52 protein-coding genes, 2 pseudogenes and 1 riboswitch (1 of these 55 running past the window's edge) are annotated in these 56498 nt (G+C 73.0%); of the genes and pseudogenes, 30 read left to right on the plus strand and 24 right to left on the minus strand.

Going from position 1 to position 56498, the window contains the following annotated elements:
• The first annotated feature begins 108 nt into the window (after window positions 1-108).
• Window positions 109-273, plus strand: a complete 165-nt coding sequence (locus KUM40_RS10775; protein ID WP_217165548.1) for a hypothetical protein — start codon at window positions 109-111, stop codon at window positions 271-273.
• Window positions 274-355: 82 nt separating this feature from the next.
• Window positions 356-664, plus strand: a complete 309-nt coding sequence (locus tag KUM40_RS10780) for a hypothetical protein (RefSeq protein WP_217165549.1) — start codon at window positions 356-358, stop codon at window positions 662-664.
• Between the two features lie 63 nt (window positions 665-727).
• On the opposite strand, the gene KUM40_RS10785 is transcribed toward KUM40_RS10780, so the two are convergent.
• On the minus strand, window positions 728-1012 hold the full coding sequence (locus tag KUM40_RS10785; protein ID WP_217165551.1) for a hypothetical protein: 285 nt from the start codon (window positions 1010-1012) through the stop codon (window positions 728-730).
• A gap of 222 nt (window positions 1013-1234) precedes the next feature.
• On the opposite strand from KUM40_RS10785, the gene KUM40_RS10790 reads away from it, so the two are divergent.
• Entirely contained in the window at window positions 1235-1456 is a 222-nt protein-coding gene (locus tag KUM40_RS10790) for a GntR family transcriptional regulator (RefSeq protein ID WP_217165552.1), read from the plus strand.
• Window positions 1457-1481: 25 nt separating this feature from the next.
• On the opposite strand, the pseudogene KUM40_RS10795 reads toward KUM40_RS10790, so the two are convergent.
• A pseudogene (locus KUM40_RS10795) lies at window positions 1482-1814 on the minus strand (DUF5995 family protein); the annotation flags it as partial.
• A 174-nt stretch (window positions 1815-1988) separates the two neighbouring features.
• On the opposite strand from KUM40_RS10795, the gene KUM40_RS10800 reads away from it, so the two are divergent.
• Window positions 1989-3137: a glycoside hydrolase family 6 protein gene (locus KUM40_RS10800; protein ID WP_217165627.1), complete on the plus strand. Its 1149-nt coding sequence runs from the start codon at window positions 1989-1991 to the stop codon at window positions 3135-3137.
• Here KUM40_RS10800 and KUM40_RS10805 read toward each other — a convergent pair.
• Both KUM40_RS10805 and KUM40_RS10810 read right to left on the minus strand, forming a co-directional pair.
• On the minus strand, window positions 3119-4582 hold the full coding sequence (locus tag KUM40_RS10805; protein WP_217165554.1) for a uracil-xanthine permease family protein: 1464 nt from the start codon (window positions 4580-4582) through the stop codon (window positions 3119-3121). The genes KUM40_RS10800 and KUM40_RS10805 overlap by 19 nt on opposite strands.
• A 213-nt stretch (window positions 4583-4795) precedes the next feature.
• Window positions 4796-6007 carry an MFS transporter gene (locus tag KUM40_RS10810; RefSeq protein WP_217165556.1) on the minus strand — a complete coding sequence of 404 codons (1212 nt, stop codon included), beginning with the start codon at window positions 6005-6007 and terminating at the stop codon, window positions 4796-4798.
• A gap of 151 nt (window positions 6008-6158) precedes the next feature.
• Here KUM40_RS10810 and KUM40_RS10815 point away from each other — a divergent pair, with 151 nt between their 5' ends.
• Window positions 6159-7358 (plus strand): ROK family transcriptional regulator, encoded by a 1200-nt coding sequence (locus KUM40_RS10815; RefSeq protein ID WP_217165557.1) that lies wholly within the window; start codon window positions 6159-6161, stop codon window positions 7356-7358.
• Between the two features lie 149 nt (window positions 7359-7507).
• Here KUM40_RS10815 and KUM40_RS10820 read toward each other — a convergent pair whose 3' ends face one another.
• Both KUM40_RS10820 and KUM40_RS10825 read right to left on the minus strand, forming a co-directional pair.
• Entirely contained in the window at window positions 7508-7942 is a 435-nt protein-coding gene (locus KUM40_RS10820; RefSeq protein WP_254394921.1) for a hypothetical protein, read from the minus strand.
• A complete protein-coding gene (locus tag KUM40_RS10825; protein WP_217165559.1) occupies window positions 7939-8703 on the minus strand; it encodes an SDR family oxidoreductase in 765 nt (254 codons plus the stop codon). Before KUM40_RS10825 ends, KUM40_RS10820 begins: the two co-directional genes overlap by 4 nt.
• Before the next feature lie 181 nt (window positions 8704-8884).
• Window positions 8885-9015: riboswitch (FMN riboswitch) on the plus strand.
• A 149-nt stretch (window positions 9016-9164) separates the two neighbouring features.
• On the opposite strand from KUM40_RS10825, the gene KUM40_RS10830 reads away from it, so the two are divergent.
• The 9 genes from KUM40_RS10830 to KUM40_RS10870 all read left to right on the plus strand — a co-directional run bounded on the left by KUM40_RS10830 (window position 9165) and on the right by KUM40_RS10870 (window position 16542).
• Window positions 9165-9767, plus strand: a complete 603-nt coding sequence (locus tag KUM40_RS10830; protein ID WP_217165561.1) for a riboflavin synthase — start codon at window positions 9165-9167, stop codon at window positions 9765-9767.
• Window positions 9764-10408, plus strand: coding sequence for a nicotinamide mononucleotide transporter family protein (locus KUM40_RS10835; protein ID WP_217165563.1), 645 nt, complete (start codon window positions 9764-9766; stop codon window positions 10406-10408). Before KUM40_RS10830 ends, KUM40_RS10835 begins: the two co-directional genes overlap by 4 nt.
• Window positions 10405-11694 (plus strand): bifunctional 3,4-dihydroxy-2-butanone-4-phosphate synthase/GTP cyclohydrolase II, encoded by a 1290-nt coding sequence (locus tag KUM40_RS10840; RefSeq protein ID WP_217165565.1) that lies wholly within the window; start codon window positions 10405-10407, stop codon window positions 11692-11694. Before KUM40_RS10835 ends, KUM40_RS10840 begins: the two co-directional genes overlap by 4 nt.
• 41 nt (window positions 11695-11735) lie before the next feature.
• A complete protein-coding gene (gene ribH, locus KUM40_RS10845) occupies window positions 11736-12221 on the plus strand; it encodes a 6,7-dimethyl-8-ribityllumazine synthase (protein ID WP_217165567.1) in 486 nt (161 codons plus the stop codon).
• Window positions 12222-12254: 33 nt separating this feature from the next.
• The gene (locus KUM40_RS10850) at window positions 12255-12527 is read left to right on the plus strand and encodes a phosphoribosyl-ATP diphosphatase (protein ID WP_030380826.1); all 273 of its coding nucleotides are present in this window, start codon (window positions 12255-12257) and stop codon (window positions 12525-12527) included.
• A gap of 69 nt (window positions 12528-12596) precedes the next feature.
• Window positions 12597-13454 (plus strand): ATP phosphoribosyltransferase, encoded by an 858-nt coding sequence (gene hisG / locus KUM40_RS10855; protein WP_217165569.1) that lies wholly within the window; start codon window positions 12597-12599, stop codon window positions 13452-13454.
• Between the two features lie 49 nt (window positions 13455-13503).
• Window positions 13504-13968, plus strand: coding sequence for a PH domain-containing protein (locus tag KUM40_RS10860; RefSeq protein ID WP_217165571.1), 465 nt, complete (start codon window positions 13504-13506; stop codon window positions 13966-13968).
• Window positions 13969-14176: 208 nt separating this feature from the next.
• Window positions 14177-15508, plus strand: coding sequence for a hemolysin family protein (locus KUM40_RS10865; RefSeq protein WP_217165573.1), 1332 nt, complete (start codon window positions 14177-14179; stop codon window positions 15506-15508).
• Complete coding sequence (locus KUM40_RS10870; protein WP_217165575.1) at window positions 15505-16542, plus strand: hemolysin family protein; 1038 nt, start codon at window positions 15505-15507, stop codon at window positions 16540-16542. Before KUM40_RS10865 ends, KUM40_RS10870 begins: the two co-directional genes overlap by 4 nt.
• Window position 16543: 1 nt before the next feature.
• On the opposite strand, the gene KUM40_RS10875 is transcribed toward KUM40_RS10870, so the two are convergent.
• Both KUM40_RS10875 and KUM40_RS10880 read right to left on the minus strand, forming a co-directional pair.
• Window positions 16544-18400: an AAA family ATPase gene (locus tag KUM40_RS10875; RefSeq protein WP_217165577.1), complete on the minus strand. Its 1857-nt coding sequence runs from the start codon at window positions 18398-18400 to the stop codon at window positions 16544-16546.
• A gap of 430 nt (window positions 18401-18830) precedes the next feature.
• Window positions 18831-19451 carry a uridine kinase gene (locus KUM40_RS10880; RefSeq protein WP_217165628.1) on the minus strand — a complete coding sequence of 207 codons (621 nt, stop codon included), beginning with the start codon at window positions 19449-19451 and terminating at the stop codon, window positions 18831-18833.
• Window positions 19452-19705: 254 nt separating this feature from the next.
• Here KUM40_RS10880 and KUM40_RS10885 point away from each other — a divergent pair, with 254 nt between their 5' ends.
• The 3 genes from KUM40_RS10885 to KUM40_RS10895 all read left to right on the plus strand — a co-directional run bounded on the left by KUM40_RS10885 (window position 19706) and on the right by KUM40_RS10895 (window position 22128).
• The gene (locus KUM40_RS10885) at window positions 19706-21112 is read left to right on the plus strand and encodes a peptidase C39 family protein (protein ID WP_217165579.1); all 1407 of its coding nucleotides are present in this window, start codon (window positions 19706-19708) and stop codon (window positions 21110-21112) included.
• Between the two features lie 118 nt (window positions 21113-21230).
• Window positions 21231-21383, plus strand: a complete 153-nt coding sequence (locus KUM40_RS10890) for an SCO1431 family membrane protein (protein ID WP_217165581.1) — start codon at window positions 21231-21233, stop codon at window positions 21381-21383.
• Between the two features lie 82 nt (window positions 21384-21465).
• Window positions 21466-22128, plus strand: coding sequence for a TetR/AcrR family transcriptional regulator (locus KUM40_RS10895; RefSeq protein WP_217165583.1), 663 nt, complete (start codon window positions 21466-21468; stop codon window positions 22126-22128).
• A gap of 70 nt (window positions 22129-22198) precedes the next feature.
• Here the strand turns inward: KUM40_RS10895 and KUM40_RS10900 are convergent, their stop codons facing one another.
• The gene (locus tag KUM40_RS10900) at window positions 22199-23464 is read right to left on the minus strand and encodes a glycoside hydrolase family 18 protein (RefSeq protein ID WP_217165584.1); all 1266 of its coding nucleotides are present in this window, start codon (window positions 23462-23464) and stop codon (window positions 22199-22201) included.
• 356 nt (window positions 23465-23820) lie between these two features.
• Here KUM40_RS10900 and KUM40_RS10905 point away from each other — a divergent pair, with 356 nt between their 5' ends.
• Complete coding sequence (locus tag KUM40_RS10905; RefSeq protein ID WP_217165586.1) at window positions 23821-24996, plus strand: acyl-CoA dehydrogenase family protein; 1176 nt, start codon at window positions 23821-23823, stop codon at window positions 24994-24996.
• On the opposite strand, the gene KUM40_RS10910 is transcribed toward KUM40_RS10905, so the two are convergent.
• Together KUM40_RS10910 and KUM40_RS10915 are read right to left on the minus strand one after the other, a co-directional pair.
• Window positions 24959-25258, minus strand: a complete 300-nt coding sequence (locus KUM40_RS10910; protein ID WP_217165588.1) for a hypothetical protein — start codon at window positions 25256-25258, stop codon at window positions 24959-24961. The genes KUM40_RS10905 and KUM40_RS10910 overlap by 38 nt on opposite strands.
• 280 nt (window positions 25259-25538) lie before the next feature.
• Window positions 25539-25976: a hypothetical protein gene (locus tag KUM40_RS10915; RefSeq protein WP_217165589.1), complete on the minus strand. Its 438-nt coding sequence runs from the start codon at window positions 25974-25976 to the stop codon at window positions 25539-25541.
• Window positions 25977-26254: 278 nt separating this feature from the next.
• Between KUM40_RS10915 and KUM40_RS10920 the strand changes: the two genes are divergently transcribed.
• From KUM40_RS10920 to fxsA, 4 genes are all read left to right on the plus strand, one after another.
• Entirely contained in the window at window positions 26255-26695 is a 441-nt protein-coding gene (locus KUM40_RS10920; RefSeq protein ID WP_217165590.1) for an Lrp/AsnC family transcriptional regulator, read from the plus strand.
• A 239-nt stretch (window positions 26696-26934) separates the two neighbouring features.
• Complete coding sequence (locus KUM40_RS10925; protein ID WP_217165591.1) at window positions 26935-28539, plus strand: amidohydrolase; 1605 nt, start codon at window positions 26935-26937, stop codon at window positions 28537-28539.
• Window positions 28540-29077: 538 nt separating this feature from the next.
• The gene (locus tag KUM40_RS10930) at window positions 29078-30004 is read left to right on the plus strand and encodes a polyprenol monophosphomannose synthase (protein WP_217165592.1); all 927 of its coding nucleotides are present in this window, start codon (window positions 29078-29080) and stop codon (window positions 30002-30004) included.
• A gap of 46 nt (window positions 30005-30050) precedes the next feature.
• Window positions 30051-30623: an FxsA family membrane protein gene (fxsA, locus tag KUM40_RS10935; protein WP_217165593.1), complete on the plus strand. Its 573-nt coding sequence runs from the start codon at window positions 30051-30053 to the stop codon at window positions 30621-30623.
• Window positions 30624-30740: 117 nt separating this feature from the next.
• Here the strand turns inward: fxsA and KUM40_RS10940 are convergent, their stop codons facing one another.
• The 4 genes from KUM40_RS10940 to KUM40_RS10955 all read right to left on the minus strand — a co-directional run bounded on the left by KUM40_RS10940 (window position 30741) and on the right by KUM40_RS10955 (window position 34280).
• Window positions 30741-31115, minus strand: a complete 375-nt coding sequence (locus KUM40_RS10940; protein ID WP_109379407.1) for an RNA polymerase-binding protein RbpA — start codon at window positions 31113-31115, stop codon at window positions 30741-30743.
• 277 nt (window positions 31116-31392) lie between these two features.
• Window positions 31393-32748, minus strand: a complete 1356-nt coding sequence (locus KUM40_RS10945) for an MFS transporter (protein WP_217165594.1) — start codon at window positions 32746-32748, stop codon at window positions 31393-31395.
• Between the two features lie 54 nt (window positions 32749-32802).
• Entirely contained in the window at window positions 32803-33570 is a 768-nt protein-coding gene (locus KUM40_RS10950; RefSeq protein WP_217165595.1) for a glycerophosphodiester phosphodiesterase, read from the minus strand.
• Window positions 33567-34280: a YitT family protein gene (locus tag KUM40_RS10955; RefSeq protein ID WP_217165596.1), complete on the minus strand. Its 714-nt coding sequence runs from the start codon at window positions 34278-34280 to the stop codon at window positions 33567-33569. Before KUM40_RS10955 ends, KUM40_RS10950 begins: the two co-directional genes overlap by 4 nt.
• A 102-nt stretch (window positions 34281-34382) precedes the next feature.
• Here KUM40_RS10955 and KUM40_RS10960 point away from each other — a divergent pair, with 102 nt between their 5' ends.
• A complete protein-coding gene (locus KUM40_RS10960; protein ID WP_217165597.1) occupies window positions 34383-35882 on the plus strand; it encodes a PLP-dependent aminotransferase family protein in 1500 nt (499 codons plus the stop codon).
• 166 nt (window positions 35883-36048) lie between these two features.
• Here the strand turns inward: KUM40_RS10960 and KUM40_RS10965 are convergent, their stop codons facing one another.
• Both KUM40_RS10965 and KUM40_RS10970 read right to left on the minus strand, forming a co-directional pair.
• Complete coding sequence (locus KUM40_RS10965; protein WP_217165598.1) at window positions 36049-37854, minus strand: hypothetical protein; 1806 nt, start codon at window positions 37852-37854, stop codon at window positions 36049-36051.
• Window positions 37855-37906: 52 nt separating this feature from the next.
• Complete coding sequence (locus tag KUM40_RS10970; RefSeq protein WP_115741101.1) at window positions 37907-38101, minus strand: hypothetical protein; 195 nt, start codon at window positions 38099-38101, stop codon at window positions 37907-37909.
• A gap of 201 nt (window positions 38102-38302) precedes the next feature.
• On the opposite strand from KUM40_RS10970, the gene KUM40_RS10975 reads away from it, so the two are divergent.
• The 3 genes and pseudogenes from KUM40_RS10975 to KUM40_RS10985 form a co-directional block, all read left to right on the plus strand.
• Complete coding sequence (locus KUM40_RS10975; protein WP_217165599.1) at window positions 38303-38695, plus strand: ankyrin repeat domain-containing protein; 393 nt, start codon at window positions 38303-38305, stop codon at window positions 38693-38695.
• A 334-nt stretch (window positions 38696-39029) separates the two neighbouring features.
• Window positions 39030-40448, plus strand: a complete 1419-nt coding sequence (locus KUM40_RS10980) for a HEAT repeat domain-containing protein (RefSeq protein ID WP_217165600.1) — start codon at window positions 39030-39032, stop codon at window positions 40446-40448.
• 221 nt (window positions 40449-40669) lie between these two features.
• Window positions 40670-41435: pseudogene (locus KUM40_RS10985) on the plus strand (glycosyltransferase); the annotation flags it as partial.
• A 146-nt stretch (window positions 41436-41581) separates the two neighbouring features.
• Here KUM40_RS10985 and KUM40_RS10990 read toward each other — a convergent pair.
• The 5 genes from KUM40_RS10990 to KUM40_RS11010 all read right to left on the minus strand — a co-directional run bounded on the left by KUM40_RS10990 (window position 41582) and on the right by KUM40_RS11010 (window position 46054).
• Window positions 41582-42451 carry a biotin-dependent carboxyltransferase family protein gene (locus tag KUM40_RS10990; RefSeq protein ID WP_217165601.1) on the minus strand — a complete coding sequence of 290 codons (870 nt, stop codon included), beginning with the start codon at window positions 42449-42451 and terminating at the stop codon, window positions 41582-41584.
• Window positions 42448-43074, minus strand: a complete 627-nt coding sequence (locus KUM40_RS10995) for an allophanate hydrolase subunit 1 (protein WP_217165602.1) — start codon at window positions 43072-43074, stop codon at window positions 42448-42450. Before KUM40_RS10995 ends, KUM40_RS10990 begins: the two co-directional genes overlap by 4 nt.
• Entirely contained in the window at window positions 43071-43829 is a 759-nt protein-coding gene (locus tag KUM40_RS11000) for a LamB/YcsF family protein (protein ID WP_217165603.1), read from the minus strand. Before KUM40_RS11000 ends, KUM40_RS10995 begins: the two co-directional genes overlap by 4 nt.
• Window positions 43830-43901: 72 nt before the next feature.
• Window positions 43902-44735 carry a putative hydro-lyase gene (locus KUM40_RS11005; protein ID WP_217165604.1) on the minus strand — a complete coding sequence of 278 codons (834 nt, stop codon included), beginning with the start codon at window positions 44733-44735 and terminating at the stop codon, window positions 43902-43904.
• A complete protein-coding gene (locus KUM40_RS11010; protein ID WP_217165605.1) occupies window positions 44732-46054 on the minus strand; it encodes an MFS transporter in 1323 nt (440 codons plus the stop codon). Before KUM40_RS11010 ends, KUM40_RS11005 begins: the two co-directional genes overlap by 4 nt.
• A gap of 150 nt (window positions 46055-46204) precedes the next feature.
• Between KUM40_RS11010 and KUM40_RS11015 the strand changes: the two genes are divergently transcribed.
• From KUM40_RS11015 to KUM40_RS11030, 4 genes are all read left to right on the plus strand, one after another.
• Complete coding sequence (locus tag KUM40_RS11015) at window positions 46205-46900, plus strand: GntR family transcriptional regulator (RefSeq protein ID WP_217165606.1); 696 nt, start codon at window positions 46205-46207, stop codon at window positions 46898-46900.
• Window positions 46901-47093: 193 nt separating this feature from the next.
• On the plus strand, window positions 47094-48620 hold the full coding sequence (locus KUM40_RS11020) for a hypothetical protein (RefSeq protein ID WP_217165607.1): 1527 nt from the start codon (window positions 47094-47096) through the stop codon (window positions 48618-48620).
• 52 nt (window positions 48621-48672) lie between these two features.
• The gene (locus KUM40_RS11025; protein ID WP_217165608.1) at window positions 48673-49554 is read left to right on the plus strand and encodes a hypothetical protein; all 882 of its coding nucleotides are present in this window, start codon (window positions 48673-48675) and stop codon (window positions 49552-49554) included.
• 91 nt (window positions 49555-49645) lie between these two features.
• Window positions 49646-54310 (plus strand): hypothetical protein, encoded by a 4665-nt coding sequence (locus KUM40_RS11030; RefSeq protein WP_217165609.1) that lies wholly within the window; start codon window positions 49646-49648, stop codon window positions 54308-54310.
• Here KUM40_RS11030 and KUM40_RS11035 read toward each other — a convergent pair.
• Window positions 54307-55488 carry an aromatic ring-hydroxylating dioxygenase subunit alpha gene (locus KUM40_RS11035; RefSeq protein WP_217165610.1) on the minus strand — a complete coding sequence of 394 codons (1182 nt, stop codon included), beginning with the start codon at window positions 55486-55488 and terminating at the stop codon, window positions 54307-54309. The genes KUM40_RS11030 and KUM40_RS11035 overlap by 4 nt on opposite strands.
• Window positions 55485-56498, minus strand: partial view of an N-methyl-L-tryptophan oxidase gene (gene solA / locus KUM40_RS11040; RefSeq protein WP_217165611.1) — the 3' portion only. 144 nt of this gene lie beyond the right edge of the window; the window shows 1014 of its 1158 coding nt (coding positions 145-1158); its start codon lies off the right edge, out of view — the gene reads right to left on this strand; its stop codon occupies window positions 55485-55487. The genes KUM40_RS11035 and solA overlap by 4 nt, the downstream gene beginning before the upstream one ends.

The raw sequence follows: 56498 nt of genomic DNA on the forward strand, positions 1-56498 counted from the left end.
CAGGACCCTCGACAAGTCCCATCGTTGCAGGTCAGGAGCACTCTCCGCTTATTTGATCAAGCCTCGGACAACTCCACCTCGTGAAAGCGCGAGGCTAGGAGGAACCCCATGTACGACACCACGAAGCCCTTGAAGGCTCAGCCCGTCATCTGTCAGCACTGTGGGGAAGAGGTGCCGCAGAAGGAGGGCCGCGGGCGTCGCAAGCTCTGGTGCACCCCCGACGCCGGCCAGCAGTGGCGGCAGCGACTCAGGGCGCTGGGCTATCCCGTGTGACCCGCACCACTTAGGCAAACATCCGGCCCTCCGCGCCCCATAACTCCACTGTCAGCAACACCGCCGACGGAGGAGAGACGACATGCTGAAGCCCGAGAACCTGCGTTTCCTGGGGATGCTGGGAGTCGACGCCGGGATGTTCGCGATCGTGGACCCGATCTCCACGGACCACGTGGCCTATGTCGCGGAGCACAACCCGGGCGATCTCCCGGCGCACGACTTCGAGTACGCCACCGTTGCCCCCACGCCGATGGGAGATGGCGTCTTCGAGGTCTTCGCGGTCCTGAGCGACGAGGGGGACTACGTCGGCGCGTACATCGACTTCACGAAGCAGTACCAGGACGCCGACGTCGACGACATGCCCCTTCCGCGGACGGAGGTGGAGGCGTAGCAGCACAAGAGAGCCCCTGTCTTCCCCGTGTGGGGAGGGCAGGGGCTCTCTTGCGTTGTAGGGCTACTCGACGTCTTCGTCCTCGTCGTCCTCGTCGTCCTCTTCCGGGTCGGTCTCGTGCAGTCGGCTCCCGCGTGCGTCGGCTACTCCGATGACGTCGCGGAGGTGCTCCATGGTGATGCCCAGCAGCGCCATGGCCTCGTCAACGGTGGCACGGTCGGCCTCCAAGATGCGCCCCACGACGTCGAGGAAGACGCGGGCTCCGTCGACCTGACGTTCCTCGATGCTGTCTGCGATCCGGGAGACAACGCCCCCGGCGGCAGAGGTACGGATGTAGACGGATCCCACGCCAGTTCCGGGCATGGAGACGCGTCGAAGGACGACGGACGGCTTCGGTACTCTGTGCGGCATGTCGGCTCCCGTTAGTCGACGTAGCCCCTGGGGTGGCCCCTCTACCGGCCGCCCTGGGGGCGCTTGCGTTTGGGCTGCCAACCGTACCGCGAAAGGTCGAAACCTCGAAGGGCCGAACCGTCGGAAGCGTGAACGGCGAAAACGTCGGAAGCTAGGCCCATGATCGATAGGACTCAGCCCGTGCACCCGCAGATCGCGACGATTCTGCGGCAGCGCATTGCGGACGGTACCTATCCGGCCGGCTCACGGGTCCCCGGCGTCGTAGCGCTGAGTGCGGAGTTCGACGTAGCCGTGTCGACGGTTCACCGTGCGATGGCTGCGCTACGGGAAGAGGGTCTGATCATTACGTGGTCGGGGCGCGGGTCGTTCGTAGCTCAGTAGGGATGCGGCGTAGGTCGGCTCATCTCGCCAGCGCGAACTGCAGCGGCCGTACCCCGGGATGGCGGCGGAACTGGAACAGGGGGCGCCAGCAGGCGGGCGGACGGCGGCCTTCCTCCGCCGCGTCCACGGCGGCCAGATAGCGCTCCGCGAACCGCACGTCCAGCGCGATCGCGGCCCCGGAGTCCGCGAACCGGCCGCCGTCGATGTGCCGGTCCACGGCCTCCGTGACGGCGAGGTAGACGCGGTTGAAGACCGTCACCCCGTCCCGGGCGGGCAGCGCCGCGTCGAGGGCGCGCATCCGGGTCAGGACGGTGTCCACCGTCAAGGTGGCCGTCGGGACTTGCTCGCAGTGCGCCATGGCGGCAGCGTCGCAGCTTTAGGGTGACGGCAGTGCCGGCGGGCCCGACGCTTCCCCAGAACGGGGGAACGCGCCCGCCGCGCGGGGGAGGGGGAACCGTACGTGTCAGGCCTTCGTGCCCGGCGTCCGGCCGCTCGCGGGCCGGAGCGCGGGCGCACCGCCGGCCGCGGCGCGATGGTCGCGGCGGCGTCCGTCGTCGTCGCGGTGGGCACCGCGACCGGGATGCTGACCGCGCTCGGCGACGACGGGGGACGCGGTGCCGACGAGGCCCGGCCGGAGGTGACGCGCTCGCCGCGGACACAGTCCCCGCCCGGCACGCCGTCCCCGGCACCCTCGACGCCGCCGTCGCCGTCGGCCCCGCCCTCGCCGACGGCGAAGAAGACGGGCCGCACCGCCGCGCCGACGCAGACCGCGCAGCCTGAGACCGCACAGCCGAAGAAGCCCCGGAGCGCGGCGGCCTCCACCCGGCTCTACCGCCACCCCGACTCCCAGGTCCTCGACTGGGTCAGGGCCCACCCCGGCGATCCGCGCCAGGACGTCATCGAGTCCCGGATAGCCGACCAGCCCGCCGCCGTGTGGTTCGCCGACCACACACCGGCCACCATCACCGCCCGGGTCCGCGCCGTCACCTCCGCGGGCGCCGCCCGGGGCCGGGTGCCGGTCCTCGTCCCGTACGTGATCCCCGACCGCGACTGCGGCGGCCACTCCGAGGGCGGCGCGCCCGACCTGGACGCCTACGACGCCTGGATCGACCGGTTCGCCGCGGGGCTCGGCTCCGGCGACGTCATCGTGGTGCTGGAGCCCGACTCGGTCGCCCAGTCCGAGTGCCTGTCCGCCGGTGAGCGCGCCGACCGCTTCGCCTCCCTGGCCCGCGCCGGACGCGTGATGAAGGACGCCGATCCGAACGCCCGGGTCTACTTCGACGCGGGCCACTCCGGCTGGCACGCGCCCGCCAAGCAGGCGGGCTGGCTGAAGCAGGCCGGGGCCGCCTCGGCCGACTCCTCCGACGGCGTCTTCAGCAACGTCTCCAACTTCCACACCACCGCCGACGAGGTCGCCTACGACCGCGCGGTGCTCGACGCCCTCGGCGGCCCGGCGGGCCTGGGCGCCGTCATCGACACCAGCCGCAACGGCAACGGCGCCCCGCCCGACGGCGAGTGGTGCGACCCGGCCGGCCGCAAGATCGGCCGTGCTCCGACCCTGAACACGGGCATGGGCCGCATCGACGCCTACCTGTGGGTCAAGCTGCCGGGGGAGTCGGACGGCTGCAAGGGGGAGCCGGGGACGTTCACACCGTCGTACGCCTACGACTTGGCGCGCTGAGCCCCGTCGCCGTCGTTGCCACCGCCGCCCCCATTGCCACTGGCGCCACCGTTGCCACTTGCGCCGTCCACCGCCTTCTCGTCGTAGGACGACGTCCCCTCGTCCAGCAGCGGCTGCTGCGTCTTGAGGTGCGCCGGGGCGAAGGCACGCAGCGCGTGGTAGCCGGTGATGACGACCAGGGTGCCGAGCGCGATGCCGCTGAGCGAGAAGGTGTCGGTGAACTCCATGCTGACGTTGCCGACGCCGATGATGATGCCCGCCGCGGCCGGTACCAGGTTCAGCGGATTGCGCAGGTCCACCTTCGCGTTGATCCAGATCTGGGCGCCGAGCAGGCCGATCATGCCGTAGAGGATGACCGTGATGCCGCCGAGCACCCCGCCCGGGATCGCGGCCACCACCGCGCCGAACTTCGGGCAGATGCCGAAGAGCAGGGCGAAGCCGGCGGCGGCCCAGTACGCGGCCGTGGAGTAGACCCGGGTCGCGGCCATCACGCCGATGTTCTCGGAGTACGTGGTGTTGGGCGGGCCGCCGACCGCCGTGGAGAGCATCGAGCCGACACCGTCGGCGGAGATCGCCGTGCCGAGCCTGTCGTCGAGGTTGTCGCCGGTCATCTCGCCGACCGCCTTGACGTGCCCGGCGTTCTCCGCGATCAGCGCGATCACGACGGGCAGGGCGACCAGGATCGCCGACCACTCGAAGCTCGGCCCGTGGAAGGACGGCAGCCCGATCCAGTCGGCCCGGCCCACGGCGGAGAAGTCCAGCCGCCAGTGGTCGGTGAGCCTGCCGCTGCCGTCCACCGAGTGGATCTTCCCGAAGATCCGGTCGAGGACCCAGGAGAGGACGTAGCCGAAGACCAGCCCCAGGAAGATCGCGATGCGGGACCAGAAGCCGCGCAGACACACCACGGCCAGCCCCGTGAACAGCATCACAAGCAGCGCCGTCCACTGGTCCTGCGGCCAGTAGGTGGACGCGGTGACCGGGGCCAGATTGAAGCCGATCAGCATCACCACCGCGCCGGTCACGATCGGCGGCATCGCGGCGTGGATGATCCGCGCCCCGAAGCGCCGCACGGCGAGCCCCACCAGGAACAGCGCGGCGCCGACGACCAGGACCGCGCCGGTCACCGTGGCGCTGGTGCCGCCCTGCGCCCGGATCACGGCGGCGACGCCCACGAAGGAGAGCGAGCAGCCGAGATAGCTGGGCACCCGGCCGCGGGTGGCGACCAGGAAGATGACGGTCGCCACGCCCGACATCATGATCGCGAGATTGGGGTCCAGGCCCATCAGGACCGGAGCCACGAAGGACGCCCCGAACATGGCCACCACGTGCTGGGCGCCGAGCCCGGCCGTGCGGGGCCACGAGAGCCGTTCGTCGGGGCGGACCACCGCTCCGGGTGCGGGCGTGCGCCCGTCACCGTGCAGCTTCCAGCGCACGCCGAGGTCCATGGTGAGGTTTCGCTTTCTCTGTACGTGAGGACGGTCCGGACCATTGTCGGGGGCAGCCCCAGGTCCCACGTGCCACACCCCCCTCGCTGACCAGCGCCTTCCCGCGGGTCCCTCCGGCCGCCGCGGCCGGTCTCGGGCTCGGGACGGGGACGTCCGGACTCCGCGACGCCGCGACGCCGCGACTCCGCGCCCCGGCGGCGCGGAGCGGCACGTTCAGGACTGCCGGTCGGGCACTTCCGCGAGCGGCCCACTGATCTTCGGGCGGTCCCGGTCCCCGGCGCGCAGCACCTTCGCGAACACCACCAGGCAGCAGGCCAGCAGGGTCACCAGGCCGAACGACACCACCAGGCTGGTCGCCTGGGCCACACCGCCGATCGCGCTCGGCGCGATCAGACCCGAGGTGTACGTGACGGTGGCGACGCCCGCGATGGCCAGGCTCGGGTTCGAACCGGCGCGGCCGGCCGCGGCGAAGCACAGTGGCACCACCACGGCGATACCGAGGCCCATCAGCGCGAAGCCGGTCATCGCCACCGCCGGATGGCCCCCGACGACGACGAGCAGACCGCCGAGGGCGGCCAGCACCCCGCCCACCCGGACCGTGCGCACCGCGCCGAACCGGTCCACCACCTTGTCGCCGGCGAGCCGGGCCAGCGCCATGGTGAGCGTGAAGCCCGTCGTGCACGCCGCCGCCAGTCCCGCCGAGGTCGCCATCTCGTCCCGCAGATAGACCGCCGACCAGTCCAGGCTGGCGCCCTCCGCGAACACCGCGCAGAACCCGACCGCGCCGATCAGCAGTGCCGACCTGGGCGGCAGCGCGAAGCGCGGCGGCGGGTCCTCGCCCTCGGCGGGCTGGAGGTCCAGCACCCAGGTGCAGGCGACCAGGCCCGCCACGGTCAGCACGGCGGCGGCCAGGACGTGGTGCGTCCGGGCGCCCGCGCCCAGGTGGGCGGCGAGCGTGCCGGCCGCCGAACCGATCACGGCGCCGGTGCTCCACATCCCGTGCAGCCCGGACATGATCGACTTGCCGAGGCGATTCTCGATCTCGACGCCGAGCGCGTTCATCGCCACGTCCGACATGCCCGCCGTGGCGCCGTAGACGAACAGGGCGAGGCACAGGGTGAGCAGGTTCGGGGCGAGGGAGGGCAGCACCAGCGCCAGCGTCCACAGGGCCAGCAGGCCGCGCAGGGCTGCACGGGCGCCGAAGCGGTGGGTGACGCGGCCGGCCAGCGGCATGACGAGGGACGCGCCGACCGCCGGGAAGGCGAGCGCCAGCCCCAACTGACCCGCGCTCACGTCGGCGTGGTCCTGAATCCAGGGCACGCGGGTCGCGAACGAGCCGGTGACGGAGCCGTGCACGGCGAACACGGCCGCGACGGCGTACCGCGCGCGCTTCACCTCGCGTTGCCCGTAGGTCCCTGTGCTCATGATCCACCCCTCCGTGGCCACCCCTGGCCACGCCTCCGTCTTCTCCCGGCCCGTCTTCTCACTGCGCGGCGTAAACTATCAGGGACCCTGCCTGATAGATAGTGGATTACCGGCGTGGGACCCCGCGCCGCCGATCTGGAAGGATCCCGGCATGCCCGCATCCCCGAGCACCGCCCGGGCCATCAACGACCGGCTCGCCCTTCACCTGCTCCAGCGGGAGGGCCCGTTGACGGCAGGGCAGTTGAAGAAACTGACCGGCCTGTCCCGGCCCACCGTGGCCGACCTCGTCGAACGCCTCACCGTCTCCGGCCTGATCGAGGTGGCGGGGGAGTCGGGCGAGCAGCGCCGCGGCCCGAACGCCAGGCTGTACGGCATCGTCGCCGGGCGCGCGTACCTCGCCGCCCTCGACGTACGCACCGAGGGCGTCGCCGTGCTCGTCTCCGACCTGCTCGGCCGGGTGCTCGCCGAGGCCTCCGCGCCGATCGACGACCACACCGGCACCGGTCCCGCGGTGGAGCAGGCGGTCAGCCTGGTCGAGCGTGCGGCGAAGGAGGCCGGCGCCGACCGGCTGCACACCGTCGGCATCGGCGCGCCCGGCCTGATCGACCCGGCCAGCGGTGAACTCCACGACTCCTCCGGGCTGCCCGCGTGGCACCGCCGGCTGATGGTCGCGCTGAAGGAGAAGTTCCCCGCGGCACGGGTCGGCGTCGAGAACGAGACCAACCTCGCCGCCCTGGCCGAGCAGCGCGACGGGGCGGCCCGGGACCGGGACACCTTCGTCCTGCTGTGGCTCGGCCTCGGCATCGGCGCCGCCGTCGTCCTCGACGGCACGCTGCGCCGGGGCGTCTCCGGCGGCGCGGGCGAGATCGGCTTCATGCCGGTGCCGGGCACCTCGGGCCTGCCCTCGGCCACCGACTGCGACGGCGGCTTCCACTCCGTCGCCGGGGCGTTGGCGGTGACCGCCCTCGCGGCCGAGTACGGGGTGACGGCGTCCCCGGCCGGCCCCGAGCCGCACGCGGCCACGCTGGTCCGGGAGGCGGTACGCCGGTCGGGGCCCGGCGGCGACCCGGCCGCCGGGCGGTTCCTCGACGCCCTCGCCGACCGGATCGTCCTCGGTGCCGCCGCCGTCGTCTCCGTCCTCGACCCCGGCTGCCTGGTGCTCGCCGGCGAGATCGGCCGGGCCGGCGCCGACGCCCTCGCCGACCGCATCCAGCACCGCCTCACCCGGATGTCCCCGCTGGCCACCGAGGTACGTCCCAGCACCCTGGGCGGCGGCGCCGTACTGCGCGGCGCCCTGCTGACCGCCCGCGACCGCGCCCAGGACGAACTGTTCGCCCCGCCCGAGCGGTAGCCCGCGGCGCGCGCTCGGCGGGGCGCCCGACCGCACGCGGGCGCCGTCCGCGTGCGGGGTGCGCGTCCGGGGTGAGCCCGGTCAAGGGTCAGCCGGTCAGCCGGTCAGCCGGTCAGCCGGTCAGCCGGTCAGGGGGCAGGGGGTAGAGGTCAGACCGACGGTCGCCGCGGGGCCGGGGCGTGCTCCCGGAAGGCCGTCCCGTCGGCCGCCAGCCACACCAGTACGGCCGGCAGCAGCACCGCCGCTCCCAGCAGTGCCATGAAGCCCGCACCGCTCGCCGCCGACAGGGGCTCCAGATGCCGGGCGTGAAACAGGAGATGGGCGACGGAGGACACCAGGTAGGCCACGAGCGCCGTCAGCACCAGACGCCGTTCCATCGCCACCACCGCCGCGCACAGCACCACGGCGAGGGCGAGGCTCGCCCCGCCGAAGTCCCGGAGCAGATGCTCGTTGTAGGGCGGCAGGTGCGACACCCAGGGCCACTTCCAGAACAGCTCGGGCAGCAGCAGGATCCACAGCCCCAGCACCACCTGGCCGCCCGCGAGCAGTCCCAGCCCCGCCCGCAGCCACGCCCGTCTGCTCATCCGCGCCGCCCGTCCGCCCCGCCGCCGTACCGCACCGTCAGATACTCCTCGAACGTCCCCTTGCCGACCGCGTGCTCGGGCGCGAGATGCCCACCCTCGCGGAACGCGCGGTAAGTCTTCCCCGCGAGCGGCACGTTCACCACGGCCCGCCGGCGCCCCGTCGCGGTCAGATACGCGCGGGCCAACGACTCGAAGGTGCGCACCTCGGGACCGCCCAGGTCCGGCACCCGCCCGGCGGGCGCGCCCGCGGCCAGCCCGGCGAGCCGGTCCGCGACCTCCGCCACCGCCACCGGCTGGTCGGCGGCATGGGCCGGCAGCACCACGACCGGCACCTTGGCCAGGCTCTGGAGCACCTGCACCACCAGGTCGTGGAACTGGGTCGCCCGCAGCACCGTCCACCCGAGCCCCGACTCCTCCACCAGCTTCTCGACGGCGAGCTTGGACCGGTAGTAGCCGAGCGGCACCCGGTCGACGCCGACGATCGAGATGTGGACGAGGTGGGCCACCCCGGCCCGCCGCGCCGCCGCGATCAGGTTCACGGCCGACCGCTCGTCCCCGCCGCGCTGCGTGGTCGCGCAGTGCACGACCGTGTCCACGCCGGCGAGCGCCGTGTCCAGGCCGATGCCGCCCCGGCGCAGGTCGACGGCGTACGGCTCGCTGTGCCGGCTGAGCACCCGCACCTCGTGCCCGCCGGCGCGCAGCCTTTCGGTGACGGGCCGGCCGAGTGTGCCGGTGCCGCCGGTCACCAGGATCGTGGTCATGCTGTTCAACCCCTGTTCGGACGCGGGAACTCCCGGGTGGAGCGCCCTGTCGTCAGCTCGGACCGCGTGGCACCCGCGAAACGTGACATAGCCGGGGCGGAGGAGCGCTCTGTGAGCCACCCCACACACTCTGCCCGCATGGACGGCGATCAGTCGTGGCAGACTGGCCCTGTACCAGAAGCAGCGCACTCCGGGGTCGGTGAAAGTCCGAACCGGCGGTTACAGTCCGCGACCCGGTCGCTTCCAGCGGCCGGTTGACCAGGTGAAATTCCTGGACCGACGGTTAAAGTCCGGATGGGAGGCAGTGCGCGGCGGGCGAGCACACGTGCGCGCCGCCGATCTCTGGGCGCGCCCGTCACGGGCGGGCCCGTCCGGCGTCGTTCCCGGTGTCCTCGCTCGCGATGTCTGTCGTTCCAGACAGCCCCGGAGTCCGTGCCCGAAGAGGCAGGAGGACCCGGGAAGTGTTCACCGGAATCGTCGAAGAGCTGGGCGAGATCACCGCCGTCGAGATGCTCGACGACGCCTGTCGCTTCCGCCTGCGCGGCCCCGCGGTCACCGAAGGGGCCCGGCACGGCGACTCCATCGCCGTCAACGGCGTCTGCCTCACGGTCGTCGACCACGAGGGCGAAGAGTTCACCGCCGACGTGATGGCCGAGACCCTCAACCGCTCCAGCCTGGGCGCCCTCGCCGTCGGTTCCCGCGTCAACCTGGAGCGCCCCACCGCCGTCGGCGCCCGGCTCGGCGGACACATCGTGCAGGGCCACGTCGACGGCACGGGCGAGATCCTGGAGCGCAAGCCCTCCGAGCACTGGGAGATCGTCAGAATCTCCCTGCCCGCCGACCTCGCCCGCTACGTCGTGGAGAAGGGTTCCATCACCGTCGACGGCATCAGCCTCACCGTCGTCGACGCCGGGCCGGACTTCTTCACCGTCAGCCTCATCCCCACCACCCTCGACCTGACCACGCTGGGCATCAAGCAGCCCGGCGACCCGGTCAACCTCGAGGTGGACATCATCGCCAAGTACGTCGAGCGGCTGCTCACCGCCCCGGGGGGCACCAGGTGAACTGGCTCAACTCCGAGGCGTTCACGCTGTTCGACCAGCACATCAAGTGGTCGGACATGATCGGCAACGTGATCGGTCTGCTCGGCCTCGCCCTCGGCTGGCGGCGCTCGATCTGGACCTGGCCCGTGCAGTTCGTCTCCGGGCTCGTCCTCTTCACGGCCTTCGCCACCGCCCACCTCTCCGGCAGCGCCGGCAAGCAGATCGTCGTCATGGCCGTCGCCGCCTGGGGCTTCTGGCAGTGGAACCGCGGGCGGCAGCAGTCGCAGGACGGCTCTGTCGCCGTACGGTTCGCCACCTGGCGCGAGCGCGGGGTCCTGGCCGCCGCGGCCGCCGTCGGCACCCTCCTGGTCGGCGGTCTGTTCACCGCCTTCCCGACCCTGTCCTGGGACCCCTGGCCGGACGCGTACATCTTCGTCGGCACCGTCGTCGCCATGTACGCCCAGGCACGCGGCATGGTCGAGTTCTGGTTCGCCTGGCTGCTGGTCGACCTCGTCGGCGTCCCGCTGAACTTCGCCAACGGCTTCGCCTTCTCCGGCTTCGTCTACGTCCTCTACGGCGCGCTCGTCCTGTGGGGCCTGCGCGACTGGTGGCTGCGCTCACGCGACGCGGCCCGCCCCCTCCCGGAAGGAGCGCCCGCATGAGCACGGCACCCATCCTCTACGCCCCAGACGGCATCGACGACCTCACCCTCGACCCCGTCGAGCAGGCCGTCGCGGACATCGCCGCCGGCCGCCCGGTCGTCGTCGTCGACGACGAGAACCGCGAGAACGAGGGCGACCTCGTCGTCGCCGCCGAGAAGGCGACCGAGGAGATCGTCGCCTTCATGATGAGCGAGTGCCGCGGCCTGATCTGCGCCCCCATGGAGGGCGAGGAACTGGACCGGCTCCGGCTCCCGCAGATGGTCGACGACAACACCGAGTCGATGAAGACCGCCTTCACCGTCTCCGTGGACGCCACCGCCGCACACGGCGTCAGCACCGGTATCTCCGCCTCGGACCGCGCCACCACCCTCCAGCTCCTGGCGAGCGGCACCGCCGAACCCACCGACCTGGTCCGCCCCGGGCACGTCTTCCCGCTGCGGGCCCGCTCCGGCGGCGTACTCGTGCGCGACGGCCACACCGAGGCGGCCGTCGACCTGGCGCGCCTCGCGGGGCTGCGCCCGGCCGGCGCCATCGTGGAGATCGCCGGCGAGGACGGGCGCATGCTGCGGCTGCCCGAGCTGATCCCGTTCGCCCGCAAGCACGGCCTCACGATCATCTCCATCGAGGACCTCATCGCTCACCGGCGCAGCGCGGAGCCCACCGTCCGCCGCGAGGCCGAGGTCCGACTGCCCACGAAGCACGGCGAGTTCACGGCGTACGGCTACCGCTCCACGGTCGACGGCGTCGAGCACATCGCCCTGGTGCACGGCGAGATCGGCGACGGCGAGGACGTGCTGGTCCGCATCCACTCCGAGTGCCTCACCGGCGACGTCTTCGGCTCCCAGCGCTGCGACTGCGGCCCCCAGCTCGACGCCTCCCTGGACCGCATCCAGGCCGAGGGCCGGGGCGTGGTGGTCTACCTGCGCGGCCACGAGGGGCGCGGCATCGGCCTGATGTCCAAACTGCGCGCCTACGAACTCCAGGAGCGCGGCCGGGACACCCTCGACGCCAACCTGGAACTCGGCCTGCCCGCCGACGCCCGCGACTACGGCGCCGGCGCCCAGATCCTCCAGGACCTCGGCGTACGCGCCGTGCGCCTGATGACCAACAACCCGGACAAGAGCGACGCCCTCGTCCGGCACGGCATCGAGGTCACCGGCCGCGAGCCGATGCCCGTCCAGGCCGGCGAGCACAACCTGCGCTACCTGCGCACCAAGCGGGACCGGATGGGACACGACCTGCCCTGGCTGGACACGGCCCCCGTGTCCACCTGCGGCAACCAGTAAGCAAGAGACGCCAAGAGACGCCAAGAGACGCAAGGAGACACGTGAGCGGCAAGGGTGCACCGGAACTGTCCGTACGCGACGTGGGAGACCTCAGGGTCGCCGTCGTCGCGGCACAGTGGCACGACAAGGTGATGGACGGACTGGTGGACGGCGCCCTGCGCGCCCTGCGCGACCTCGGCATCGACGAGCCGACCCTGCTCAGGGTTCCCGGCAGCTTCGAACTGCCGGTCGTCGCCAAGGTCCTCGCGGGCCGCGGCTACGACGCGATCGTCGCCCTCGGCGTCGTCATCCGCGGTGGTACCCCCCACTTCGACTACGTGTGCCAGGGCGTCACCCAGGGCCTGGTCCAGGTCTCCCTCGAGACCGGCGTCCCCGTCGGCTTCGGCGTCCTCACCTGCGACACCGAGGAGCAGGCCCTGGACCGGGCCGGTATCGAGGGCTCCAGCGAGGACAAGGGGCACGAGGCGGTGACCGCGGCCGTCGCCACGGCGGCCACGCTCCGCTCAGTATCCGAACCGTGGCGCTAGCCCGTCCGGCACACGCGTAAAGTGGGGGCCACCATGTCCAAGAAGACTTTCGAGGAGCTGTTCACCGAGCTCCAGCACAAGGCCGCCCACGGCGATCCCGCCACCTCCCGCACCGCCGAACTGGTCGACAAGGGCGTCCATGCCATCGGCAAGAAGGTCGTCGAGGAGGCCGCGGAGGTCTGGATGGCCGCCGAGCACGAGGGCAAGGACGCCGCCGCCGAGGAGATCTCGCAGTTGCTGTACCACGTCCAGGTGATGATGGTCGCCCGCGGCATCTCCCTGGACGACGTCTACGCCCACCTGTAAGTCACAGCACCTGTAAGTCACAGCACCCCCTTTCTCTTCTCACCCCGTCACGCAAAGGAAGCCGACCTCATGCTGCGCATCGCCGTCCCCAACAAGGGTTCCCTGTCAGGCCCCGCGGGGGAGATGCTGCATGAGGCCGGCTACCAGCAGCGCCGCGAGGCCAAGGAACTGCGGATCGTCGACCCGACCAACGAGGTCGAGTTCTTCTACCTCCGCCCCCGCGACATCGCGATCTACGTCTCCTCCGGCAAGCTCGACATCGGCATCACCGGCCGCGACCTGCTGATCGACTCCGGCGCCGACGCCGAGGAGATCCTGCCGCTCGGCTTCGCCCGCTCCACCTTCCGCTTCGCCGGCCGGCCGGGCACCGCGAGCGGCATCGACGACCTCAAGGGCCGGACCGTCGCCACCTCCTACGAGGGCATCGTGGCGGCGCACCTGGCCGAGCGGGGCGTCGACGCCTCCGTCGTCCACCTCGACGGCGCCGTCGAGACCGCCATCGAACTCGGCGTCGCCGAGGTCATCGCGGACGTCGTCGAGACCGGAACCTCCCTGCGCAACGCGGGCCTGGAAGTCTTCGGCGAGCCCATCATGAAGTCCGAGGCGATCGTGATCCGCCGCTCGGGTGCGGAGCCCGACGACACCACCGAGCCCAAGGTCCAGCAGTTCCTGCGCCGCCTCCAGGGCGTCCTGGTGGCCCGGACGTACGTGATGATGGACTACGACTGCCGGGTCGAGCAGTTGGAGAGGGCCGTCGCCCTCACCCCCGGCCTGGAGTCCCCGACCGTCTCCCCGCTGCACAACGAGGGCTGGGTCGCCGTCCGCGCGATGGTCCCGGCCAAGGAAGCCCAGCGGATCATGGACGACCTGTACGAGATCGGCGCCCGGGCCATCCTGACCACGGCCATCCACGCCTGCCGGCTCTGACCCACGGCCATCCACGCCTGCCGGCCCTGAGTCCGCCCGGAGCGACGCCATGCCCGACACCACACCGCAGCCGCCCGCCCTGCCCGTCGTCTTCCGTCCGGGCCGCACCCGTGCCGTCCTGATCGTCCTCGCGGTCGTCGCCTTCGCGACGATCACGGCGGTCGGGATGCTGCTGGGCGGCCTCGGCCCCGGGGAGCGCCTCAGCTTCGTGCTGACGGCCGTCCTCCTGGTCGGCGTACTGCTCCTGCTGGCCCGGCCCCGGGTCGTCGCCGACGAGACGGGCGTCACCGTGGTCAACCTGACCACCAGGCGACGCCTGGCCTGGCCCGAGATCCTCCGGGTCAACCTCCGCCACGGCGACCCCTGGGTGTTCCTCGACCTCAGCGACGGCACCAGCCTGCCCGCGCTCGGCATCCAGCCGGGCATCGCCAGGCAGCGGGCCATCGCCGACGCGCGCGCCCTGCGCGACCTCGTGGAGGCCCGTTCCGACACCCTCCCCGAGGCTCCTTTGTGACTGATGCCCGGCCGCCGACCCTGCCGCGGGCACCCTTTTCGTGATTAATCTGGGAACGAGGACGCGGTCGTCGCGTCCTCGCCCCTGTCGCTCCGCCCGGTGCGCGGGGGTTCCTGCTACCCGAGGAGTGACTCCCTCCGGCGATGGACGGACCGTCCTGCAGTATCTGCGCCGCCCCCTGCTGTGACATCCCACAGGCGGCGGCATCATGACCACCCCCCTGCTGCTCCTGGCAGCCGCGTTCCTGCTGATCCTCGCCAACGGCTTCTTCGTCGCGGCCGAGTTCGGCCTGGTGACCGTCGAACGGCCCGAGGCCGAGCAGGCCGCCGCGACCGGCGACCGGCGCGCCCGGCGGGTCGTCGAGTCCCTCAAGGAGCTGTCGTTCCAGCTCTCCGGCACCCAGCTCGGCATCACCATCACCTCCCTCGTCGTCGGCATGCTCGCCGAACCGGCGCTCGCCCGGCTCCTGGACGGCCCGTTCACGGCGGTCGGCGTCCCCGACGGCGCCGTGTCCGGTGTGTCCGTCGTCGTCGGCATGCTGCTGGCCTCCGCCGTGCAGATGGTGATCGGCGAGCTGGTGCCGAAGAACTGGGCGGTGTCCAAGCCGCTCCAGGTCGCGCGCTTCGTCGCCGGCCCGCAGCACGCCTTCGCCCGGCTCTTCCACCCGGTGATCGCCGCGCTCAACACCGTGGCCAACCGCCTGGTCCGCGCGCTCGGCATCGAACCCGCCGAAGAGCTGGCCTCCGCCCGCACCCCCGGCGAGCTGGTCTCCCTGGCCCGGCACTCCGCCCGGGCCGGCGCCCTGGAACAGGACACCGCCGATCTCTTCGTACGGACCCTGTCACTCGGCGAACTGACCGCCCAGCACGTCATGACCCCGCGCGTGAAGGTCAGCGCCCTGCACTCCTCGGCCACCGCCGAGGACGTCGTCAACCTGACCCGCGCCACCGGCCTGTCCCGCTTCCCCGTCTACCGGGAGAAGATCGACGAGATCGTCGGCATGGTCCACCTCAAGGACGCCCTCGCGGTCCCCGTGCACGACCGGCTGCGCACCCCGGCCGGCCGCATCGCCCGCCCGGCGCTGCTCGTCCCCGAGACCCTGCCCGTACGGCCGCTGCTCACCCGCCTGCGCAGCGAGCAGCCCATCGCGGTCGTCGTCGACGAGTACGGCGGCACCGCCGGCGTCGTCACACTGGAGGACATCGTCGAGGAGATCGTCGGCGAGGTCCGCGACGAACACGACGGCCTCGACGTGCCCGAACTCGCCCCCGCCCCGCCCGAGGAGGGCCGCCCCGCCTGGGACGTCGAGGGGAGCTGCCGGGTCGACACCCTGCGGCGCATCGGCCTTCAGGCGCCCGACGGACCGTACGAGACCGTGGCCGGGCTCGTCGCCGACCTGCTCGGCCGCATCCCGGCCGTCGGCGACCGCGCGGAGCTGCCCGGCTGGCGGCTCTCGGTCCGGCAGGTCGGCCACTACCGCGCCGAGCGCATACGGCTGGTGCGCACGGCGCCCGTCTCCGTGCTGGAGGCCGCCCGATGAGCGTCCTGCAACTGCTCTTCGCCGCACTGCTCGTGCTCACCAACGGCTTCTTCGTCGGCGCCGAGTTCGCGCTCGTCTCCGTGCGCCGCAGCCAGATCGAGCCGCTCGGCACCGCCCGCGCCCGACAGGTGCTGTACGGCCTGGAGCGGCTGCCGCAGATGATGGCCGCCGCCCAGTTCGGCATCACCGTCTGCTCGCTGACCCTCGGCGCGGTCGCCGAGCCGACCGTCGCCCAGCTCCTCGAGCCGGTCTTCGAGTGGATCCACCTGCCGCACGGCATGATCCACCCGCTCGGCTACGTCATCGCGCTGGCCGCCGTGGTCTTCTGCCACCTCGTCATCGGCGAAATGGTCCCGAAGAACCTCGCGATGGCCGCCCCCGAGAAGGCCGCGCTGTGGCTGAGCCCCGGACTGGTCGCCTTCGCCCGCCTGTGCAGGCCCATCACCGTCGCGCTCGGCGCCTGCGCGCAGGGCATCCTGCGGCTGTTCCACGTCGAGCCCAAGGACGAGGTCGAGGCCGTCTTCACCAGCGAGCAGCTCAACCGGCTGGTGGAGGACGCCGGCCAGGCCGGCCTGCTCGACCCGGAGGAACAGGAACGCCTCGAGGACGCCCTGGAACTGGGCTCCCGCCCGGTGACGGACGTACTCCTCGGGCGGGAGTCCCTGGTGACGGTCAGCCCCTCGGTCACGCCGGGCGAGATCGTCGCGCTCACCGCCCGCACCGGGTACTCGCGCTTCCCGGTCGCGGCGGAGCAGGGCGCCTTCATGGGATACCTGCACGTCAAGGACGTACTCGACCTCGAGGAATCCGACCGCGCCGTCCCGCAGCACCTGTGGCGGCACATGCCGACGCTGCGCCCCGAACTCCCGCTCGACGACGCCCTCACGGTGATGCGGCGGGCGGCGACCCACCTCGCCCAGGTGACGGACGCGTCCGGGAAGCCGCTCGGCCTGGTCGCCCTGGAGGACGTACTGGAACTGCTCGTCGGAGAGGTCAGGGACCCGGCGCACCGGGAGGTGACGCTGGCGACGTAGCTCACATCGCCGACGGGTCCTGCGGACCCCGCCCGGACAACACCTCGCCGTACGCCTGCATCAGATCCGGCAACCGCAGCGTCGCCAGGTCGTCCCGCGTCAGCTCGCCGGGGTACACCGACAGCCGGAGATCCCGGTACGCGCAGCTCTTCTCGTACAGGGTCCGCAGGAACCGCCCGTTGCCCAGCTCGTCGATCCACCCCTGGTCCACCACGTGCCCGGCGATCGACCGCAGCTCGTCCAGGGCCTCCTCGTCCCACCCGTCACCGTTCTCGGCCGCGAGCACCTCACCGATCGAGGTCAGCTCCAGGGGCCGGTACGACGGGAAGTCGACGCGTGAGGTGAAGCGGGAGGACAGCCCCGGGTTGGCGGTCAGCAGCCGGTCCATGCCCTCCGGATAGCCGGCCAGGATCACCACCAGGTGGTCGCGGTTGTCCTCGGCCCGCTTCAGCAGAACCTGGAGCGCCTCGTCGCCGTACGCGTCGCCCTTGCCGTAACCGGAGTTGGACAGGGAGTACGCCTCGTCGACGAAGAGGACGCCGCCGAGCGCGGAGTCGATCAGTTCGTTCGCCTTCACGGCGGTCTGGCCCAGGTACTCGCCGACCAGATCGGCCCGCTGCGCCTCCACCAGGTGGTCGCCGCCGAGCAGGCCGAGGGCGTAGAAGACGCGGCCCAGGATGCGGGCCACGGTGGTCTTGCCCGTGCCGGAGGGACCGGAGAAGACGAAGTGACGTTTGGGCGGCTGGACCGGCAGCCCCTGCCCGGCGCGCAGCCGTGCCATGTTCAGTTGCGCGGACAGGGCCTTGACCTGTCGCTTCACCGGCTCGAGACCCACCATCCGCTCCAGCTCGGCGAGCGCCTCCTCCAGTAACGCGGGATCGGTGGGCCCGGTGGGCAGGGAGGGGTCGGGGCCGCCCGTCCTCTCGCGCACCGGCGGTCCGTCGAGCGGGGGCAGCGGGACGGAGAGCGGGGAGCCGGGCGCGGAGAGCTTGAGGTCGCGCTCCTCGGTGCCGAAGAGGGGGTCGAGTCCGTCCAGGCCGTCCGCTCCCGCCCCGGCCTGCGCGAGCCCCGCGAGGTCGGCGGAGTCGTCGTAGCCGTCGCTCTCGGCTATCGCCGCCAGCCGGGCCGAGGTGTCCATGAAGGCGGGGTCGACGCGGTGCACGGCCCGGTACAGCGGGAGCGCGGCGGCGCTGCGGCCGGTGCCCTCGTGCGCCCGCGCCAGCCAGTAGCGCAGCTCCTTGCGCTGCGGCTGCTCGCTGCGGCACCGCATGAGGGCCGCCGACAGCAGCGGCTCGGCCTGTCCGTACATCTCCAGGCGGACCCGGGCCATGCCGCTGAACAGACCGGCCTCGATGCCCAGCAGGGGATCGCCGAGGAGCGGGTCGGTGTGCCGGACGAGCTGTTCCCAGTCCTTGACGAGGTAGGCGCGGCAGGCGTGCAGGAAGCGGACCTGGGGGTCGGAGTCGACGGGCGGCAGACCGGCCAGGGCCCGGTCCAGCTCCGGGACGTGCCGGCCGTCCAGCCAGTGCGAGGCGTGCGCCAGCAGCAGATCCCGGGGCTTCTCCAGCACGGGCTGCACCCACCAGCCCAGCCAGTACCAGGAGTTGAGCGTCCGGCGATGGCGGGCACGCTGCTCGCCGAAGCGGTCCCGGTTCCGGAACATCCTGAGCAGTGCGTCCGTGGTGTCGACACGCAGCGCGTGCAGCCCCAGCCAGCCGTCGGCCATCGTGGGATCGATGCGTACCGCCGCCCGGAACTCCTCCTCCGCCTGCGGGTAGGCGCCCATGGTGTAGGCGTCCACGCCGCGCAGCCAGGCGAGTTCGGCCGGGGCCTGTCGGCCCTGCGTGCCGAAGTCCATCGCGTCCCCCACCTACCGTGCCCCCGTCGGTATGCCGCCGAGCCGTCGCCCGCCGACCGCCTCGGTCAACGGCACTGCCGCGGACCGGAGTTGCAGGTGCGCGCGGCAACCGCCCGTAGGTCGCACCGATGGCATCGTACCCGCGGTGGTCTTTCCCCCGAAGGGTGCGGGGAGGTGCCGTTCCACGAGGTGGGAGCGGCGGGGGCGCACGGCGGGGCGGTGACCGAGGGTGAGTGCGTGGCCTCACGGAGCAGCCGCACAACGGGCTCAGGGCAGAACGAAGCCCCCGATCACGGGGGAACAACCGGGGGCTTCGCGTCTGTCGGCGGCTTCGAACTGCCGCACATTCAGAACGTAAGACCTGTACGGGCCCCGGGTCAAGCAGAGTTGGGGCGCGTCGACCGGTTGCCGGGGCGCGATCTTCACGAGTTCAGCACATTGCGGAGGGTCCGTCACCCTGCGTGAGGAAGTGGGGTCCGGGGATGGTTCCCGCGGGCCCCGGCAGTACCTCGTACCCCTGCTCTCGCTGCCGCACCAGAAGGTGCGCGAAGGGGCGCGAGGGGTCATCGGCGAAGTGCCGGCGCTCGGCCGGGATCCACCCGTCCCAGAAAGTCCGCTGTTCCGCTCCGTCGCGCGCCCGGCCCCGCGCCCAGGCCGCCTCCCGGGGCAGCTCCATCCACAGCAGCCCGGCCAGGTACGGGCGCAGCGCCTCGCGGCCCGCGCCGACGCCCTCGACGAGCATCACCGGAGCGGGCGGCAGCGGACGCGGAGCCCCGAAACGCCGGGTGCGCCAGTCGTAGGGGGCGTAGTACGCGGTGGCGCCGCGCCCCAGCGGCTCGATCACCTGGTCGAGCAGCCGCCCGGTCCAGTCGAACAGCTCGTCGTGACTGGCGATGTCGTCGAGGTGCAGCACCGGCACACCGCCCAGCTCGGCCGCCAGCCGCCCGGCGAACGTGGACTTCCCGGACCCGGCGTACCCGTCGACGCCGATCAGGCGGACGGGCCCGCAGGAGGGGGGAAGCCGGCGGAGCAGGGCTGCGAGGTCGAGGATGGCGGATCCTGTACGGCGCGAAGGGGCGGAGGAGCGGAAGGGGCGGACACGGTTCGCTCGCACTCTAACCGCCCCCGGCCTCCGCGCAGCCGCCCTCCGGCCCGCCACTGGTCGACACCAATATTCATGGCGTGGCGTGCGTGGAAGTGCTGGCAGGAGTGGTCGCCCGCGGCCATAGTTGGCCCACGACCGCGCAACGGAACCGCCCGACCCGCCCGACCCGCCCGACCCGGACACCTGGGGGTCTCCCGCCCATGAGCAGAGTCGAACAGCCGTCCCGCAGAGCCGTCCTGGCGGCGGCCGTCGCCGCGGCCGCCGTGGCCGGCGGCGCGATCCCGGCCACCGCGGAAGCCGCGCCCGGCCCCGGCGACGGCGCCGGAGGTGGCACCGCGGACCCCGACCTCGCCCGCGCCCGACAGGCCGCCCGGCAGGCCGACTACCGCGCCTGGACCACGTGTGCCGACTGGCGGCGCGGGACCGTACGGGGTGCCCGCCCCGTGGCCGGCGCGCGTCCCGGGGTGGTGATCGGCGCCCCGGCCGGCACCACCGACTACACCGACCCGCACACCGGCACCACCGCCACCTGGGAGTACGCGACCTGGACCTCGCCGGTCCACCGGCTCGCCGTGCCCTCGACGGAGGTCATCGCCTCCTGGAACGCGCACACCCCGAGCGGCACCTGGATCCAGGTCGAACTCAGGGGCACCTACTCCGACGGCACGGACACGCCCTGGTACGTGATGGGCCGCTGGACGGCCGGCGACGGCGACCGGGACATCCGGCGGACCTCGGTCGACGACCAGAGCGACGGCAAGAGCAGCATCTGGACGGACACGTTCTCGATCGACGACGCCGCCACCGGCCTGCGCCTGACCTCCTACCGCCTCCGGCTCACCCTCCACCGCCGCCCCGGCACGAGAAGCACGCCCACCGTGTGGCGGCTCGGCGCGATGGGCTCCGACGTCCCCGACCGCTTCACCGTGCCGGCCTCCACTCCCGGCCTCGCCCGGGAACTGCGCGTCCCGCGCTACTCGCAGGAGATCCACAAGGGCCAGTACCCCGAGTACGACAACGGCGGCGAGGCCTGGTGCAGCCCCACCTCCTCGCAGATGATCATCGAGTACTGGGGCGGCCGCCTCACCGAGGACCAGCTCGCCTGGGTCGACCCCTCCTACGCCGACCCGCAGGTCTGCCACGCCGCCCGGTACACGTACGACAACCAGTACGAGGGCTGCGGCAACTGGCCCTTCAACGCCGCCTACGCCGCCACGTTCAAGGGCCTCCAGGGTGTGGTGACACGCCTCGGCTCCCTCGCCGACCTGGAGGCGCTGATCGCGGCCGGCATCCCGGCCATCACGTCCCAGTCCTTCCTGGAGGAGGAGCTGACCGGCGCGGGATACGGCACCTCGGGCCACCTGATGACCGTGATCGGCTTCACCGCCGACGGCGACGTGATCGCCAACGACCCGGCCTCGGACGACAACGAGGCGGTGCGCCGCGTCTACAAGCGGCGCGAGTGGGAGAACATCTGGCTCAGGACGAAGCGGTACAACGCAAGCGGCCAGGTCGCCTCCGGCACCGGCGGGGTCTGCTACCTGTACTTCCCGGCCCACCCGAGCCCGCGGCAACGCGAGGCGCTCGAGGCGGTGGGCGTGCGCTGACCGGCCCCGCTGTGACCAAGCTCTCGGCCGCAAAAGCCGCTCACGGTGGCAAGGTGGACACCGTGAGCGGGGGATCTCCGCCGAAGTCGTAACCGAAGCCCGGGATCAGCGAGAAGCCATGACTGCACACACCGCCACCGCCACTGGCACCGCCGCCCGCGCCCGTACCGGCGGCCCCAAGGACGACGGCCCGAAGATCCTCGAGCACGTCATGGGCTGGACCCTCGTCGTGGTGATCGCGATGCTCGTGGTTCAGCTAGGCCTCCTGTGACGTGACCGGCGTGTGACCTGCCCCACGACCCGACCTGCCATACTGCGGATGTCCCGCCGCCCGTAGGAGACCAGGGTCGAAATTGAATATCAGTCAACAACGTGCCGACGCCCGTCCCCGGGCGCGCGGCACCGAGCGCTCGCTGGCACGCCGCGCCGAACTCATCGCCATCGGGCGGAGGTTGTTCGCCGACACGTCGTACGACGCGCTCTCGATGGACGACATCGCCCGCCAGGCGCATGTCGCCAAGGGGCTGATCTACTACTACTTCCAGTCCAAGCGGGGCTACTACCTGGCCATCATCCAGGACTCCGTCGCCGGCCTCGTCACCACCGCCGCGCGCGGCACCGAACTGCCGCAGGTGGACCGGGTCCATCGCACCATCGACGGCTATCTGCGCTACGCCGAGCACAACCAGGCGGCGTACCGCACCATCGTCAGCGGCGGAGTCGGCTTCGACGCCGAGGTGCACGCCATCCGGGACGGGGTGCGGGAGGCCATCGTCGCCACCATCGCCGAGGGCGCGTACGGCCGCTCCGACATCGGATCGCTGGCCCGCATGGGCCTGCTCGCCTGGGTGTGCAGTGTCGAGGGCGCCACCCTGGACTGGATCGGCCGGCCCGAACTGCCCCGCGAGACCATGCGCGAGCTGCTCGTGAGGTCGCTCGGCGGCACCCTGCGCGCCATCGAGGAGTTGGACCCCGCCTATCCGGCCCCGGCCCCCGCCCGCCGGGACGGCGCCTGACGCAGACGACGACTGACGAAGGGGCGGAGGCCCGAACCGGCCTCCGCCCCTTCGCCCCCCGTATCCAGGGTCAGTCGATCGCCTTGATCAACTCACCGTCCGCGGTGTCACCACTCAGCTCCCAGAAGAACGTGCCGCCCAGGCCCTGCTCGTTCTTGTAGGCCATCTTGGTCGAGATGGTCTCCGGAGTGTCGTAACTCCACCAGTCACTGCCGCACTTGGCGTACGCGGTGCCGCCCACCGTGCCGGTGGCCGGGCAACTGGTCTTCAGCACCTTGTAGTCCTCGATGCCGTTCTCGTACGTGCCCTTCGCCGGTCCGGTCGCGGTGCCGCCCGGTTCCGACTGGGTGACGCCGGTCCAGCCGCGGCCGTAGAAGCCGAGGCCGAGCAGCAGCTTCGAGGACGGGATGCCGAGCCCCTTGAGCTTCGCGATCGTCGCCGAGGTGTGGAAGTCCGCCTTCGGGATGCCGGAGTACGAGGTCAGCGGCGAGTGCGGCGCGGTCGGGCCGGTGGCGTCCCAGGCGCCGAAGAAGTCGTACGTCATCGGGTTGTACCAGTCGACGTACTGTGCCGCGCCCGCGTAGTCGGCCGCGTCGATCTTGCCGCCGGACGTCGCGTCGGCCGTGATCGCCGCGGTCACCAGGTAGTCCTGGCCGAACTTGGCGCGCAGCGCGCTCATCAGCTTCGGGAACGCGTCCCGGCCGCTCTCGTCGCAGCTCAGGCCGCAGGCGTTCGGATACTCCCAGTCGATGTCGATGCCGTCGAAGACGTCGGCCCACTTGGAGTTCTCGACCAGGTCGTAGCAGGACTGGGCGAACGCGGCCGGGTCCTTGGCGGCCTCGGTGAACCCGCCGGACCAGGTCCAGCCGCCGAAGGACCACAGGATCTTGAGGTCGGGGTGCTTCTTCTTCAGCTTGAGCAACTGGTTGAAGTTGCCGCGCAGCGGCTGGTCCCAGGTGTCGGCGACCCCGTCGACGGACTCGGCCGCGGTGTACGCCCGGTCGGTCGCCGCGTAGGCGTCGCCCATCGCGCACTTTCCGCCGGTGACGTTGCCGAACGAGTAGTTGATGTGGGTGAGTTTGTCGGCGGAACCCGAGGACTCGATGTTCTTGACGTGGTAATTGCGGTCGTAGACGCCCCATTCGGTGAAGTAGCCGACGACCTTGGAACCGGCCGCGGCCTGCTCGGCGGGGGCCTGCGGTGAGGCCGGTTCCGAGGAGGCCGTGGCCGTGGCCGTGCCGGCGCCGGCCAGCAGACCGGCTCCGAGGGCGACGGAACACAGGGCGGATACCAGCGCCCGGAGGGGGCGGACGCGGGGGAGGTGCGGGACGTGCATCGGGTGTCTCCTCGTGGGGGGAAGAGGGAGCGCGAGCCGATTGGCATGAACGCGGAAGACGTTCGGTGCGTCACCGTAGGAGGACTAGACCAGTGTGGTCAATGGTTCGGACCATTTCCGAGTCCGGGGGCCGGAATTCGGCCCTTCTGGACCGGCCGGGGCATTTCTTGAAGTAAGCGGTCGTTAACTGGTGACTCCATGCCTCCGATCGGGCATACTCACAGCGCACAGCCGCTGGTCAGCCGCTTCCGCGACCCGGGAGTGCGAGCATCGGCCAGGCCCGAACGACCCGGCGGATCCGCCTCCACCCAAGGCGCAGGTCCGTCGATGTGCCCGACAGGGAGGAGAGCGTCGCCATGCCCGACCGCGCCCCGCAGCCGGTGGACCGGCAACTGCCCACGGACGAGGCACGGGATCTGATCTCGCTCGTCCGCGACATCGCGCAGCGTGAGATCGCCCCGAACGCGGCCGAGGAGGAGGACGCCGGACGCTTCCCGCGCGAGGTCTTCACCCTGCTCTCCGACTCCGGCCTGCTCGGCCTGCCCTACGACACCCAGTTCGGCGGCGGTGAGCAGCCCTACGAGGTCTACCTCCAGGTCCTCGAGGAGTTGGCCGCCGCCCGGCTCACCGTCGGGCTCGGCGTCAGCGTGCACACGCTCGCCTCCTACGCGACGGCCGCCTACGGCACCAAGGAGCAGCAGGCCGAGTACCTGCCCGCGATGCTCGGCGGAGGCCTGCTCGGCGCCTACTGCCTCTCCGAACCCGCCTCCGGCTCGGACGCCGCCTCGCTGCGCACCAAGGCCGTGCGCGAGAGCGGCGGAGACTGGGTGATCACCGGCACGAAGGCCTGGATCACGCACGGCGGCATCGCCGACTTCTACACCGTCATGGCGCGCACGGGGGAGGACGGGCCGCGCGGCATCACCGCCTTCCTGGTGCCCGGCGATGCCGAGGGGCTGAGCGCGGCGGTGCCGGAGAAGAAGATGGGACTCAAGGGCTCGCCCACCGCGCAGGTCCACCTCGACGGCGTACGGGTGCCCGACGCGCGCCGCCTCGGCGACGAGGGCCAGGGCTTCACGATCGCCCTGTCCGCGCTCGAGTCCGGGCGGCTCGGCATCGCCGCCTGCGCGATCGGCGTGGCCCAGGCGGCGCTGGACGAGGCGGTGTCCTACGCGGTCGAGCGCCGGCAGTTCGGCAAGCCGATCGCCGACTTCCAGGGGCTGCGCTTCATGCTCGCCGACATGGCGACCCAGATCGAGGCAGGCCGTGCGCTGTACCTGACGGCGGCACGGCTGCGCGACGCCGGGCTGCCGTTCGCCAAGCAGGCCGCCATGGCCAAGCTGCACTGCACCGACACGGCGATGCGGGTCACCACCGACGCCGTACAGGTCCTCGGCGGCTACGGCTACACCGCGGACTTCCCGGCCGAGCGGTACATGCGCGAGACCAAGGTGCTTCAGATCGTCGAGGGCACCAACCAGATTCAGCGGATGGTCATCGCCCGTCACCTCGCGGGTCCAGAGGGACGGTGAAGTCGGGGGTGACGCGGAAGTCGCCGGTGGCGAAGAAGTCACCCGTCGCGAAGAAGTCACCGAGCCCGCGCGGGGGTTGCGCGAGCCTGACCCACTCCGGGTCGTGGCGCCCCGGCAGGGTTCGGCCGCCGTCGGCCCAGGTCCGCATCAGCTCACGGTAGATCGGCGGGTCCGGGATCTGCGGGGCCGGGGGGACCGGTCCCGCGGGCACCGGGACGAACACGCGGCGCCGACTCCCGGCCGCCGAGTACGTGGGGGTCATACCCGGGCAACGCGGCGAAGTGGGGACAGGTCACCGGCGGAGGTAATCGAGCTTGAGTTCGTGGGCGTCCGCCGCCAAGTCTCTGTTGCCTGACGAGGCCTGACGAGGCCTGACGAGGCCTGACGAGGCCTGACGTTGCCTCACCTTGCGTGACGAGGCCGGGCCCGGGCCGGGACACACCGAACCGCGCCACGGCGGCCTGCGAGCCCTGGCGCGGGTGGTGTGACGGGTAACGGGCGACGTCCCCCGAACGGGGCCGCCCGGACGCCCTCGGGTCGCCTCAGGCCGCCTCGTGCCGCATCGTCGGCACCCGCAGCGGGCGCGAGCCCGGGCCGCCGACGTGGGAGAAGGGCTGGGTCCGCCAGTCGAGGCCCCGGGGGAGCGTCAACAGCAGGGCGGTGTCCTGCTCGTGGGGCCGGGCCGACTCGTCCGCGGGGCGCGCCCCGGTGGCCCTGCGGCCGGTGCCGGCGCAGACCGTGAGCCCGAACGGGTTCCACGGCGAGGCGCACAGCGCGTGCTCCGGCAGCTCCTCCTCGTCCGCCAGCAGGGCGATGGGCTGCGCGCAGTCCGGGCAGATCACCCGGTACATCTCGAAGGTGTCGTAGGTGTCGAGTTCCTCGTCGTCGAACGCGTCGGGTTCGACGCCCTCCGATACGGGCTCGACGACCGGCTGCTGCCGCTTGGGCGCGGTACGACCAGGGCGCTTAAGACTCTGCATGGGATTCTCCCCCTCGGGCTGGGCCGTGACGGCACTGCGGCCTCGACCACAGCAAGCACTTCCCGTCCCCCCTCCGGGGTAATCACGAGAACATCACGGAGACTGTTCGGGGGGTGTGGTCTTCGTCACATGCCGCTCGCAGATGCCCCCTGCGGTGGGTTTGTCCCCGCCCGGCCCCCGACTGACCCCCGCCCGACGCCCCGTCACATCACGAACGGGGCATGACCCGGACTGCTCAGGTATCCGAGGAGATCAACCGCCCTGTAGGTTCTTGCGCCATGGAGGAGCTGGACCGACAGATCGTGCAGTTGCTCGTCAAGGACGGGCGGATGAGCTACACAGACCTGGGCAAGGCCACGGGCCTGTCCACGTCGGCCGTGCACCAGCGGGTGCGGCGGCTGGAACAGCGTGGCGTCATCCACGGCTACGCCGCGGTCGTCGACCCGGATGCCGTCGGACTGCCGATCACCGCCTTCATCTCGGTGAAACCCTTCGACCCCAGCGCCCCCGACGACATCGCGGACCGTCTGGCCGGCGTCCCCGAGATCGAGGCCTGCCACAGCGTCGCGGGCGACGAGAACTACATCCTCAAGGTCCGGGTTTCCACCCCGCACGAGCTGGAGGAACTGCTCGCGCGGGTGCGCTCCCTCGCCGGTGTCTCGACCCGCACCACCGTGGTCCTGTCGACCCCGTACGAGGCCCGCCCGCCGCGGATCTGACCGGCGCCCGCCAGGGCGTGCCGGACCCTGGCGGCCGCGGGGCGACGGCCACCGGGCCACGCCCACCGGCCGAAGCCCACCGGCCGAAGCCCACCGGACCACGGCCACCGGGCGGCGCCCACGGGCCACGCCCACCGGACCACGGCCCCGGCCGCCTCGCCGTCGGCCCGGCGCGGCCCTCGGGGCATGCGGACGCCCCGACTGCCGGGCCGCGCCCGCGAAGGGCGAGACTGGTGTCCATGAGCGAGCCCAACACCACGTCCACGACCGTCCTGCTGCGCCGCGGCGAGGTCCACAGTCCCGCCGACCCCTTCGCGACGGCCATGGTCGTCGAACGCGGCCAGGTCGCCTGGGTCGGCTCGGAGGGTGCCGCGGACGCCTTTGCGGACGGCGTGGACGAAGTGATCGACCTGGACGGCGCCCTCGTCACCCCGGCGTTCACCGACGCACATGTGCACACGACCACCACGGGGCTCGCCCTGACCGGACTCGACCTGTCCGGCGCCCCCGACCGGGCGTCGGCCCTCGCCCTCGTACGGGACTTCGCCGCGGCGCGCCCGGACGACCGCGTGCTGCTCGGCCATGGCTGGGACACGGCCCGCTGGCCCGACGGGCTGCCCCCGACGCGCGCCGAACTGGACGAGGCGACCGGCGGGCGCCCCCTCTATCTCAGCCGTATCGACGTCCACTCGGCCGTCGTCAGCACCGCCCTGCTCGACCTGGCGCCCGGTGGGCCCACCCGCGCGCAGGGCCCCCTCACCGGCGACGCCCACCACGCCGTACGCGCCGCGGCCCTCGGGGCCGTCACCCCCGCCCAGCGCGCCGGAGCCCAGCGCGCCGCCCTCGCGCACGCCGCCTCCCTCGGTATCGGAACCGTTCACGAATGCGCAGGCCCGGAGATCTCCTCCGAGGACGACCTCACCGGCCTGCTGCGCATGGCGGCCGGGGAGCCCGGGCCGCGGGTGATCGGCTACTGGGCCGAACAGGACGTCGACAAGGCGCGGGAGCTGGGCGCGGTGGGGGCCGCCGGGGACCTCTTCGTCGACGGCTCCCTCGGCTCGCACACCGCCCGCCTGCATCAGCCGTACGCCGACGCGGGCCACACCGGCACCGCCCACCTGGACGCCGCCGACGTCGCGGCCCACGTCGTCGCCTGCACCGAGGCAGGGCTCCAGGCGGGCTTCCACGCCATCGGCGACGCCGCCGTGACCGCCGTCGTGGAAGGCGTCCGGGCCGCCGCCGAGAAGGTCGGCCTCGCCCGCGTGCGCGGCGCCCGCCACCGGGTCGAGCACGCCGAGATGCTCACCCCTCAGACCGTCGCCGCCTTCGCCGAGCTGGGCCTGACCGCCTCCGTGCAGCCCGCCTTCGACGCGCTCTGGGGCGGCGAGGACGGCATGTACGCCCGGCGTCTGGGTGCCGAGCGGGCCCGCACCCTCAACCCCTACGCGGCCCTGCTGCGCGCCGGTGTGCCGCTCGCCTTCGGCTCCGACAGCCCGGTCACGCCCCTCGACCCGTGGGGCACCGTCCGGGCCGCCGCCTTCCACCGCACCCCGGAGCACCGCGTCTCCGTCCGGGCGGCGTTCACGGCGCACACGCGCGGCGGCTGGCGGTCGATCGGCCGCGACGACGCGGGCGTCCTCGTGCCGGGCGTGCCCGCGGACTACGCCGTGTGGCGCACCGGCGCACTCGTGGTCCAGACCCCCGACGACCGGGTGGCGCGCTGGTCGACCGACCCGCGCTCCGGCACCCCCGGCCTGCCGGACCTCACCCCGGGCCGGGACCTGCCGGTCTGCCTGCGTACCGTGGTGGGTGGCCGGACCGTCTTCGTACGGCCGGGCGAGTGATCTCCACGGCCGACGGGGCGATGATCTTCGCCCGGCTATGACCTGCGTCTCCTCCGCGCTGACCTGCGCGTTGACACCAAAGGCGCAGGTCGAACGACTGTTGACAGGCGACGGCGGGGGGCCGGTAGGTTCGGCCGAGTCCACCACCGGACGCCCGACCGGGGAATCTTCCACGTACGCGTCGCGGTGCCGCTGAGTCAGGGACGGTGTGCCGCACCGGGGCACCGCCACTGGGAGCCAGGCTCAGCGCTCGCACCGGGACGAGGGAACGTTCCGGCCGGTCGGGAGGTGGGACCCGGGTGGGGCCCGGGCGCTCAGTAGACAACGGCTTAGGTCGACCCGCAGCCGGCGGGTCCCAGGTCGGCCCGAAGGGCGCCGGGCCCCCATCCGTCGCACAAACGGCCCGAATCGGCCATCCCTACCCCGTTCTTGGGGAAACGACACCCCCGTAGGCACGTCCTGTCACGTCGGCGCAGGCCGCGGCGATTAAGGTGGTCCTCTGCGTACGGAACGATGCGTACGGAACGAAGGGGCAGTGGTGAACGACGGCGACGGGACGCCCGCGGCTGCGGGGCAGGGGAGGCGGTTCGGCCCCCTGGGCACGGCCTTGGTGATCATCCCGACCTACAACGAGGCGGAGAACATCAAGGCGATCGTCGCGCGCGTGCGCGAGGCGGTCCCCGAGGCACACGTTCTCGTGGCCGACGACAACAGCCCCGACGGCACCGGCAAGCTCGCCGACGAGCTGGCGGTCGGGGACGACCACGTCCAGGTCCTGCACCGCAAGGGCAAGGAAGGGCTGGGCGCCGCCTACCTCGCGGGCTTCCGCTGGGGCCTGGAGCACGGCTACGGCGTGCTGATCGAGATGGACGCCGACGGCTCCCACCAGCCCGAGGAGCTGCCCCGGCTGCTGACCGCCCTGAAGGGCGCCGACCTGGTGCTCGGCTCCCGCTGGGTGCCCGGCGGCCGGGTGGTGAACTGGCCCAAGTCCCGCGAGTTCATCTCGCGCGGCGGCAGCATGTACTCGCGGATCGCACTCGATCTGCCCCTGCGCGACATCACCGGCGGCTACCGCGCCTTCCGCAGCGAGACCCTGGAGGGACTCGGCCTGGAGGAGGTCTCCTCGCAGGGCTACTGCTTCCAGGTCGACCTCGCCCGTCGGGCGATCAAGGCCGGCTACCACGTCGTCGAGGTGCCGATCACGTTCGTCGAGCGCGAACTGGGCGACTCCAAGATGAGCCGCGACATCCTCGTCGAGGCCCTCTGGAGGGTCACCACGTGGGGCGTGGGGGAGCGGGTCGGCAAGGTCCTGGGCCGCGACAGGCAGGCGGCTCGCGCGCCGGTGCAGCCGGTGCAGCCGGTCCAGCAGGTTGAGCCGGCCGAGCAGGTTGAGCCGGCCGAGCAGGTCGAGGCGTCGGACGCGTCGGGCGACAAGTCGACAAAGGCGCCCGACAGGAACGTCTGACCGTCCTCTTATGCCGCACTGAGCCGGGGCCAGGCACACTGGAGGTATGACGACTGGCGCCCAGACCCCCAGGTCCCCCGCCCGGCCTCCACGCTCCCGGCTGCGCACGTTCCTGCCGCTGGGCGTCGCCCTGTGGCTCGTGCTGGAGATCTGGCTGCTGATCATGGTCGCGGGGGCGTCCAGCGGCTTCGTGGTCTTCCTGCTCCTGGTCGCGGGCGTCGTCCTCGGCTCCGTGGTCATCAAGGCGGCGGGCCGCCGGGCCTTCCGCAACCTCACGGAGACACTGCAACAGCAGCAGTCCGGCACACCGCCCGAGACCCGCCCCAACAGCGAGGGCAACGGCCTGATGATGCTGGGCGGGCTGCTCCTGATACTCCCCGGCCTGATCTCTGACGCGCTCGGCCTGCTGATGCTGCTTCCGCCGGTCCAGAAGGGCGTCAGCCGCTACGCGCAGCGGACGGTGGAGCGCAAGCTCCGCGACGCCGGCCCGGGCACCCTGGGCGACGCGTTCCGTCAGGCCCGCATGCACCAGCCGGACGGCAAGGTCGTCCAGGGCGAGGTCATACGGGACGACCCGGGCGACGCCCCGCAAGGCCCCCGCCCTCCGCTGTCCCGCTGAGCCTCCGGCCCGGTCCGGAGTCGGAGCGGAGCGCGGACACACCAAAACCGCGGGTGCCGTACGTGAGAATCACGTACGGCACCCGCGGTGTTCGGTTGTGTCGCCTACGGTTTCCCGCTACGCACTCTTGCGGCTGTCTCGCGGGTGAACCGCGATGTTCATCGCGCCGGAGCGCAGAACGGCCAGCCGCTCCTCGAGAACCTCTTCGAGTTCCTCGCGGGTGCGTCGCTCCATCAGCATGTCCCAGTGCGTACGCGCGGGCTTGCCCTTCTTCTCCTCGGGACCGTCGCCATCCACCAGGAGTGCCTGGGCCCCGCAGACCTTGCACTCCCACTCCGGCGGGATCTCCGCCTCGACCGAGAAGGGCATCTCGAATCGATGCCCCTTCTCGCATGCGTACTCCACGGCCTGGCGCGGGGCCAGGTCGATGCCGCGGTCCGTCTCGTAGCTGGTCACCACGAGGCGCGTGCCGCGAAGAGCTCGCTCACTCATGAATCGTGCCTCCCGGGCTTGTCGCCCACAGGACAGGTGTCGCTGTCGTCGTCATCCGGTCAACGTCCGGGCGGCGGTAAAGATTCCCGTTCCGACTCCCGATCCGGGCCCTGCGTCGCCGTCGCAGCCGCAGCCTTGCAACCAGTGCAGTACCCGCCGTCGTCCGGTTTGTCACCTCTGCTGGCAGATGTGACATTGCGTTTCGGCACCTTTGACGCGCAGTAACGGTACGCCTGGCAGGCCAAACGCGTACACTACAGCCCTTTCGCGCCGAGTGCTAAATCCTTTCGGGTACCGGATTGCCCGCGTCGCCGATCGCCCGCCGCACCGGGACCCGCGCGAGCAGCACGAAACCGATGACGAAGAACGCCACCAGCGAGATGATCGCGTCCCGGTAGCTTCCGGTCAGTTGGTAGGTGAGCCCGAAGAGCAACGGCCCCAGCCAGCTCATCCCGCGGTCGCTCAGCTCGTACGCCGAGAAGTACTCGGCCTCCTTGCCGGGCGGGACCAGGTGGGAGAACAGGGAGCGGGACAGCGCCTGGCTGCCGCCCAGGACGAGCCCGATCCCGGCGGCCAGCACGAAGAACCACACCGGTGCCCCGGCGGGAAGGAAGTACCCGGCCGCGAGGGTCACGGTCCAGGCGATCAGCGAGCCGAGGATCGTCCGCTTGGCCCCGTACGTCCGGGCCAGCCGGCCGAGCGCCAGCGCGCCCGCCACCGCCAGCACCTGGACCAGCAGTACCGCCACGATCAGCGTGGACTGCCCGAGGCCCAGTTCCTCGGAGCCGTAGACCGAGGCCTGGGAGATCACCGTCTGGATGCCGTCGTTGTAGACGAGGTACGCCAGCAGGAAGGACAGCGTCAGCGGCCGGCGGCGCATGTCGCGGACGGTCGCCGCGAGCTGCCGGAACCCGGGGAGCGCGGCCTCGCGCGCGGGAGTGCGGCGATCACGCAGACGGCTCAGCGGAATGAGCGCGAAGGCGCCCCACCACAGCCCCGCGGACGCCAGGCAGATGCGGACCGCGGCGCTCTCGCTCAGGCCGAAGGAGTCGTGGCCGGTGTAGAGGATCAGATTCGCGACCAGGACCAGTGATCCGGCCGCGTAGCCGAAGGCCCAGCCGCGGGAGGAGACCGCGTCGCGCTCCTCGGGCGGGGCGATCTGGGGCAGATAGGAGTTGTAGAGCATCATCGCCACCGACTGCGCCGCGTTGGCGACGACCAGGAGCACACCGCCGAGCAGATAGCGGTCGCCGCCGAGGAAGAACATCCCGGTCGTGGCCGCGGCGCCGGTGTACGCGGCGGCGGCCAGCAGTGGCTTCTTACGGCCCGAGCGGTCGGCGGCGGCGCCCACCAGGGGCATCACCAGTACCGCCACGATCACCGACAGGGACACCGAGTACGCGAAGAACGACCCGGCACGCACCGGTATGCCCAGCGGGTGGACGTATCCGTCCGCGTCCGCCGCCGACTCGGCGACCGACGTCAGATACGGCCCAAGGAACACGGTGAGCACGCTGGTCGAGTAGACCGAGCAGGCCCAGTCGTAGAAGTACCAGCCGCGCTGCTCACGCCGCCGTCCGGCGGCCCCGTCGGCGCCGTCGGCCGCGTCCGACCGCAGGGTGTCGGTGCCCACCCGTCCCCTCGCTTCCCCGTGCACGCGCACCGTCCCCCGGGCCCGGCCGGGCTCTCACGCCCAGACGCCGCGGTCCTCCATGACCTTGCGCAGTGTGTCGATGTGATCGGTCATGATGCCATCCACTCCCAGGTCGAGGAGCCGGTGCATGCGGTCCGGATCGTTCACCGTCCAGACGTGCACCTGCAGCCCGCGCGCGTGGGCCGCGCGGACGAAGCGCCGGTCCACCACCTGGACGCCTGCCTGGGCCTCCGGAACCTGCGCCGCCACCGCCGTGCGCCGCGCCGCCGCCGGCACGCCCCAGGAGCGCAGCCGCAGACCGAGGACGCCACGGGTGCCGTACGAGGTGGCCAGGCGCGGGCCGGCCAGCCGCTGGGCGCGGACCACACGCGCCTCGGAGAACGAGCCGACGCAGATCCGGTCCCAGGCGTCTCTCCGCCGGACCAGCTCCAGGAGGGGCCGCAGCGCCGGCTCCGCCTTCACGTCGATGTTCCAGCGCACCTCGGGGAAGGTCTCCAGCAGCTCCTCGAAGAGCGGCACCGGTTCCTCGCCCGCCACGCGCGCGTGGCGCACCTTCTCCCACGGCAGGTCGGCGATCCGCCCGGCCCCGTCCGTCACCCGGTCCAGGGTCGCGTCGTGGAAGGCGACGAGCTTCCCGTCCCGCGTGGCGTGCACGTCGGTCTCGATGTACCGGTAGCCCGCCTCGACCGCGCGGCGGAACTGCCGCAGCGTGTTCTCCAGGCCGTCCGCCGACCCGCCCCGGTGGGCGAAGGCGATCGGGCCGGGATGGTCGAGGTAGGGGTGGCGTATCGGCGTGGTCACCGACGCAGTATCGCGCGCCCGGGGCGACCGGCGGCAACCACCGTGCCGCCGTCCGGTGCCGACGGCACGGCGAACACACGCAGGAACACCTGGGCGAGCGGGCCGATCGACACCGCGTAGAGCAGGGTGCCGAGGCCGACCGTGCCGCCCAGGGCGAAGCCCGTCACGACGACGGTGATCTCGACGGCGGTCCGCACCAGGCGCACCGAGAGTCCCGTGCGCCGGTTCAGCCCGGTCATCAGGCCGTCGCGCGGGCCCGGTCCGAACCGCGCGGCGATGTACAGCCCGGTCGCCGCGCCGTTCAGGACGATGCCCGCCACCATCATGGCGATCCGCGGCGTCCAGCCGTGCCCGTCGGGCAGCACGCCCAGCGTCGCGTCCATCGCCGCGCCGATCACCAGCACGTTGGAGACCGTGCCGAGGCCCGGCCGCTGGCGCAGCGGGATCCACAGCAGCAGGACCGCGGCGCCCACGATGGTGAGCACCACGCCCATCGACAGACCGGTGTGCTCCGCGAGGCCCTGGTGCAGCACGTTCCACGGCTCCAGACCGAGCCCGGACCTGACCAGCAGGGCCGAACTCGCCCCGTACAGCACGAGACCGCCGTAGAGCTGTGTCAGTCGCCGCGCGAGATGCCGTCGCGGCTGCCCGGACTGCCCGGACTCACTGGTGTGCCTGGACTGCCTGGACTGCCTGGACTGCCTGGACACAACGTGCCCCCCTGTGTGGTGGTAGTGGCCTGCCGCATGACACCCTGTGGCTTGAGAAGCAGAGTCAACCATGGCCAATTCGGGGAAGGTGGACTGATTTCCATGGCGCAGTGGACCTCGGCCGTGGGGGCGGGGCAGCTCGCCCGGCTGCTCGGCTCCCAGCAGGACCGCCCGGCCGGTCCCGGCACGCGCCGCCCGCCGGCCTACCGCGCTCTCGCCGACGGCATCCGGCTGCTGGTGCTGGAAGGCCGCGTACCGGTCGCCGCGCGGCTGCCCGCCGAACGCGAACTGGCCCTCGCCCTGACCGTCAGTCGTACCACCGTCGCCGCCGCCTACGAGGCGCTGCGCGCCGAGGGCTTCCTGGAGTCCCGGCGGGGCGCGGGGAGCTGGACCGCCGTCCCGGCCGGAAACCCGCTGCCGGCGCGCGGTCTCGAGCCGCTGCCGCCCGAGGCCCTCGGCTCCGTGATCGACCTCGGCTGCGCGGCGCTGCCCGCCCCCGAGCCCTGGCTCACCCGCGCGGTGCGGGGCGCCCTCGAGGAGCTGCCGCCGTACGCGCACACGCACGGCGACTACCCGGCCGGACTGCCCGCGCTGCGCGCGATGATCGCCGAGCGCTACACCGCGCGGGGCATCCCGACCATGCCCGAGCAGATCATGGTGACCACGGGGGCGATGGGCGCGATCGACGCCATCTGCCACCTCTTCGGAGGGCGCGGCGAGCGCATCGCCGTGGAGTCGCCCAGTTACGCCAACATCCTCCAGCTCATGCGCGAGGCCGGGGCCCGGCTGGTGCCCGTGGCGATGGCCGAGGGGCTCACCGGCTGGGACGTGGACCGCTGGCGCCAGGTGCTGCGCGACGCCGCCCCCCGCATCGCCTACGTCGTCGCCGACTTCCACAACCCCACCGGCGCCCTCGCCGACGACGACCAGCGCCGGCGGCTGGTGGACGCGGCCCGGTCGGCGGGCACGGTGCTCGTCGCCGACGAGACGATGAGCGAGCTGTGGCTGGACGACGACGTCGAGATGCCGCGCCCCGTGTGCGCCTTCGACCCGGCCGGGTCCACCGTCGTCACCGTCGGCTCCGCGAGCAAGGCCTTCTGGGCCGGGATGCGCATCGGCTGGGTCCGTGCCGCGCCCGACGTGATCCGCAGCCTGGTCGCCGCGCGGGCGTACGCCGACCTGGGCACCCCGGTGCTGGAGCAGCTCGCCGTGAACTGGCTGTTCAGCACCGGCGGCTGGGAGCAGGCCGTGACGGTGCGCCGCGAACAGGCCCGGCAGAACCGGGACGAGCTGGTGACGGCGGTACGGCGGGAGCTGCCCGACTGGGAGTTCGAGGTACCCCGGGGCGGACTCACCCTGTGGGTGCGGACCGGGGGCCTGTCCGGCTCCCGGCTCGCGGAGGCGGGGGAGCGGGTGGGCGTACGCGTCCCGTCGGGGCCGCGCTTCGGGGTCGACGGTGCCTTCGAGGGCTACGTACGGCTGCCGTTCACCGTCGGCGGCGCGGTGGCCGAGGAGGCGGCGGTACGACTGGCCGCGGCGGCCCGGCTGGTGGAGAACGGGGGCGTCGGGGGCGGCGAGGCGCCGCGGACGTTCGTGGCGTAGCCGGCGGCGGGACACCGCGGGACCGCGATACGACCCGGCCCGGCCGAGGACGCGGGGCACCTCGGTCGCCTTGTCTCCTTGTCTCCTTGTCACCGGTGGCGAGCGTCGCGGGAGATCGTGGCGTGGCCGGGGCGCAGCGGTGGGTCGCCGCGCCCCGGCCGGCGCGTCAGGAGCTCTCCGCCGCGACCGCCTTGGCCGCGACCGGCTCCGCAGGGGCCGGTCCGGCCGCCTCCTCCGGCGCCGCGCTCTCCACCGTGACCGGCGCGGGCCCCGCGTCCGCCGTGGCCCCCTCCGGCTCGGTCGCGGTCTTGGCCCGCGCCGGTCCGTCCCTCTTGTCGATGGAGACGGTCTTCGTCTTCGCCTCGGCCTCCGCGTCTGCCTCTGAGTCTGCGTCTGCCTCGGCTTCCGCTTCCGCTTCCGCCTCTGCCTCCACGGGAACCGGCGCCCGCTCCCCGTCCGCCGGTGTCGTGCGCGGCGGGAGCAGGGCGAGCACCGCCTGCCGGTGGGCGTCGCTCGTCGCGTCGTCGTAGGGGTCCGGAGTCGCGGGGACCTGGAGACGGTGCACCGGACCGGTGCCGAGGCGGGCGTATCCGCGGCCGGGCAGGACCTGGTCGACGGGTGTGGTGTGCGGGGGAGCGCCCAGCACGGTCGCCAGCTCGTCCGCCGTGGCCGGGCCGAGGACGACACGCGCGCGCGTGTGCTGCCGTACGGCGTCGGTGAGGCCGTCCAGGGCGTCGAGCTGGTCGGCGACGACCACGGTCACGTGCGCGGCCCGGCCGTGCCGCAGCGGGACCTGGAGCAGGGACTGCGGGTCCCGGCGGCCGTCCGAGGTGGCGAGGTGCGTGAACGCGGTGGGACGGTCCACGAAGACCCACAGGGGCCGCCGGGTGTCGTCCGGCGCCGCCAGGCCCTCCTGACGGGCCCGGTTGACGGAGATCAGCCGCCGTTCCGTCTCCGCGGCGGCCCACTCCAGGCTGGTCAGCGCCCCGGTGAGGCCGCACTCCACGGCCAGGACGCCGTCCCGGCCGACCAGGCAGGCGTACTCGCCGGTGCCGCCGCCGTCGACGATCAGCAGGTCGCCGTGGTGCAGCGCCTGCAGGGCGACCGACCGCAGCAGGGTGGACGTGCCGGTGCCGGGCTGCCCCAGGACCAGCAGGTGCGGCTCGGTCGAGCGGATGCCGGTGCGCCAGACGACCGGCGGTACGTCGCGCCGCTCCTCGCCGTGGGTGAGCGGGAGGGTGCGCTGGACCCGGGTCGGGTCGGTGAAGCCGAGGACGGTCTCGCCGGGCGCCGTCACGAACCGCTGGGCCGCGAGGTCGGTGGGCAGCGCCGTGAGCACGTCGACGGAGAGGTGGTTGGCCTCCTCGTCCCACGTGAAGTGGTACTCCCGGCCCCGGCCGGACTTCGCGGTGAGCAGGTGCTCGATCCGGGCCCGGGACTCGGCCTCCCCGTCGGTGAAGTACGCGGGGTAGTGGATCACCAGGTGGGCGAAGCGGCCGGTGTCGTCGAACTCGTACGCCGGGAACGCCTTCTCCCACGTGCCGCCGTGGACGTACAGGGGGTCGGGGTCCTCGGCGATGGAGAAGTACGGGACCAGCGCCTCGTAGAGCGACTGCAGGCGCTTGGTCTGGGTGTCGTCGGGGCCCTCGGGCACCGGCGCGGCGCGGTCCCTGCCCTGCCAGGCTGCCGCCGCCATCAGGACGATGACGGCGAGCAGCGGGCCGTACGGCACGAGTGCCACGACCAGGACCACCGAGGCCACCAGGAACAGCAGCGCGCCGCGCCGGTCCTTGGGGGTCTCGGCCCATCTGCGCCGCGCGGCCGCGGCCAGTCGGCGCAGACCGCGGGCGATCGTGATCAGCGGCTGGAGGACGTCGGTGGCGCTGTCGGCCGCCGTCCGGGCCAGCTCCCGGCTCCGGGCGAGCTGTGCGCCGCCGTTGCTCAGAATGCGGGGGAGGGGCCGCCGGGCCACTGCTGCCTCCTGGAAGTGCGTACGTGTGGATGTCGGGCGGGAAGGCGGGCCGTCAGAACTTGATTCCGCCGAGGAGGCCCGCCAGGCTCTCGCCGCCTGCCTTGATGCTCGGGGCGATGGCCGTACTCGCGAGATAGAACCCGAACAGGACGGCGACCAGCAGGTGTGAGGCCTTGAGGCCGTCCTTGCGGAAGAAGATGAAGACGACGATGCCGAGCAGGACCACGCCTGAGATCGAGAGGATCATGTGAGTTCTCCTGGTTCACGGGGACAGTCACCATGAGTACTTCCAGGCTCACAGCATGTATCCATACGATAAAAGGTGCAAATGGGCGAAATTCTCCGGAATTACCCCAGGTGGCTCAGCGGTCCTTGGGCCGGTTGAGTGCCCCGCGAGCCAGTACCCTGGCGATTCGCGCAACGTTCGCAGTGAGAGGCGGTCCGGCCGATGAGTGAAGCCCCCGACCCCGAGGTCGTGGAGCTGGCGACCAAGATCTTCGATCTGGCCCGGCAGGGGCGGACCGAGGAGCTGGAGGCCTATGTGGACGCCGGTGTTCCGGCCGACCTCACCAACGACCGCGGCGACTCCCTCGTCATGCTCGCCGCCTACCACGGCCACGCCGGCGCGGTGCGCGCGCTGCTCGCCCGTGGCGCCGACGCCGATCGCGTCAACGACCGGGGTCAGACCCCGCTCGCCGGAGCCGCCTTCAAGGGTGAGACGGAAGTGACGAGGGCGCTTCTGGAGGCCGGCGCGGACCCGGCCGCGGGCACCCCGTCGGCCGTCGACACGGCGCGGATGTTCGCGCGGACCGACCTGCTGGAGCTGTTCGGCGCCCAGTGACGGGACGCCGGAGCGGACCTTGTCCGGGTCCACTCCACAATTTCTGACCAGGGAAAACACTGAAAACGGGGGAGGCGGTACAAGGCCGCCGAAATTTCGGTCGCGGCAGATGTGACCGCCGGGTCATCATGACGACGTGGTTCACGGACGTGATGGCTGGGCAGATGTTGCCGCACCGCGCGGGCCGTGACACGGCCCGCAAGGGCCACCGACGAGAGGCAGAGGAACATGGTCTTCAGCAAGCAAGAGACGGCGGGCGCTCCGACGTGTTGGCGCACGGCCAGGTAACGCGTGTTTCCCGGTTGCGTCGACGCTTGATGTGAGGCTGTTTCCCATGTTCGATCCGGTCATAGCGCCCAGCGGTACGCTGCTCGGCCTGCTTCAGCGGGGTCGCGGCGACGGCACGCTGCACGCGCTCACCGCTCCGCGCGCCGAAGCGCTCGCGGCCGTGAACCACTGCGTGCTCCACGACCCCCGCCACGACTGGCAGGTCGAGAACCGCTCCCTCTACTACGCCCGCCTCTATCTCGACCTGAACGGCGAGCTGGACGCGGTCGAGGCACACCTCTTCGACCCCGAGGACGTCCTGGACGCCGACGAGTCGCGCACCGGGCTGGCCCTCGCGGTCCTCGGCCACCTCGCCTCCTACGGCAGGCTCGACGCGCTCCAGTTGTTGCGCAGGTACGCCGCCCACGGCGTCAACTGGGCGTGGGCGCTGGACGAGCTGGCGCTGCGCGACGACGACGCCGGACTGCGCGCCCTCGCCGCGCCCGTCCTGGCCCGCTTCCCGCGCGATGCCGAGGGCGAGGCCGAGCTGGCCGTCGCCGTGCGGGACGCCTTCGAACCCCGGCCCTGGCGCCTGTGGGCGGACGATCCCCGCGAATCGATCGCCACGCGTGTGCGCGGCGCCCACGAGACGGGCTGTTTCGACCGCTGGCAGCGGCAGATGAACTCCACCGGACCGCGTCCGGGGTGGAGTGTGCGCGCCGTGTTCGAGTGGGCCGAGCAGGGACTGGAGCGCGGCACACCGCTCCATGTGCCCGCCGCCCGCTGCCTCACGGCCGTCGCGGGACCCGAGGACCGGCCCGAGATCGTCGAGGCCGCGCGGTCCGGCACCGAGGGCGCCCGCTGCACCGCCCTGCGCTATCTCGCCGACAGCGACGATCCGCAGGTCCTCGACCTGGTCGAGGGTGCCGTCGCCACGGGCTCGACACCGGTCGTGGAGGCCGCCGTCGCCGCCTACGAACGCATGCGCGGACTCGCCGCCGTCGACCGGGCGCGCGGCTGGGTGCACCGGCCCGACGCCCTGGGCGCCGCCGCCGGACGGGTACTCGCCTGCCTGGGCGCCGCCCAGGACCGCGATCTCGTCCTCTCCGCGCTGCGGGAGGCGGTACGCGGGGAAGGTCCCGACGCGCCGACCCTGTGGACCCTCGTCGACGGCACCGGACGGCTCGGCATCGCGTGCGCCGCTCCCGTACTGCGTCACATCTACCGCGAAACCGCCTCCTCCCACCTGCGTGGCCGGGCCGCCCGCGCGCTGGCCGCCACCGATCCGTCCTTCGCGGCGGGCCTCGCCATCGAGTGCCTGTGGGACTGCGAGGAGACCACCCGCGAAGTCGCCGCGCGCCATGCCGAGACCGGTGACAACCGCGTCGTCGAACGGCTGCGCAGGCTCGCCGCCGACCCGGCCGAGGAGGACGAGGTCCAGACGGCGGTGCGCAGCCGCTTCGGACCGGACGCGCCCGCCGTGTGAGAGACACGGGGCCCGGCGGCCCGGCACGGACGGGTGAGCGCGGGCCCTGCCCGCCGGGCGTCGACGGGCCACCGCCGGGCGCCGACGGGCCGACCGGCCGACGGCCGCCGCTCCGTGTGAACGGCGGATGGACCGCGGTGCAGGGCAACGCTCACGGGACGTTCCTCGGCCGGAAAGATCGACTTTGACGCGAGCACGTCCAGTCCGGCGACAATACCGGTGTGGGTGTCGTCATCGTGACCGAATCCTTTCCCCCGATGTGAACGGTGTCGCCCACTGCGCGCTCCAGACCGCCCGGCACCTCGTCGGCCGCGGTCACGACTGCGTCGTCGTCGCACCCGCCACCGTCACCACCGCCGGCCACGAGGCGGACGCGTCCGCTCCGTGCCCCGTCGTCCGGATCCCCTCCCTCCCGCTCCCCGGCTACCCGCAGGTCCGCGTCGCCCTGCCCAGCCGGCGCGTCGCCGCCGCGATCGCCGAACACCGCGCCGACCTCGTCCACCTGGCAGGCCCCTTCGTCCTCGGCGTCCGGGGCATGGCCGCCGCCGCACGGCTCGGGCTCCCCGCCGTGGCCGTCCACCAGACCGACCTCGCCGGATACGCCCGTACGTACATGGGAGCGGGCGAGGCGGCCGCCTGGCGGCGCATCCGCTCCGTGCACGGCGCCGTCGACCTCACCCTCGCCCCTCCGGCGCGGCACTGCGCGACCTCGAGGCGCACGGCGTGCCCCAGGTCGGCCCGTGGCCGCGCGGAGTGGACACCGTCCGGTTCCGGCCCGACCTGCGGGACGAGACGCTGCGCCGCGAACTCGCCCCGAACGGCGAACTGGTCGTCGGCTACGTCGGGCGGCTCGCCCCGGAGAAGCAGGTGGACCTGCTGTCCGGCGTGTGCGGCCTGGACAGCGTGCGCGTCGTCGTCGGCGACGGGCCCAGCCGGCCCGGCCTGGAGCAGGCGCTGCCGGGTGCCGTCTTCCTCGGCCGCCGTACCACGCGCGCGGGACGAGTACCCGGCTCGACCTGCGTACCTCCGCCGCGGTCTCCGCCGCCCCCGCGGCACTGCCGACGACGGAGCGACCGAAGGGCGCCTGACGGATCGACGCGCCAGGCGGCTCCGGGGGCGGGCGTACGGCGGCGTCAGCGTCTGCGTACCGCCACGAAGCGCACGGGTGTTCCCGGTGCCGCCTGGGCCGCCGCCGGGAGGTCGGCGGTGCGGACGACGGCGATCACCGGGTAGCCGCCGGTCGTCGGATGGTCGGCCAGGAACACCACCGGCCGGCCGTCGGGGGGCACCTGCACCGCGCCCAGCACCGCGCCCTCACTGGGGAGTTCGCCGAGGCGGGCGCGCTCGAGCGCCGGGCCGTCCACGCGCAGTCCGATGCGGTTGCTCGCGGGCGACACCCGGTACGCGCGCGTGGTGAACGCCCGTACCGCCTCGGGTGTGAACCAGTCGGCGCGCGAGCCCGGCGTCACCCGCAGGACCAGCTCCGCCGGAGGTGCCGGCTGCGGGGCGACGTCCACGCGCGCGTGCGGCCCGCGCGGCCGTCCCAGGGGCAGCACCATGCCGTTGGCGAGGGGCGGCGGCCCGAGGCCGGACAACAGGTCGGTGGAACGGCTGCCCAGTACCGGCTCGACGAGGATGCCGCCGGAGACGGCCACGTAGGAGCGGACTCCGGAGCCGGCCGCCCCGACGTCGACCAGCGCACCGGCCGGCACGCCGACCGGAGCGCCCCACGGCACCGGCCGCCCGTCCACCGTCACCGGGCAGGGCGCGCCGCCGACGGCCACCGTCACCGCGCAACGCGGGCGCAGGGCGCAGCCGGTGAGTGTGGTCTCCAGGACGGCGGCCCCGGGCGGATTGCCGACCAGCCGGTTGACCAGCGCCGCGGCGGGCGCGTCGAGCGCCCCGGAGCGCGGGACGCCGAGGTGGGCGTGGCCGGGCCGGCCCCGGTCCTGCACGGTGGTCAGGGCCCCGGCCCGGACGACGGCCAGCGCACGGTCCGTCATGCACCCCCCTGGTGTCCTCGGGGGACGAACCGCACACGCGTGCCGGGTGACAGCAGTGCCGCCGGCACGCGCGTGTGGTCCCACAGCACGGCGTCCGTGGTACCGATCAGTTGCCAGCCGCCCGGCGACGAGCGCGGGTACACGCCCGTGTACGGCCCCGCCAGCGCCACCGAACCGGCCGGGACCGCGGTGCGCGGGGTGTCCCGGCGAGGGACGTCGTACCGCGCCGGGAGGCCGGTCAGATAGCCGAAGCCGGGCGCGAACCCGCAGAAGGCGACCCGGAACTCGGTAGCCGCGTGGACACGCGCCACCTCGCCCTCCGCGACCCCCCAGTGCGCGGCGACGTCGGCCAGGTCGGGGCCGTCGTAGCGGACCCGGATCTCGACGACGGGCCCCGCGCTCGGCGGAGCGGGCGGCACCTCGGCGGCGGTCAGTTCGGACGCGATCCCGGCCGGGTCGGCGAGGCCGTCCAGGAGGACGGTGCGGGCCGCCGGGACGATCTCCCGGGCCGCGAGGGTGCCCTCCGCGCGGCGCCGCAGCAGCTCCGCGTGCAGCGCCTCGGCCTCCTCGCCCGAGGAGACCTCGACGAGCAGGGCGTCGTCGCCGACCGGCAGGACGTTCACGCGAAGGCCTCCACCCGGACGCCGGAGGCCTCCAGCCGCTCACGGACCCGGCGCGCCAGGTCCACCGCCCCGGGCGTGTCGCCGTGCACGCACAGGGAACGCGCGCGGACCTCGACCCGGGCCCCCGATCGGGCGGTGACGGTCCCCGAGCGGGCCAGCCCCACCGAGCGTTCCACTACGGCGTCCGGGTCGGCGATCACGGCGCCCCGCTGTCCGCGCGGCACGAGCGTGCCCTCGTCGGTGTACGCCCGGTCCGCGAACGCCTCCGGGACCACCCGCAGCCCCGCCCGCCCGGCCCGCTCCAGCACGCGCGAGCGGGGCAGTCCGAGCACGGGCAGAGCGCCGCCCGCGAGGAGTACGCCGTCGACGACCGCGGCGGCCTGCTCCTCGTCCCGGACCACCCGGTTGTAGAGGGCACCGTGCGGCTTGACGTACGCCACGCGCGCGCCCGCCGCCCGGGCGAAGACCTCCAGGGCGCCGATCTGGTAGGCCACCTCGGCCGCCAGCTCGGCGGACGGCACGTCCATCGCCCGCCGCCCGAAGCCGGCCAGGTCCCGGTAGGAGACCTGCGCGCCGATCGTCACGCCCCGCTCGGCCGCAAGCTCGCACACCCGCCGCATGGTGGCCGGGTCCCCGGCGTGGAAGCCGCAGGCGACATTGGCGCTGGTGACGACGGAGAGCAGCCCCTCGTCGTCGGTGAGCCGCCAGCGGCCGAAACCCTCGCCGAGGTCCGCGTTGAGATCGATGGAGCTCATGTGTCCAGTGTCCCCGTTCAGGGAGTTCTCAGAGTTCTCAGAGTTCTCGGGCCCGTGCCGCGGCATCCGGGATCAGACCACGCGGTACTGCTCGTCACGGGCGTCGGTGAGGAACATCTGCCCCGGCGCGTGGGTGAGGGCGAAGGGCGGCCGCGAGGCCATGACCGCCGTCTGCGGGGTCACGCCGCAGGCCCAGAACACCGGGATGTCGTCCGGCTCGCTGTCCACCGCGTCGCCGAAGTCCGGCCGGCCCAGATCGCCGATGCCGAGCGCCGACGGGTCGCCGCAGTGCACCGGGCTGCCGTGCACCGCCGGGAGCAGGCTGGTCTCGTGGATCGCCGCCGACAGGTGCGCGGGCGGCACGGGACGCATCGACACCACCATCGGCCCGTGCAGCCGCCCGGCCGGACGGCACCGCCGGGTGGTGACGTACATCGGGACGTTGCGGCCCTGCTCGACGTGGCGGATCGGGACACCCGCCGCGGCCAGGGACCACTCGAAGGTGAAACTGCAGCCGATCAGGAACGTCACCAGGTCGTCCCGCCAGTGCGCGCGTACGTCCGTCGGCTCGTCCGCCAACTCGCCGTCCCGCCACACCCGGTAGCGCGGCAGATCGGTGCGCAGGTCCGCGCCGTCGGCGAGCACGGTGGTCCAGGACCCGGCGTCCGTGACGTCGAGCACAGGGCAGGGCAACGGGTTGCGGGTGCAGAACAGCAGCATGTCGTACGCCCAGTCGGCGGGCACCGAGATCAGGTTCGCCTGGGTGTGGCCGGCCGCGACCCCGGCCGTGGGACCGGTCAGGCCTTCCCGGAAGCGGGAGCGGGCGGTTTTCGGGCTCCACGCGTGCGCGTGCTCGTCGACGAGGGCGAGCGGCCGGTCCCCGGTCACGGGGTGCGAGTGGTTCATGCCAGTTCCCTTCCGCGCGTCTCCGGCAGCCCCAGCACGGCCAGCGCCGCGATGCCGTAGCCGATGGCGCCGAAGACCAGCGCGCCGCCCACGCCCCAGCTTTCGGCGAGGAAACCGACCGTGGTGGGGAAGACGGCGCCCACGGCGCGTCCGGTGTTGTACGTGAAGCCCTGGCCCGCGCCCCGCACCGCCGTGGGGTACAGCTCGCTCAGATACGAACCGAAACCGCTGAAGATGGCCGACATGCAGAAGCCGAGCGGGAAACCGAGCACCAGGAGCAGGGTGTTGGCGCCGTCGGGGATGTTCGCGTACGCCAGGATGCAGACCGCCGACAGCAGGGCGAAGAGCCAGATGTTGCGCTTGCGGCCCAGTACGTCGGTGAGGTACCCGCCGGTGAGGTAGCCGAGGAAGGCACCCGAGATGAGGAACGTCAGGTAGCCGCCGGTGCCGACGACCGACAGGTCGCGCTCGTCCTTGAGATACGTCGGCACCCAGGTGGCGAGGGTGTAGTAGCCGCCCTGGACACCGGTGGACAGCAGGCTCGCGAACAGCGTGACGCGCAGCAGACCCGGTGCGCCGGCCGTGCCCGGCCTGAAGATCGCCGCGAACGAGCCCTTCCCCGCGCCCTTCTCCCGGACCTCGGCGGCCCTCGGCGCGTCGTGGACACTGCGCCGCACCCACACCACGAGCAGCGCCGGGAGCGCGCCCGTCCAGAACATGACCCGCCAGGCCAGGTCGTCACCGGCCAGCGAGAACACCAGCGTGTACACGACCACCGCGAGCGCCCAGCCCACGGCCCAGGAGCTCTGGACCGCGCCGAGCGTGCGCCCCCGGTGCCTGGCGCTCGCGTACTCGGCGACCAGGATGGCGCCGACCGCCCACTCGCCGCCGAAACCGAGCCCCTGAAGGGCACGGAAGACCAGCAGCGTCTCGTAGTTGGGCGCGAACCCGCAGGCCACCGTGAACACGGCGTAGGTGATCACGGTGAGCAGCAGCGCCCTGACCCGGCCGACGCGGTCCGCCAGGACACCCGCGAGGGCGCCGCCGATCGCCGAGACGACCAGCGTGACCGTCGTGAGCAGGCCGGTCTGGCCGCTGTCCAGACCGAAGTACGCGGCCAGCGCGACCATGGTCAGCGGCAGCGTGAAGTAGTCGTACGAATCGAGGGCGTAACCGCCGAACGCGCCGCCGAAGGCGTGGCGGCCCCGCGGGCCGAGGGCGCGCAGCCAGCCGAACGGGCCGTCTTCCGAGGTGCGTTCGGCCGTGCCGGGAGGAGGGGCGTCGGTGGACAGGGCCTGCGGTGGAGGGGGAGTGCTCATGGTGCACCTCGCAGTGGGAGGACGGAGGGTGCTGGTCGAGTGAGCGGTGCGGGCGCCGTGCCGGGCACTTGGTGGCACCGTAGGGGATCGTTCAACGATCCCTCAATACCCATGTTGTTTCGTTCTGGTATCTGCGATTGAATTCCGGGCATGGCAGAGCAGTTGACGGGACTGGCCGACGACCGCGCCCTCCTCGGGCGCACGAGCACCGCCGAGCGGGTCTCGGACATCCTCAGGAGCCGGATCGCCGAGGGCTACTTCCCACCAGGGACCCGGCTGTCGGAGGACAGCATCGGCGGCGCGCTCGGCGTCTCCCGCAACACCCTGCGCGAGTCGTTCCGGCTGCTCACGCACGAACGCCTGCTCGTCCACGAACTGAACCGGGGCGTCTTCGTCCGGGTGCTGACCGTCGAGGACGTCGAGGACATCTACCGCACCCGCTCCCTCGTCGAGTGCGCCGTCGTCCGCGGCCTCGCCGAACCCCCGTACGCCCTGGAGGGGCTCGCCGAGGCGGTCGAGGACGGGCGGCGGTCGGCCCGCGAAGGTGACTGGAAAGCCGTGGGTACGGCCAACATCCACTTCCACCGGGAGCTGGTCGCCCTCGCCGGCAGCGAGCGCACCGACGAACTGATGCGCAGCGTCTTCGCCGAACTGCGCCTCGCCTTCCACGTCGTGGACGACCCGCGACGCCTGCACGAGCCCTACATCGCCCGGAACGCGGAACTCCTCGCGACCCTGGAGGCGGGCGAGCGGGAGACGGCGGCGCGACTGCTCGCCGTCTACCTCGAGAACTCGCTCAAGCGCGTGGTCGAGGTCTACCTGCGGCGGGTCGGGGACGAGGGGTAGTCCCGGAGCGCGGTCGGCAGAACACCAGGCCGGCAGGACAGCACGGCGGCAGGACAGCGCGGCGGCAGGACGGCCCGGCGGCAGGACGGCCCGGCGGCAGGACGGCCCGGCGGTACGGTGGCGCGGCCTGTCGCGTCGGGGCCCATCTGCGTCGTTTGGGCCGATGTCAGACCGAGGACCTAGTCTGTGCACCGTGACTTCGCCTGCACCGACGGACAGCGTTCCGCCCCAGCTCAGCGCGGGGCCGCGCCCCGCACCGGGCCCGGCCGCCGACGAGGGACTGGCGCGGCGGCTGCGCGCGCTCGCCTGCACGGCGCCGCTGCACGACCTCGACACCCGCAAGGCCAACCTCGCGGGGGAGTACTCGGTGTACGGCATGGCGGAGGTCGCCCTCGCCGCCATCGACCTCGTCACTCTGAACATGGACTTCGACACGGGCGCCGACCACGACCAGATAGTGGCCAGGCTGATCCCGCGCGTCGCCGCCCAGGCCCCGCGCCGCCCCGCCGCCGAGCACGAGCGGGTGGCCCGCTGGGTCCTGGAGAACCTGATCAACGTCGGCAGCGTCGACCGCGGCTTCCGCGCGGTGTACGGCACGTTCGGACCGGACGGCACCTACGTCCGCCGGGACTACGACTTCAAGCTGCTCGAGGAGGTCCCCGGCCCCGGCGGCACCGTCTACCTGCGCACCACCGACGAGGCGGTCAACGTCCTCGTCGGCGCCCTGGACACCGATGTCACCAGCGCCCAGATCGCCGCCGAGGTCAAGCTGGAGGTGCTGATCAGCCGCGGCCGCCTCGCCGACGCCCAGCTCGCCGCCGAACAGGCCAGGTACCGGACCGTGCAGTACTCCGAGACCCTGCGCCGAGCCCTGGACGCCACCCGGCGCAACGTCCGCGCGGTGGACTGGCTCAGCGCCGTCCCCGACATGATCGCGGAGGCCCTGGACCACGTCGCCGACCGGTACCGCCACGAGAACGCGATCCTCACCAACATCCGCAAGGCGCGCGACGAGTCCGAGGACGCCGAGCACAAGCGCCGCGCGGCCGAGCTGGTCGACATCGTCAAGGACTGCATCCGCCGCCACACCCAGCTCCAGTCCCGGCTCCTGGAAGCCGGCCCGCTCTTCCGCGCCGAACAGGACCGGCAGGCCTTCGCCACCCCGCTGACGACCTCGGGCCTCGACCTGTACGGCCATCTCGTCGCCCCCGTCCTGCCGTTGCCCCTGGAGCGGGCGCTGCGCGTCACCGACGCCTTCTTCGCCCGCGGCACCGGCCTGCGCACGCCCGTCTCCGTCCGGGTCGGCGACCTCGTCGACATACTCCTGACCCCGCCGGTCGAGCGGGAGCACCTGGGCGCCGAGATGCCGGAACCCGACCTGATCGCCACCCCGGACGACAGCCGCTTCAGCGAGGAACAGCTCGCCGCCGCCATGGAACTGCTCGACCTGCCGCACGACGCGCCGCGTCGGCTGTCGGGGCTGCTGGCCGACGCCCGAGCCCAGGACGCCGAACTGCCGTACCTCGTCGCCCTGCTCGCCGTCCACGCGGCCAGCCCGCCGGTCGGCACCGCCTACCGGCAGGGCGAGCCGAAACTGCTGTTCGCCGTGGACGACGGCACCGAGCTGGACGACCCCGGGTTCGGCGGCGCCGACCTCATAGTCGGCACGGCACTGCTGGACGCCGCCGGGATGGCCGCCGACCGGACGGAGGCGGCATGACCGGCCGACGCGCCCTCACCGACGAGCCACAGCACAGCGAGGAGTACCGACCGTGACCGAGCACGTCGACCGGAGCGACCCGGAGGCGGGTGCCGCACCGGCCACCGCGGCCATCACGCCCGCCGACGCCGCCGACGCGGCGCGGCTCGTCGCCTTCGGCCTCCAGCCCAAGCTGCTCCCCGCCCGCGACCAGGAGTACGCCGACCTGCTGCGCCGGTACCGCGAGGACCCGCCCTTCGCGCGGCTCGCCGACGCCGTCGCGGCCGGCCTCGGGCTGATCGTCCTGGAGGTGTCCCCGCGCGCGGGGATGGCCGTGACCGCCGCCGAGGACTCGGTGTTCGCCGTCCGCATGGGCGACTACGCGCGCCGCGCCGCCACCGACTCCGGCGACCGCTTCCTGCACGGCCTCGCCCACCTCGCCGTCGCCGCCATGGCCTACCCCCGCCCCGAGGACCTCGCCGACGACGGCTACATCGGCCGCGTCACGGTCAACGGCGTGGACGCGTTCGTCCGCCAGGCCTGCCGGAGGCTCGAGGAGCGGGCGGAGCAGCAGGGCGAGAACACCGACCCGGCCAGCGACGCCCCGGGCCTGGAGGCCGCCTGGCGGATCTGGGTCCGGCGCAGCGCGACCGGCGCCACCAAGGACGCGCGCAGACTCCCGGGCTCCACCACCGGGATCGTCGGCAAGGCCGCCGCGTTCCTCACCGAGTCCGGCTTCCTCCAGCGCACCGGCGACGACAACGGCGGCACGTACCGCACGACGGCCCGCTACCAGCTCCAGGTGCGCGACATGGCGGGCAGCGCCGCCCTGGCCGAGCTGCTGGACCTGGGCGTCGTCCCGGTCACCGACGGCACCGCGACGCTGCTGCCCGCCGAGGAGACGCACGACCTGGAACTGGTCGCCGACGCCGGCCTGCCGTTCCACTCCACCTGACCCCCGACCGCCCGACCGCCCGGCCTCCCGCCCCGCACCCGACCGAACGTCCGAACGTCCCCGACTTCCCGAAGACTTAGGAGAGTCCGCCATGTACGAGCTGTCCCGGGTCCGCCTCTACTCCATCGGACCCGCCGGTGCGCGCTACGCCGACACCGTGCTTGACCTGCGCGGTGTGGGCGAGCCCGTGCCCGACCCCGCGCCCACGCAGGCGGAGTTCTTCGAGGAGGAGCCCGTCGGCCCGCCCCGCCGGCCCGCTCCCGCGGGCGTGCTGTTCCTGGAGAACGGCGGCGGCAAGTCCGTGCTGCTCAAGCTGATCTTCTCGGTGATGCTGCCGGGGCACCGCAACACCCTGGGCGGCGCCAGCTCCGGCGTGCTGCGCAAGTTCCTGCTCGCCGACGACTGCGGACACGTGGCGCTGGAGTGGCAGCACGTGCAGACCGGCGAGTGCGTCGTCGTCGGCAAGGTCAGCGAGTGGCGCGGCCGGCAGGTCTCGGGCGACCCGCGCAAGTTCGCCGAGGCCTGGTACTCCTTCCGGCCCGGCCCGGGACTGACCCTGGACAACCTGCCCGTCGCCGAGGCCACCGCCGTACGCCCGCCCGCCGACGGCGTCTCCGGCGCGCAGGGCAGGCGGCGCACGATGAAGGGCTTCCGGGACGCGCTCACCGAGGCCGGCAAGACGTACCCGCATCTGGAGGTGCACTGGGAGGAGATCCACGACCGCTGGATCGAGCACCTCGGCGACCTCGCTCTCGACCCCGAACTCTTCCGCTACCAGCGCGAGATGAACGCCGACGAGGGCGAGGCCGCCGGCCTCTTCGCCGTCAAGAAGGACTCCGACTTCACCGACCTGCTGCTGCGGGCCGTCACCGACACCCGTGACACGGACGGACTCGCCGACCTGGTCGGCGGCTTCGGCAACAAGCTGGGCCGGCGCGCCGAGCTGATCGCCGAACGCGACTTCACCGCCGGGTCCGCCGACCTCCTCGGCCGGATCGTCGAGGCCGCCGAGGCGCGCACGCGCGCGCGGGACATCCACACCGCCGCCGAACGCCGCACCAGGAACCTGGCCCGCCGGCTCTCCGCCCGCGGCGCCCGGGAGCGGGTGCGGGCCGGCGACCTCGCCCAGCGGGTCACCGCCGCCGCGTACGCCGTCACGCACGCCGAGTCCGCACGGGACCGCGGCTCCCTCGTCGCCGCCGAACTCGCCTACCGGCACGCCTCCCTGGCCCTGGCCGCCGCGGAGAAGTCCGCCGCCGCGCAGAAGCGTGAACTGGCCGACGCCCGCACCCTGCACTCCGCCTGGCAGGCCGCCGAGGCCGTCCTGCGCCATCGTGCCGCCGCCGACCGCGTGTCCCGCGTGTCCGCCGCCATCCAGGAGGCCGAACGGGACGCGGCCCCCGCGCTCGCCGCCCGCGCCAAGGCCGCCGTGGGGCTCGTCGGCGCCCTGCACACGGCGGCCGGGAAGGCCGAGCACCACGCCAACGAGGAGGAGGAGCGCTCCGCCGCCCTCCAGGAGGCCGGCGAGGCCGCCCACCGGGACTCCACCACCGCCGCCACCGAGGCGCAGCGCGCCCGCAGCGAGGCCGGGCACCTGCGTCAGCGCCTCGGCGAGGTCGAGCAGGAGACCGCCGAGGCGGTCCGCGCCGGCTGGCTGGACGACAGCGCGCCCGACGCCGACCCGGCCCGCGCCGCCCTCGCGGCCAGCGACGCCGAGAAGACGACCGTCGCGGCCTGGGACACCGCCCGCGAGGCGGCACGCCGGACCACCGAGCACGCGCGCGAGGCCGCCGCCGCGGAGAACCGCGCCGAACTGACGGCGGCCCGCGCCGCGGACGCGGCCACCGCGGCCGGGCGCGCCCACGAGGCCGAGCGGCGCACGGCCGAGGCACTGGCGGCGGAGGATCGGCTCGCCGACCTGCTCGGCCTGGCCGCCGAGCCCCGTCCGGGCATCCCCCAGCCCCGCCAGGACGCCGACCGTGACGACCGGACCGCCGCTCCCAGGGCAGCGGAAGGTGCGCTGGCCCCCGAAGAGCTCGACCGCTTCGCCGACGAGCTGCGCGAACTGCTCGACGGCACCGTCTCCGCCGCCGAACGCCAGCTCTTCGAGCTGCGCACCGCGGCCGCCGACGACTCCCGCATCCTCGGCGCGCTCGGCGACGGCGGACTGCTGCCGCCGGGACCGGACGTGCTGGCCACCGTCGAGTTCCTCGGCGAGCACGGCATCCCCGCCCTGCCCGGCTGGCGCTACCTCGCGCAGGCCGTCGACCCCGCCGACCACGCGCGCGTGCTGGCCGCCCGCCCCGAGCTGGTCGACGGCGTGGTCATCACCGACCCCGACTCGCACACCCGCGCCCGAGAGGTCCTCGGCGCCGCCGCCCTGCTGCCGCGCTCCGCCGTCGCCGTCGGCACGGCCGCCGCCCTCCTCGCCCCGACCCCGGCCCCCGACACCGACACCGGGGACGTCTTCCTCGTACCGCCGAACCCGGCCATGCACGACGAGCACGCCGCCGACGAGGAGCGGCACGCGCTGCGCGCACGGGCGGGCGAGCGCGACGAGGAGATCCGCACCCTCGCCGCCCGGCTCGGCAAGGACCGAGAGCTGGCGGCCCGGCTCGCCTCCTGGCGCACCGGCTGCCCCGCCGGACGCCTCGCCGAACTGGCACGCACCGCCGAGGAGGCCCGCGCCTTCGCCGAGGAGACCGAGGCCGAACTGACCGAGGCACGCACCGCGCGGGCCGAGGCCGACGAGAGCGCCGCCGAGGCCGTACGGATGCGGGACGAGCGGCAGGAGGCCGCGCAGAAGGCCCGACGCGCCGCCGACGCCCTCGCCGGACTCGCCTTCCGGCTGCGCGAACGCGCCGGCTGGCAGGTGAAACTCCGTGAACTGGCCGACGAGGGCGCCGAGGCCGAGGCCCGCGCCCAGACCTGTCTGGAGCGGGCCCGCGCCGCCGACGAGGACCGGCGTGCCGCCCAGCGCGCCGCCGACGACGCCCGCCGCACCGCCCGCGCACTGCGCGCCGAGCGCTCCGAGATCGCGGGCGCCCCCGACGACGTACCGGACGAGACACCCGGGAGCGGACCCGACACACCCCAGCCGTCGCTGCCCGCCCTCCGCGAGGCCTACCGCGCCGCCTCCCAGCTCTACGAGAAGGTGGGCGTCGGCGCCGACCTGCGCGCCGAACAGGCCCGCGCGGAGAGCGACGAGAGCGCGGCCCGTGCGGACCTGGACCGGCTGAGCAACAAGGTCCGCACCCGGGCCGGGCAGTTGCTGGAGTCGCCCGACGGCTCCGACGGACCCTCCCGGCAGGCCGCCGCCGCCCGCGCCGAGGAACTGGTGCAGCTCCTGGAAACGCGCATGTCCAGCGCGAGCGAACAGCTCGGCCGACTGCGCGGCGAGGCCGAACGGCACGCGCCCGAGGACGGCGATACCCACACCGAACTCACCGGGGACCTCCTCCCGCGCGACGCCGAGCACGCCCAGACCCTGCTGCGCACGGCGAGCGCCGAACTCGCCTCCCGCACCGAGGCACTGGCCCAGGCCCGCGCGGCCCACGCCGAACTGCTCGACGCGCACCGCGCCGCCGAGGACGCGGCCGGCGGCTTCGACGAGATCGCCGCCATGCTCCGCGACCTGCTGCGCGAACACGCGCCCGAAGAGGAGCAGGAGGAGACCGAGCCCTACCCGGGCGGTCTGGAGGAGGCCCGCCAGTCGGCCGCCGAGGCCCGCCGCTCGCTGCGCGGCTGCGCCGCCGACCTGTCCGCCGCCGAGGCCGCCGTACGCGAGGCGAGCGACGTCCTCGTCCGGCACGCCAACTCCACCCGCTACGAGCAGGTCCGCACCCCCGCCCGCCAGCAGATCCGCGAACTGCCCGCCGCCGCGCTGCCCGAACACGCCGCCAAGTGGGCCGACGCCTTCGCCCCGCGGCTGCGCGTCCTGACCGACGAACTGGCGCAGCTCGAGCGCAACCGCGACTCGATCGTGGACCGGCTGCGCGGCCTGGTCGAGTCCGCCCTCGCCACCCTCCGCTCCGCCCAGCGGCTCTCCCGGCTGCCGGAAGGACTCGGCGAGTGGTCCGGACAGGAGTTCCTGCGCATCCGCTTCGAGGAACCCGACCAGGCCACGCTCACCGAGCGGCTCGGCGAGGTCGTCGACGAGGCCACCCGCGCGGCCGTGAAGAAGAACTCCGACCTGCGCCGCGACGGCATGTCCCTGCTGCTGCGCGGCGTCGCCGCCGCCCTGAATCCCAAGGGCGTCGCCGTCGAGATCCTCAAGCCCGACGCCGTACTGCGCGCCGAACGCGTCCCCGTCGGCCAGATGGGCGACGTCTTCTCCGGCGGCCAGTTGCTCACCGCGGCCATCGCCCTGTACTGCACGATGGCCGCCCTGCGCAGCAACGACCGGGGCCGCGACCGGCACCGCCACGCCGGCACCCTGTTCCTCGACAACCCCATCGGCCGCGCCAACGCCACCTACCTGCTGGAGCTCCAGCGGGCCGTCTCGGACGCGCTCGGCGTCCAGCTCCTGTACACCACCGGCCTGTTCGACACGACCGCGCTGGCCGAGTTCCCGCTGGTCATCCGGCTGCGCAACGACGCCGACCTCAGGGCGGGACTGAAGTACATCAGCGTGGAGGAGCATCTGAAACCGGGACTGCCCCAGCCGACCCCGGCCGCTGACGGGGAGGGCGAGACGGTGCACAGCGAGATCATGGCGACCCGCATGTACAAACGGCCCGCCCAGTCACCCTCCTAGCCGGGCTCGCCGCCCAAGCCCAAGCCCACGCCCCCGCCCGCGGAGCGCGGTGCCTCGCGGTCGCCGAGCCGCTCGAGCAGCCACGCGTGGAAGATCGCGATGTGGTGCTCGGTCGGCACCAGCACCCCACCCGACCGGTAGGCCCGGGACGACATGGCCGGCTGGGTCCGCTCGCAGGCCGCGAAGTCCTGGGTGTTGACCCGGTGGAACAGCTCGACCGACTTGGACAGGTCGGCTCCTGACGCCACCACCTCGGGCGCGTACAGCCAGTCGCACTCGACGACCGTGTGGTCCTCGGCCAGCGGGAACATGCGGTGCAGGATCACATGGTCCGGCACGAGGTTGACGAAGACCGTCGGTTTGACCGTGATGGCGTAGTAGCGGCGGTCCTGGTCCCCGGACACCTCGGGCAGCCTGCCGAAGCCCTCGCTGCCGTCGACAGTGAAGCCCTTCACCCCGTCGCCGAACTCGGCACCGTGGCCCACGTAGTACTGCGCCGCGTAGCCCTCGGCGAACTCCGGTAGCACCTCGGTGAGTTCGGGGTGGATGGTCGCGCAGTGGTAGCACTCCATGAAGTTCTCGACGATCAGCTTCCAGTTGGCCCGCACGTCGTACCTGACGCGCCGGCCGAGGGCGAGGCCCTCCGTCCCGTACTGCTCGACGGCGGCCGGATCGCCGAGCCGTTCGACCGCCGCGCCGCGCACCGTCTCCTCGAAGGAGGGCGGCTCGTCGGCCAGGCACACCCAGGCATAGCCGAGCCACTCGCGCAGCGCGACCTCGACCAGGCCGTACGCCGACCGGTCGACGTCCGTCATCCGCGTCAGGTTGGGCGCGGCGACCAGCCTGCCGTCGAGGTCGTACGTCCACGCGTGGTACGGGCACTGCAGGGTGCGGCGCACCTCGCCGGACTCCTCCAGGCAGAGCTGTGCGCCGCGGTGCCGGCAGACGTTGAGGAAGGCGCGCAGCCCGCCCCCGCGGGTACGCGTGACGAGCACGCTCTCGCGGCCGACCCGCACGGTGCGAAAGGCGCCGGGCCGCTCGAGGTCGGCGCCGCGGACCGCGCAGAACCACATCGACTCGAAGACGTGCCGCTGCTCCTGACGGAAGACCTCCGGGTCGGTGTAGTAGCGGCCCGGAAGCGTCGCGATGAGGCTGGGGGACAGGGGGGTCGTCGTCACGTGCGTACTCCTCGGGCGGGATCGAAGAGACCGATGGGGTGCGCTGTCGTGCCCGTCAGCGCCAGGTCGGCGAGGATCTCGCCCACGACGGGTACGAACTTGAAGCCGTGTCCGGAGAAGCCGCAGGCCACGGTGACCGATCCGGGGTGCGCCGGGTGGCGGGCGATGACGAAGTGCTCGTCGGGGGTGGTGGTGTACATGCAGGTCGTGGCCTTGAGGAAGGTGCCGGGCAGATCGGGGATGCGGCCCGACATGTGGTCCGCCATCGCCTCGACCTCGTGGCCGTGCACGGTGCGGTCGATGGAATCCGGCGTCGTGACCTGCCCCTTGCGGAAGAAGGCGACCTTGGCGCCGTGCTCGGGGCCGTCGATGGCCGGGAAGCCGTAGACCTGGACGCCGGCCGCGTCCTCCCAGACGTAGATCGGATGGTTCGCGGGGCGGAAGGGGCGAAAGGGACGGATGCCGTCGCGCGGCTGGAACCAGTACATGACCTGCCGCTCGACCGTGAACGGCACCCCGAGGTCCGCGAGCAGCCGCGGTGCCCACGCGCCCGGGCAGATCACCAGGTGGGAAGCGGTGTAGGTGTTCTCGGCGGTGTGCACGCGCACCCCGTCCCGGTACGGCTCCCAGCGGGTCATCGGTTCGTCGAAGTGCAGGTCGGCGCCCTGCCGGGTGGCGAGCTGGAGATGGGCGGCGACCGTGTTCTCGGGCCGCAGGAGCCCGGCCTTGGCCTCGTACAGGGCGACCTCGTCGTCCTCGGGTGTGAGTGTCGGGAAGCGGCGGCGGATCTCCCGGGCGTCCAGCATCTCGTGCGGCAGGTCCCACTCGCGCGCCGAGCGCAGCGAGCCGGAGACGGTCCACGAGTCGGGGCGGCCGACCATCACCCCGCCGCAGAGCAGCGCGATGTCCCGGCCGGAGGCCCGCGCCAGGTCCTCGTACAGCTCGTAGGCGCGCAGCAGCAGCGGCACGTACGCCGGGTCCTCGAAGTACGACTGCCGGGTGATCCGGGA

Source organism: Streptomyces sp. AC512_CC834 (assembly GCF_019049325.1).
Taxonomy (GTDB): domain Bacteria; phylum Actinomycetota; class Actinomycetes; order Streptomycetales; family Streptomycetaceae; genus Streptomyces.

Excerpts from the sequence above, each read along its gene's own strand:
- KUM40_RS10790 (WP_217165552.1), top strand. The coding sequence starts at position 1,235 with ATGATCGATAGGACTCAGCCCGTGCACCCGCAGATCGCGACGATTCTG.
- KUM40_RS10805 (WP_217165554.1), bottom strand. The coding sequence starts at position 4,582 with ATGGACCTCGGCGTGCGCTGGAAGCTGCACGGTGACGGGCGCACGCCC.
- fxsA (WP_217165593.1), top strand. The coding sequence starts at position 30,051 with ATGACGACTGGCGCCCAGACCCCCAGGTCCCCCGCCCGGCCTCCACGC.
- KUM40_RS10890 (WP_217165581.1), top strand. The coding sequence starts at position 21,231 with ATGACTGCACACACCGCCACCGCCACTGGCACCGCCGCCCGCGCCCGT.
- KUM40_RS11005 (WP_217165604.1), bottom strand. The coding sequence starts at position 44,735 with ATGAACCACTCGCACCCCGTGACCGGGGACCGGCCGCTCGCCCTCGTC.
- KUM40_RS10870 (WP_217165575.1), top strand. The coding sequence starts at position 15,505 with ATGAGCGTCCTGCAACTGCTCTTCGCCGCACTGCTCGTGCTCACCAAC.
- KUM40_RS10825 (WP_217165559.1), bottom strand. The coding sequence starts at position 8,703 with ATGACCACGATCCTGGTGACCGGCGGCACCGGCACACTCGGCCGGCCC.
- KUM40_RS10910 (WP_217165588.1), bottom strand. The coding sequence starts at position 25,258 with ATGACCCCCACGTACTCGGCGGCCGGGAGTCGGCGCCGCGTGTTCGTC.
- KUM40_RS11015 (WP_217165606.1), top strand. The coding sequence starts at position 46,205 with ATGGCAGAGCAGTTGACGGGACTGGCCGACGACCGCGCCCTCCTCGGG.
- KUM40_RS10815 (WP_217165557.1), top strand. The coding sequence starts at position 6,159 with ATGCCCGCATCCCCGAGCACCGCCCGGGCCATCAACGACCGGCTCGCC.
- KUM40_RS10940 (WP_109379407.1), bottom strand. The coding sequence starts at position 31,115 with ATGAGTGAGCGAGCTCTTCGCGGCACGCGCCTCGTGGTGACCAGCTAC.
- KUM40_RS10970 (WP_115741101.1), bottom strand. The coding sequence starts at position 38,101 with ATGATCCTCTCGATCTCAGGCGTGGTCCTGCTCGGCATCGTCGTCTTC.
- KUM40_RS10865 (WP_217165573.1), top strand. The coding sequence starts at position 14,177 with ATGACCACCCCCCTGCTGCTCCTGGCAGCCGCGTTCCTGCTGATCCTC.
- KUM40_RS10905 (WP_217165586.1), top strand. The coding sequence starts at position 23,821 with ATGCCCGACCGCGCCCCGCAGCCGGTGGACCGGCAACTGCCCACGGAC.
- KUM40_RS10800 (WP_217165627.1), top strand. The coding sequence starts at position 1,989 with ATGGTCGCGGCGGCGTCCGTCGTCGTCGCGGTGGGCACCGCGACCGGG.
- KUM40_RS11010 (WP_217165605.1), bottom strand. The coding sequence starts at position 46,054 with ATGAGCACTCCCCCTCCACCGCAGGCCCTGTCCACCGACGCCCCTCCT.
- KUM40_RS10990 (WP_217165601.1), bottom strand. The coding sequence starts at position 42,451 with ATGACGGACCGTGCGCTGGCCGTCGTCCGGGCCGGGGCCCTGACCACC.
- KUM40_RS10810 (WP_217165556.1), bottom strand. The coding sequence starts at position 6,007 with ATGAGCACAGGGACCTACGGGCAACGCGAGGTGAAGCGCGCGCGGTAC.
- KUM40_RS10975 (WP_217165599.1), top strand. The coding sequence starts at position 38,303 with ATGAGTGAAGCCCCCGACCCCGAGGTCGTGGAGCTGGCGACCAAGATC.
- KUM40_RS10885 (WP_217165579.1), top strand. The coding sequence starts at position 19,706 with ATGAGCAGAGTCGAACAGCCGTCCCGCAGAGCCGTCCTGGCGGCGGCC.
- KUM40_RS11000 (WP_217165603.1), bottom strand. The coding sequence starts at position 43,829 with ATGAGCTCCATCGATCTCAACGCGGACCTCGGCGAGGGTTTCGGCCGC.
- KUM40_RS10915 (WP_217165589.1), bottom strand. The coding sequence starts at position 25,976 with ATGCAGAGTCTTAAGCGCCCTGGTCGTACCGCGCCCAAGCGGCAGCAG.
- hisG (WP_217165569.1), top strand. The coding sequence starts at position 12,597 with ATGCTGCGCATCGCCGTCCCCAACAAGGGTTCCCTGTCAGGCCCCGCG.
- KUM40_RS10850 (WP_030380826.1), top strand. The coding sequence starts at position 12,255 with ATGTCCAAGAAGACTTTCGAGGAGCTGTTCACCGAGCTCCAGCACAAG.
- KUM40_RS10820 (WP_254394921.1), bottom strand. The coding sequence starts at position 7,942 with ATGAGCAGACGGGCGTGGCTGCGGGCGGGGCTGGGACTGCTCGCGGGC.
- KUM40_RS10980 (WP_217165600.1), top strand. The coding sequence starts at position 39,030 with ATGTTCGATCCGGTCATAGCGCCCAGCGGTACGCTGCTCGGCCTGCTT.
- KUM40_RS10860 (WP_217165571.1), top strand. The coding sequence starts at position 13,504 with ATGCCCGACACCACACCGCAGCCGCCCGCCCTGCCCGTCGTCTTCCGT.
- KUM40_RS10900 (WP_217165584.1), bottom strand. The coding sequence starts at position 23,464 with ATGCACGTCCCGCACCTCCCCCGCGTCCGCCCCCTCCGGGCGCTGGTA.
- KUM40_RS10840 (WP_217165565.1), top strand. The coding sequence starts at position 10,405 with ATGAGCACGGCACCCATCCTCTACGCCCCAGACGGCATCGACGACCTC.
- KUM40_RS10875 (WP_217165577.1), bottom strand. The coding sequence starts at position 18,400 with ATGGACTTCGGCACGCAGGGCCGACAGGCCCCGGCCGAACTCGCCTGG.
- KUM40_RS11030 (WP_217165609.1), top strand. The coding sequence starts at position 49,646 with ATGTACGAGCTGTCCCGGGTCCGCCTCTACTCCATCGGACCCGCCGGT.
- KUM40_RS10920 (WP_217165590.1), top strand. The coding sequence starts at position 26,255 with ATGGAGGAGCTGGACCGACAGATCGTGCAGTTGCTCGTCAAGGACGGG.
- KUM40_RS10960 (WP_217165597.1), top strand. The coding sequence starts at position 34,383 with ATGGCGCAGTGGACCTCGGCCGTGGGGGCGGGGCAGCTCGCCCGGCTG.
- KUM40_RS10780 (WP_217165549.1), top strand. The coding sequence starts at position 356 with ATGCTGAAGCCCGAGAACCTGCGTTTCCTGGGGATGCTGGGAGTCGAC.
- KUM40_RS10925 (WP_217165591.1), top strand. The coding sequence starts at position 26,935 with ATGAGCGAGCCCAACACCACGTCCACGACCGTCCTGCTGCGCCGCGGC.
- KUM40_RS10775 (WP_217165548.1), top strand. The coding sequence starts at position 109 with ATGTACGACACCACGAAGCCCTTGAAGGCTCAGCCCGTCATCTGTCAG.